Source organism: Rhizobium pantanalense, assembly GCF_030182525.1.
Taxonomy (GTDB): Bacteria; Pseudomonadota; Alphaproteobacteria; order Rhizobiales; family Rhizobiaceae; genus Rhizobium.
This window is the reverse complement of record NZ_JAQJCH010000005.1, coordinates 282565-338556: the sequence shown is the minus strand read 5'-3', so window position 1 is coordinate 338556 and position 55992 is coordinate 282565. Positions and strand designations below refer to the sequence as shown.

Below are 55992 nucleotides of genomic sequence, written 5' to 3'. Positions count from 1 at the left end.
GTCTGAAGGTTTCCGGAGGTTTCGCCTTTTTTCCAGATCTTACCGCGCGAGCGGCTGAAGTAGTGGGCCGTGCCGGTCTTGATCGTCAGCGCGAGCGCCTCGGCATTCATGTGCGCGACCATCAGCAACTCGCCATCATGTGCATCCGTCACGATCGCGGTGATCAGGCCGCGATCGTCGAAACGGGGCGTGAAATCGCCTGCATCCTCCAACTCGGATTTATCTTCGGAGGGAGCATTGAAAATCAGGTTCATTTCCCGCTCTTTCGTTGAAGCCCGGTCAGCGACCCCGGACCAAGGACATGAAACGAGCCTGCTCGGCCGGATCGGCCTTGAAGGCACCCGTGAAGGTCATCGTCAGCGTCGAGGAGCCCTGCTTCTTTATGCCGCGCATGGACATGCACATATGTTCGGCGTCGATCATCACGGCAACGCCGCGCGGACGCAGCGACTCGTCGATCGCATTGGCGATTTGGGCCGTCATGGCTTCCTGCGTCTGCAGCCGGCGCGCAAAAATATCGACGACACGCGCGATTTTCGACAGGCCGAGGACACGACCGCTTGGCAGATAGGCGACGTGCGCCTTGCCGATGATCGGCACCATATGATGTTCGCAATGCGAGTAGAAAGGGACGTCCCGCTCTAGAACGATATCGTCGTAGCCCGAGACTTCTTCAAAAGTGCGGCCGAGCACATCCTCGGGATTCAGCTCGTAGCCGCCGAACAGCTCCCGATAGGCCTTGGCAACGCGCGCAGGCGTATCGAGCAGGCCTTCGCGACGCGGATCATCGCCGGCCCAGCGAAGGAGAACGCGGATTGCGTCTTCAGCTTCCTGCTGCGACGGACGTTCGGAATCAGTGACTTGCGGAAAATTCTTTACAATGGCGTCCATTACCTGTGGTTCTCCTGATCCGCTGTGCGGATATCATTTTGTCGGACTCGCCACTGGCATTCCCCGAGGTACGGAGATTTTGTACCTTTGGCGGGCTCCGGGGCGTTCTGGCTGGCGGATAAGCCTGCCGTCCTGCACGGTTTCCCATCAAACTTACAGAAGACCATTGCATTTCGATGGTCTTCGAACGACATACATATAGTATGGCATTGTCCCTGTGAAAGTGTCCTAAACGGACACGCTGTGTTTTTTGTTACGAAACACGAACAGGTGCATCGGAGCAAAATCTGTGATGGACGACATCTACAACAGCAAAATCCTAGAGTTTGCCGGCAATATCGGCCGCATCGGCAGTCTTCCTGACGCGGATGCCAGTGCCCAGGCCCACTCCAGACTGTGCGGTTCTCGCGTAAAAATCTGGCTGAAAATGGACGGCGATGTGGTGACCGATTTTGCCCATGACGTCAAGGCCTGTGCGCTCGGCCAGGCGTCATCCTCGATCATGGCGCTTCATGTCGTCGGTGCTACCGCCGATGAGGTGCGCAAGGCTCGGGAGGATATGCTCGCCATGCTCAAGGCCGACGGCGAGGGGCCTGACGGGCGTTTCGAAGATATGCGCTATCTAAAGCCGGTCAGGGATTACAAGGCCCGTCACGCTTCGACCATGCTGACGTTCGATGCCGTTGTCGACGCGATCGGGCAGATCGAGGCGGCGCGTCAAGGCGGAAATGCCAAAACGGCTGAAGCCGTCTGAGCAGGCGCTGACGATGTGCCAATTCTGTCTCATGCAGGACGACGATGAAGACGAGGGCGGTGCTGCGCCCTCCAAGCGAACACGGCGCGATGCATCACCAGGCGGCGACACGGCGATGAAGTCACGCAATTATGCCGGACCTTTCCGCAAAACACCGGACCGGCTCCTCGGCATGGGCCTCATTCGCCTTTATCAACTGACGCTTTCAGGATTCATCGGCAACTCCTGCCGGCACATCCCGACTTGCTCGGAATATGGCTATGAGGCGGTCGCCCGCCATGGGCTTTGGGCTGGCGGCTGGATGACATTATTTCGCGTGGCGCGCTGCGGCCCGGGGGGGACAAGTGGGCTCGATCCGGTGCCTGGCGAGCTGGAGCGCCGCTATCATTGGTGGACGCCCTGGCGCTATTTCCGCCTTGGGCAAAAGGCTGCCTGACCGTTGGCAGTCTATGTCGCGCTGCTTTACAGCATAGTCCTTGGCCCGGGCCGCAGAGTTATTATGTCCGATCTCAAGGCCATGGCGGAGAGTTTGGGCTTTCGCAATGCCCGAACGCTTGTTGCGACCGGCAATCTTGTTTTCGAAGCCGAGCCGCAGCCAATCGCATCGGTCGAGGCACAGCTTGAGACAGGTTTTGCTACGGCTTTCGGCAAGCATGTCGATATCATCGTTCGCGATGCCGATAGATGGCTGAGGCTCGCCGACGGCAATCCCTTTCTAGACGGGATCGGCAGCGAGGTCATCGTTCGGGTGATGCGGCAGCCCCTCGAACCCGAAATTCTCGATGTGCTTGCGAAATGCCGGCAGGACGAGTGCATGGCCGTTGTCGATGGCGATTTATGGATCGATTTCGGCCTCAAGGCTAGCGAGACGAAAATGCTGCCGGCTTTGACGACAAAGCGGCTCGGCATCGGAACGATGCGAAACTGGAACACCGTGCGTGGTTTAGCCGAGATGATCGGCCGCTAACGCCGCTTTTCCTTTACTAGAATGCGAAATACAGCTATCAGGCGCGCGGACATAAGTAAGCATTTACTTAGTCCGTAACTTTCGAAACCACCCGCATTCGTTGGCGGGACTGGACAAGGAGAATATCGATGTCCCAATCCGTTTCCCTGACATTTCCCGATGGCTCCGTGCGCAGCTTCGCTGCCGGCACGACCGGGCGCGATGTCGCCGAATCCATTTCCAAGTCGCTGGCCAAGAAGGCTGTCGCAATTGCTATCGACGGCACCGTGCGCGACCTTTCCGATCCGGTGACCGATGGCAGGATCGAGATCATTACCCGCTCGGACGACCGCGCGCTGGAACTGATCCGCCATGACACCGCACACGTTCTCGCCGAAGCCGTTCAGGAGCTCTGGCCGGGAACGCAGGTGACGATCGGCCCGGTCATCGAAAACGGCTTCTATTACGACTTCGCCAAGAACGAGCCCTTCACGCCCGATGACCTCCCGGTCATCGAGAAGCGGATGCGCGAGATCATTCAGCGTAACAAGCCGTTCACCAAGGAAATCTGGTCGCGCGAGAAGGCGAGGGAAGTCTTCGCCGCCAAGGGCGAGCGCTACAAGGTGGAGTTGGTGGACGCGATCCCAGAAGGTCAGGATCTGAAAATCTATTACCAGGGCGACTGGTTCGATCTCTGCCGCGGTCCGCACATGGCCTCGACTGGCCAGATCGGCAATGCTTTCAAGCTGATGAAGGTTGCCGGCGCCTATTGGCGTGGGGACAGCAACAACCCGATGCTGACCCGTATCTACGGCACGGCATTCGCCGAACAGGCGGATCTCGACAACTATCTGCACATTCTTGCTGAAGCCGAAAAACGCGATCACCGTCGTCTCGGCCGCGAAATGGACCTGTTCCATTTCCAGGAAGAAGGCCCTGGCGTCGTCTTCTGGCACGGCAAGGGCTGGCGCATGTTCCAGACGCTGGTGTCCTATATGCGCCGGCGGCTGCAGGGCGACTATCAGGAGGTCAACGCACCGCAGGTGCTCGACAAGTCGCTTTGGGAGACCTCGGGGCACTGGGGCTGGTATCGCGACAACATGTTCAAGGTTACCGTCGCCGGCGACGATACCGATGACGATCGCGTTTTCGCACTGAAGCCGATGAACTGCCCGGGCCATATCCAGATCTTCAAGCATGGCTTGAAGTCTTACCGCGAACTGCCAATCCGCCTTGCGGAATTCGGCGCTGTGCATCGCTACGAGCCCTCGGGCGCGCTGCATGGCCTGATGCGCGTGCGCGGCTTTACGCAGGACGATGCGCACATCTTCTGCACCGATGAGCAGATGGCTGCCGAGTGCCTGAAGATCAACGACCTCATCCTGTCGGTTTATGAGGACTTCGGTTTCAAGGAGATCGTCGTCAAGCTTTCGACCCGGCCCGACAAGCGCGTCGGTTCGGATGAGCTCTGGGATCGCGCCGAAAGCGTGATGATGGACGTGCTGAAGACGATAGAGGCGCAGTCCGAAGGGCGCATCAAGACCGGCATTCTGCCGGGCGAGGGCGCTTTCTACGGTCCGAAGTTCGAATATACGCTCAAGGACGCCATCGGCCGTGAATGGCAGTGCGGCACGACGCAGGTCGATTTCAACCTGCCGGAGCGCTTCGGTGCCTTCTACATCGACCAGCATTCGGAAAAGACGCAGCCAGTGATGATCCACCGCGCCATCTGCGGCTCGATGGAACGCTTCCTCGGCATCCTGATCGAGAACTTCGCCGGCCATATGCCGCTCTGGGTCTCGCCGCTGCAGGTCGTCGTCGCGACGATCACCTCGGAAGCCGATGCCTACGGCGAAGAAGTTGCCGAAGCACTGCGCGATGCCGGCCTCGATGTCGAGACCGACTTCCGCAACGAGAAGATCAACTACAAGATCCGCGAGCATTCGGTGACGAAGGTCCCGGTGATCATCGTCTGCGGCAAGAAGGAAGCCGAAGAGCGTTCGGTCAATATCCGCCGCCTCGGCAGCCAGTCGCAAACGTCGATGTCGCTCGACGAAGCGATCGCATCGCTTGCTCTCGAAGCGACGCCGCCGGACATTCTGCGCAAGCGCGAAGCACGGCGCGTTAAGGCCGCCTGACTGCCGATCGATATCTGGCGGCACCTTCAGGGTGCCGTCAGAGAACTGACATACGACTTTCATATAATTGATGAATCAACGCGTTGCTGTGGCTGCAGCATGTGACGCAACTGAGACCATAGGAGCGGGGCAGCCCCGTCGCGCACTTGGAATTCAAAGAATTATCCTACGCCAATGAACGGGACACGCGGATCAAGCGCTGGTTCATCCGCTCCATCGAAGGTCTTTCCGGCCGAGACCGTTATGCCCGGCTCTACGATATCTGGCGAACCGATATCGTCGGCAAGAGCGAGCGGGTTTTCGGCAAGATGCTTGATCTCATCGATGTGCGCCTGCTCATCAAGGGCGAGTGGCCCCCGAACCAAATCCCCGAGGCGCCGATCGTCATCGTCGCCAATCATCCCTACGGCATCGGCGACGGCATCGCGGTGCTGGCGCTTGCCGAGCAGTTGGGGCGTCCCTTCAAGGTCCTCATCAACAACGAATTGTTGAAAGTGCCTGAAATGAACGATTATTCGCTTCCAGTTTCCTTCGAGGAAACCAAGGAAGCGATGGCAATCAACATGAAGACCCGGCATGAGGCCGTTCGCCTGCTCAAAGAAGGCACGACGATCATCGTCTTTCCCGCCGGTGGCGTCGCAACCGCCAAGAAGGGCTTCGGCCGAGCAGAGGATCTTCCCTGGAAAATATTCCCGGCAAAACTCATTCAGGCGGCGCGCGCGAGCGTCATCCCCATTTATTTCGAGGGACAGAACGGCCGACTGTTCCATCTGGCGAGCCGCATCTCGATGACCCTGCGCATCTCGCTGCTGATCCGCGAATTCCGGCGTCTCTCGGGCAGCACGATAACAGCGCATATCGGCGCTCCTAGGAGCTGGGAAGCGCTCAGCGAGGGCAGCGATCGCAAGGATCTGCTGACGAAGCTCTATGGCGCGGTCTTCTCCATGGCCCCGCCGAGAAAGGTGCTGCGGCGCAGGGCGGGATAAGTAACGAAATTCTATCGCCGAGTGGTGATTGTCTGGATTGTTCGCGCCAGCGACCAAATCACGTCGTCTCGGGCATCAATCCATGCTATCGCCGTCATCTCCTCCGGCGGCCGGCGCCAATTGTTCGTAGGTGGGCAGCGGCTGCTGATTGGTGGTGGCCGGAGGCGTCTGGCTCTGGCGCATCGGCGGCATCTGGATCGGCAGCTGTCGGGCCGACTGTTCGGTATCGGCATCTTGCGGCTGCTGCTGTTTCATCAGCACCTCCACATCCGTATTCATGCCGGCGGCGACCGTGAAATCGCGCTGATAGATCTTGTCCTTGTTGCGGGCGACGGCCGTGTAGCGGCCTTCCGCAAGCACCATGGTCGGAAAGGCGCTGACGCTTTCCCCGACGATATCGCCCGCAGACGTCAGGATCGACCAGGCCGTATCGGCGATCGCCTCGCCGCCGGCATCAGAGACCAGCTTGAACGTGATCTTTGCCGCCCTGTGCTGGATGGTCGCCTCAGTCACCTTGCCGGCTTCCACCTGGATGTCGGCACGGATGACTGCATTGACCTCGCCATATTCGGAAACGACGTGATAGGTGCCGGCGCTAAGGCCGACCAGCGTGTTCGGCTTGACGTCGTCCATGACAAGACCGCGTTCGCCGTCCTCCTTGGCTTCGCTCGAATAGATCGAGAAGCTCAGCTCGTTCGGAGGAATGCGGACATCGGGGCCGGATACGGCGTTCAGGACCATCCCACCGGCGTCGAGAACCATCGTCTGCTTCTGGGTATCGCCGCTTTCAGGCACGCTCAGCCGCTTGGTGACACCGGCGCGGCCGAAAGAGACATTGACGAAATAGTCGCCCGGCAAAAGGTGGAAGGAGGCCGAGCCTCCGCGCGAGCTGGCAACCAGCGGCAGTTTGCCGTCAGCGCCCGCAATCGGGCTGAAGACGTACCAGGCAAGGCCCTGCTGCTGGGGGCCGCTCTGGGGCGTGAGTTTGGCTTCGAGGGAAACGTCGCGCAATGTGCGCGCAGGCGAATTTTCGCCATTCGGTGCCACGAAAGCATTGAGCTTCGGCATCTTGACGCTGCCGTCGAGCTGCTTGAATTCCTTGAAGGCATTCTGTGCCGAGGCGGCGGTACTCACGCTCACAAGTATTGCGAAAGCCGCGCTCAATCGGCGAGCGGATGAAATGCCTGACATGGATACCAACCGATTGACTTCCGATAAAACACACGCCACTTCAAAACCAATGCGGTGGCAAATTCAAGACCTCATCATACCACAAGCCAAAATGAAGGCAGTTCCTCAATGAAAACCGATATCAAGCTGGTCGACTATCTCGCGGTGCGCCGATCCATCCCTGCGTTCCAGATGTCGGAACCGGGACCGGGCAAGGCCGAAATCGAGGAGATTCTCCGGCTGGCTTCTCGCGTACCGGACCATGGCAAGCTCGCGCCCTGGCGCTTTATCGTCTATCGCGGCGGGGAGCGTGCGCGTATCGGTGAAGAGCTGCTGAAACTCGCGCTGGAAGCCAAGCCGGACCTTTCCGATGAGATGATTCAGGTCGAACGGACCCGCTTCACCCGCGCGCCCGTCGTGATTGCAGTCGTCAGCAAGGCGGCGCCGCATTTCAAGATTCCGGAGTGGGAGCAGTTGATGTCGGCCGGTGCGCTTTGCATGAATCTGCTGATTGCGGCCAATGCTCATGGCTGGGTCTCCAATTGGCTGACCGAATGGTTCGCCTTCGACGAGCGCGCCTATCCGTTGCTCGGCGTCCAGCCGGGCGAGAAGGTCGCCGGCTTCATCCATATCGGTTCGACAAGCTTCCCGCCGGTCGAACGCCCACGCCCGGAGCTATCGGAAACGGTGACCTGGATCGGCGGCGAGGACGCGTGATGTTCTATACGACAGACACCAATCGTCATGGGCTGGCGCATGATCCGTTCAAGGCGATCGTCGCGCCGCGGCCGATCGGCTGGATCGGCAGCAAGGGCAGGGATGGTTCGCTGAACTTGTCCCCTTATTCCTTTTTCAACGCCATCAGCGATCGGCCGAAGCTGGTGATGTTTTCTTCCGCCGGTCGAAAGGATAGCGTGCGCAATGTCGAGGAAACCGGCGTCTTTACCGCCAACCTCGTCAGTCGCCATATCGTTGAGAAGATGAACCATTCATCGATTGCCGTCCCCTATGGCATTAACGAATTTGAGCTCGCCGGACTGACGGCGAAGCCGGGCAAGCTGGTCGACGCGCCCTATGTCGCCGAGGCATTTGCCGTGCTCGAATGCAGGGTGACTGAAATTCTGCAACCCAAAGGTCTCGATGGGGAGGTATCGGAAAACATCATGGTGATCGGCCAAGTCGTCGGCATCCATATCGACGAGACGATCATTCGTGACGGCAGACTGGACATGGCGCTGGCACGTCCCATCGCGCGCATGGGCTACATGGATTACAGCGAGGGCAGTGACGTCTTCGAGATGATCAGGCCAAAGGCGCCCTGATGGGCGCCACTTGTGCCGATAGGCGATAGGTTAATAAGCAAGGTAAACGTCCCGTAAACCTTTGCCCGATAACGTGAAGCATATGAATTTGCGGGGCAAGAATCGCCTCGTTGATATCGGGGCGTTACGTGATCATAGAAGCATTCCTTCGCTGGGCTGAGACCGCCAAGGCAGAAAGCAGGGCCCGGGCGGCCAATGCACTCGGCAGGGCCTATCTGCAGTCGGAGATGCCGAAGGACGAGCGCGCGGCCGCCGAGATGGCGATGACCTATCTACTCGACGATCCGTCTCCTCGCGTGCGGCTGGCGCTTGCTGAAGCCGTCGCGCATTCGGCCAGTGCCCCGCGGAACGTCATTTTGTCTCTAGCCGAGGATCAGCCTGAGATCGCGGGGCAGATCATCCTGTTTTCGCCGGTGTTCACCGATGCCGATCTCGTTGATCTCGCATTGAGGGGCAGCGACGTGACACGGGTTCTGGTCGCGTCACGCGGGCAGGTACCGCGTGCCGTCTGCGCCGCTCTTGCCGAGATCGGCGGAGAGACAGAAATTTTGTGTCTGTTGGAAAATGACGGTGCATTGCTTTCGCAGGCTTCGCTCAAACGCATCGCCGAGCGCATGGGTGGTTGCGCCGAGATACGCGGGCTGCTTCTTTCCCGCGATATGCTGTCTTCCGACATCAAGCATCTGCTGATGCGTCAGATCAGCGACGCGCTTTCGGAATCGGCGCTCGTCCAGAGCTTTGTCGGCAGCTCCAGGCTGCAGCAGGTGACACGTGAAGCGACTGAATCCGCAACCGTTACGATCGCAGGAACGGCGCAGCACGAGCAATTGCCCGATTTGGTCGAGCATCTCAGGCAGAGTGGCTGGCTGACGCCGGCATTCCTGATGCATGCGCTGTGCTCCGGCAAGGTCGATTTCTTCGCCTGCGCGATCACCATCCTTTCCGGCTGTGACGAGCGCCGCGTACGCTCCATCATCTCCAGGGGGCGCATCTACGCCATTCGGGCACTCTACGAAAGCGCCGGATTGCCTCGGGATATCAGCACCATCTTCGTCGAGGCGACGATGATATGGCGTGAATCCTCCCGCAAGAACGGCAGTGCGATGCTGGAAGATGTTTCTTTGCGCCTGCTGCGCAAGTTCCGCTTAGCGGAGCCAGCTCCCGCCGCCGCGACACAGCTCCTCGACATGGTGGAGAAGCTTGCGAATGCCGAACGGCGGCAGGCCGCACGGAGTTTCGCCGCACTGGCGACGCTCGCCGCTGCGTGATATTCAGCGGGCGTTCAACGCGCGTCGCGATCTTCAGATTCGCCTCTCACGCTTTAGGTCTTTGATTTTGCGCAAGTCGTTGTTGCAAAACCGCTGCACACTTTGCGCGACATGTTCTAGGTTCCGAGGTCCATCTTGTCACTGACGATTGCTGTCGAATCCCCGCGTCAGGAAGGCGTCATTCGCCTTCTCGACATGTCGAGCGCCTATGCGGAATCGCTCTATCCGGCGGAAAGCAACCATATGCTTGATCTGACTTCGCTGGAGAAGGCGGAGGTGACCTTCTGGGTGGCCAGGGCAGAGGGCGCGATCGTCGGATGTTGCGCCTTGGTGGAAGCCGGCGACGGTACAGCGGAGATCAAGCGCATGTTCGTCGATCCGATCGCCAGAGGCCGCAGTGTTGCGCGCAAACTCATGGAGACGCTCGAAGTGGTAGCGCTCGAAAAAGGCCTTTCCGCGGTGCGGCTTGAAACCGGCATATATCAGCCGGAAGCGATCGGCCTATACCGGAAATTCGGATATCTCGAAATTCCTGCATTCGGCAGCTATCAGCCAGATCCGCTCAGCCTGTTCATGGAAAAACGGCTGTAACAAACCAGCTGAGCAATCAGCCTTCGGCAGCGTCCCGAACATGCAGTTGCAGTTCGGGTTCCTGCGCGTGCTGTTCCTCGGTCAATTCGGCCTCGCGAATCCATTCGCGCCAGATGGCAACAATGATCGCCATCAGGACCGGGCCGATGAACAGCCCGAGGAAACCCATGGTCTTCACGCCGCCCACCAGACCGAAGAAGGTGGGGAGGAACGGCAGCTTGATCGGACCGCCGACAAGCTTGGGACGAAGCGTCTTATCGACAATGAAAAGCTCGATCGTACCCCAGAGAAAGAGGGCGATACCCGCCCAAAGCGAGCCGCTGGCGACGAGATAGATCGACACAAGCGACATCGACAGCGGTGCGCCGCCCGGCACGAGGGCCATGACGCCGGTCAGTACGCCGAGCGTGATTGCGGAGGGAGCGCCGGCGATCCAGTAGGCCACGCCGAGGACGATGCCTTCGCCGATGGCGATCAGCGTCATGCCCATGACGGTGGAACTGATCGTCGCCGGCACGACCCGCGAAATCCGTTCCCAGCGATTTGGGAGAATTTTCTCGCCGAGCAAGTCGACCTGGCGAACGAAGGTCGCGCCGTCGCGATAGATGAAGAACAGCGCAATCAGCATGAAGAGCAAGGTCAGCACGACGTGGAATGCGCCACCACCGGCTGCAAGAACTGCTCTGTAGATATTGCCGATATGGGCACCGCTCACCAACTGCGCCAACTCACCGAGCGAGCCTGGGCTTCCGACATATTGCGTCCACTGCTCGCCGAGCCAAGAGCCGACGACCGGCAAGGCGAGAATCCATTGCGGCGGCGGCGCACCCTCACGGTTCACATGGATCGCCCAGCTGAACCACTCGCGCACCTCACCAGCCATATAGATGGCGGATAGGACGATGGGCAGGACGAGGAAGGTGACGATGAATGCAATGGCGATGGTGGCGGCGAGTGTCGTATTGCCGCCGGTACGACGCACAATATCGCTATAAAGCGGCCAGGTGGCGAAGCCGATTACCGCTGCGGCAAGGACCGGTACGAGAAAGCCATAAAAGAAATAAATACCGGCAATGGCAATCAAAATCAGCAGCCAACGCGCTGCGGAAATGGATGGGATCAAAGGCATGCGCGCATGCGCGCTCGGCCCCAGCCACCGGTGTTCCTTTGGCTTATGACGTTCAAATACACCCACCGGTCTTACTTCGCCCCTATTTACTAGATCATCCGGTTATGGGGTATGATCTAGGCCGTTTCAAGAGCAACGGCTTTAAGCTTCTTATTCAGCCGTCATGACAATAGCACGACTGTCCTGCACGCCGTAATTAAGTTACCGAGAGAGGCGACCAAGCATCCTGAACGCAGAAGACTGAATTTTTGCGTCGACTTGAAACTTTTATCGGCGAGCAGGATCAACAAAGCCGTTCGGCGGTTGGTCTGCGGTCAGATATCGAGATCCTCGGCGAACGCGGCCCGCTCCTGAATGAAGCGGAAGCGAGCATCGGCCTTGGTGCCCATCAGATTGTCGACGGCATCGCGCGTTCCTTCGAAATCGATTTCGTCGATCTCGACGCGCAGCAGCGTGCGCTTGGCCGGATCCATCGTGGTCTCCTTCAGCTGGGCTGGCAACATTTCGCCCAGACCTTTGAAGCGGCTGATTTCGACCTTGCCTTTGCCCTTGAATTCCGTTGCCATCAACTCCTGCCGGTGGGCATCGTCACGGGCATAGATGGATTTCGAGCCCTGGGTGATCTTGTAGAGCGGCGGGACGGCCAGGAAGAGGTGACCCTGGCGGATCAGCTCAGGCATCTCCTGATAGAAGAAGGTGATCAGCAGCGAAGCGATATGAGCGCCGTCGACGTCGGCATCGGTCATCACGACGATGCGCTGATAACGCAGGTCTTCTTCCCGATATTTCGTGCGGGTACCGCAACCGAGCGCCTGAACGAGATCGGTGATCTGCTGATTGGCAGACAGCTTTTCGCGGCCGGCGCTGGCGACGTTCAGGATCTTGCCGCGTAGCGGCAGGATCGCCTGGTTGGTGCGGTTGCGCGCCTGCTTGGCCGAGCCACCTGCCGAATCGCCCTCGACGAGGAAGAGTTCGGCACCTTCCGCCGCGCTCTGCGAGCAATCCGCCAGTTTGCCCGGAAGGCGCAGCTTGCGCACGGCCGTCTTGCGGTTGACTTCCTTTTCCTTGCGGCGACGCAAACGCTCCTCGGAGCGCTCGATCACCCATTCCAACAGCTTTTCGGCCTCGGCTGGATTGTCGGCGAGGTAATGGTCGAAGGGATCGCGCAACGCGTTTTCGACGATGCGCTGGGCTTCGACCGTCGCGAGCTTGTCCTTCGTCTGGCCGACGAATTCCGGCTCGCGGATGAAGATCGATAACATGCCGACGCCCGAAATCATCACGTCATCCGTCGTGATGTTGGCGGCACGCTTGTTTTGGGTGAGATCGGCGTAGCTCTTCAGACCCTTCGTCAACGCGATACGGAGGCCCGCCTCATGCGTACCGCCTTCCGGGGTCGGAATCGTATTGCAATAGGAATGGATCTGCGGGTCGCCGCCATACCAGGTGATCGCCCATTCGAGCGAGCCGTGGCCGCTTTCCTTTTCCGACTTGCCGGCAAAGATCTCGCGGGTAACGGTGAACTCGTTGCCCATCGTCGCCTTGAGATAGTCCTTCAGGCCACCCGGGAAATGGAAGACTGCCTTTTCCGGAACATCGGCGCCTTCGGGCGCCAGCTCGGGATCACAGCCCCAGCGGATTTCGACGCCGCCGAACAGATAAGCCTTGGAACGAGCCATGCGGAAGACGCGCGCCGGATCGAAGCGCGCGTGATCGCCGAAGATCTGCGGATCGGGATGGAAGCGGACGCGGGTGCCGCGCCGGTTATGCACATCGCCCAGTTCTTCCAGGCCGCTGACCGGCAGGCCGCGCGAGAAGCGCTGGCGATAGAGCTTGCGGTTGCGGGCGACCTCGACTTCCAGATCATCCGACAGCGCGTTGACGACGGACACGCCAACGCCATGCAGACCGCCAGAGGTCTCATAGGCCTTGCCGTCGAACTTCCCGCCGGCATGCAGCTTGGTCATGATGACTTCGAGCGTCGACTTGCCGGGCACCTGCGGATGGTTTTCCACGGGAATGCCACGGCCGTTATCCGTGACGGTCAGATAACCTTCCCGATCGAGATAGACCTCAATGAAATTGGCGTGGCCGGCTACCGCCTCGTCCATGGAGTTGTCGATGACTTCGGCGAAAAGGTGGTGCAGCGCCTTCTCGTCCGTGCCGCCGATATACATGCCGGGACGCATGCGGACGGGCTCGAGCCCTTCAAGAACGCGTATGGAGCTTGCGCCATATTCCTCGGACGACTGAGTCGTCGGCGCTGCACGTTGTGCGGGCGCAGGAGCCGGCTTTTCTGCCTTTGCGGCCGGCTTTTCCGCTGCCTCCGGCTTCGGGGAGCGGGGGAGTCCGGAGAAGAGATCGTTGCTATTGTCCATAGAATTTCAAGCTACTCAGATTTGTTCTGGTGGGGCCAGACCCCTTTATTATCGCATTTGTCGCCGGTATTCGCGAATCACCGTGATTTTGCCAGAAACGGCACACAAGAGCGATGGCGCCTCGTAACGGAGCCGATTTATAAAGAGATTTGCGTTGCCGGGTGACGAATGGCAACCCCGATGGCTGATTTGAGGAAGTATCCGCATGCGAATGTCCACAGCTCATTTGCCTATCCTGTCCGCAATCTCGGCCATTTTGCTTCTGGCGACGGGGGAGACCGCCTCTGCAGATATGTTGAAGCCGTTCAAGGACGAGCTGTTTTCCAATCAAACGGTCATCGAAAGCCACGACAACGGCGCGTTCCAGACGATCGATTACCAGGAGATGCGGGATATCAACGGCCGCGACCAGATTCCGGAAAAGCGCGTGAAGCCGGCCTATGTCGATACCGGCGTGCGCTGGAAAGCCCAGGAAGACGAAACCCTTGAGATCGGCGGCCGCAAGGTCGATGTCACCCGCATAGGTCCCGCATCGAAACAGGCATTTACCGTGATCTTCATCCATGGCCGCGGCGGCGACCGCCGGCTCGGCTCCAACGACTATACGTTCGGCGGCAATTTCAACCGGCTGAAGAACCTTGCCTATCGCAACGGCGGCACCTACTACGCACCGAGCGTCAGAGGTTTCGACAGCAACGGAGTTGCCGATATCGCCGCGCTCATCCGCTACTCTTACGAGCAATCGGGCGGCAAGCCCGTCATACTGAGTTGCGCCTCCATGGGCAGCTTCATCTGCTGGGGCATTACCCGCGATGCCGAGAGCGTCAAGCGCCTGAAGGGCATGGCGATCCTGAGCGGGGTCACCGACCCGGATTTCACCAAGAGCGCTTTCTACAAGGCAAAGCTGCCGCTCTGGTTCACGCATGGCAGCAAGGATCCGGTCTATGCGGCTGCGGACCAGCAAGTCCTGTTTGAGAAGCTTTTCAAAGCGCATTATCCGACACGCTTCACGCTTTTCGAGACCGGCAATCATGGGACGCCCGTCCGCATGACCGACTGGCGTAAAGTTCTCAACTGGATCGTTGATCCACAAGCATCATAAACGCTCGCGCAATCCGACTTATTTTCCGGATAAGCACTTTTCAAACGATTTGAGCTGGTTTCGGCCGCATTCGATAACTTTCCTTTCCCTTTCCTTTTTGTTAGTCCGAAGCTGGATCAAGGGGGAGAATATCGGAATGACGAATACCATACGGCCGCTTCTGGCCGGAAACTGGAAGATGAACGGCACACGCGCGAGCCTGGATCAGATCAAGGCGATCGCGGACGGCGTCAAGGCGCCGCTGTCGGAGAAGATCGATACGCTGCTCTGCCCCCCGGCTACCTTGCTCTACGTTGCGACCGCGCTTTGCGACGACAGCCCGCTCGCCATCGGCGCCCAGGATTGCCATCAGCAAGTCAGCGGCGCGCATACGGGTGATATTTCGGCCGAAATGATTGCCGACTGCTTCGGCACGCATGTCATCGTCGGCCATTCAGAGCGGCGCAGGAATCATGCCGAAAGCGACATGTTGGTGCGCGCCAAGGCGCAGGCGGCGCATGATGCCGGGCTGGTCGCCATCATCTGCATCGGCGAAACGGCTTACGAGCGCAATAGCGGCCAGACGCTCGAGGTGCTGAAGCGGGAGCTCGTGGGCTCCATTCCGGATGGTTCCACGGCGCAGACGACCGTGATCGCCTATGAGCCAGTCTGGGCGATCGGCACCGGCGTGGTTCCGACTCAGGAAAACGTCGAAGAGGCCCATGCCTTCATCCGCGCCGAGCTCATCGAGCGCTTCGGCAAGGAGGGCGCGAATATGCGAATCCTCTACGGCGGATCGGTCAGCGGCGCCAATGCACGCGACCTTCTGGATGTTCCACATGTCAACGGTGTGCTTGTCGGCGGCCAGAGCTTGAAAGCCACGGATTTCCTCGCCATTTATGCCGCATTCGAACGGCAGTTCGCCTGAAGCAATCACTTGCCCGGAGTTCCAGCCTTAAAAGGGCTTGGAATAGGCGAGAGCCTCATGTAAAGAGCCGCGAGCTTTTATTTTTGATGCCCGCACCGGGCAGGACTGGATCTATGCAAACCGTACTGCTTGTCATCTATCTCATGGTTGTCGTCGCCCTTATCGGCGTGGTGCTGATTCAGCGCTCCGAAGGTGGCGGCCTTGGCATCGGCGGCGGATCGGGCTTCATGTCTGCGCGCGGTACGGCCAACGCTTTGACGCGGACCACGGCCATTCTCGCCACGCTGTTCTTCGCACTTGCGCTCGGCATGAACGTGCTGTCCCGCTTCGAAGCTCGCCCGACCGATATTCTCAATCGTATCCCGAGCACGGCGGGTCAGGGCAACGGCATTCTCGATTCGCTCGGCGGCCAGAAGGGTGCTGCTCCGGCAACCACCCCGCCGAAGCCCGCCGACAATAGCGGCGTTCCGAACAGCGGTGCTGTCGCTCCGCAGTCGCAGGCAACCCCGCCTGCCACCACGAATCAGGCGGCTCCCGCCCAGCAGGCTCCGGCCGCGACCGGTCAGCAGACCGCGCCGGCAACGACCACTCCCGCGCCAGCCGATAACGGCGGCGTCCCGACCGGCAAGTAAATCCGGTCGCCGAAGATCATCCCCGGCAGGTCCTCGGATCTGCCGGTTTTGTTTTGTCTATATTCCGTCTTCTGTGCCCAATATTCCGGAAACGAATTTTAGGGCTAGCGGAATCATTTGTGAAAAGGTATCCGGTGACTCCCATGGCGCGATATGTATTCATCACTGGCGGCGTGGTTTCTTCCCTCGGAAAAGGAATTGCGGCTGCGGCTCTCGGAGCGTTGTTGCAGGCTCGTGGTTATCGAGTCCGCCTGCGCAAACTCGACCCCTATCTGAACGTGGACCCGGGCACGATGAGCCCGACCCAGCACGGCGAGGTCTTCGTCACCGACGACGGAGCGGAAACCGACCTCGATCTCGGCCATTACGAGCGCTTCACCGGCCGCTCGGCCACCAAGACCGATAACATCACCACCGGTCGCATCTACAAGAACATCATCGACAAGGAACGCCGCGGCGATTATCTCGGTGCGACCGTTCAGGTCATTCCGCATGTCACCAACGAGATCAAGGATTTCGTGACCGAAGGCAATGACGAGTATGATTTCGTCATCTGTGAAATCGGCGGCACGGTCGGTGATATCGAAGCCATGCCCTTCATGGAAGCGATCCGCCAGCTCGGCAACGATCTGCCGCGCGGTACGGCTGTTTACGTTCATCTGACGCTGATGCCCTATATTCCGGCTGCCGGCGAGCTGAAGACCAAGCCGACGCAGCATTCGGTGAAGGAACTGCAGGCGCTCGGCATTCATCCTGATATTCTGCTGGTGCGTGCGGATCGTGAAATTCCCGAAGCGGAGCGCCGCAAGCTTTCGCTGTTCTGCAACGTTCGGGAATCTGCCGTCATTCAGGCGCTCGACGTCGCCAACATCTATGACGTGCCGATGGCCTACCACAAGGAAGGCCTCGACAATGAAGTTCTGGCTGCTTTTGGCATCGAGCCGGCCCCGAAGCCGCGCCTGGAGCAGTGGGAAGAGGTCTGCAATCGCATCCGCACGCCGGAAGGCGAGGTGACGATTGCCATCGTCGGCAAATATACCGGCCTCAAGGATGCCTATAAGTCGCTGATCGAAGCACTGCATCACGGCGGCATCGCCAATCGGGTCAAGGTCAAGCTGGAATGGATCGAGTCCGAGGTCTTCGAAAAGGAAGATCCGGCGCCGTATCTCGAAAAGGTGCACGGCATTCTCGTGCCTGGCGGTTTCGGCGAGCGCGGTTCGGAGGGCAAGATCCTGGCAGCCCGTTTCGCGCGTGAACGCAAGGTGCCGTATTTCGGCATCTGCTTCGGCATGCAGATGGCCGTCATCGAAGCGGCCCGCAATCTGGCGGGTGTCGAGCACGCCTCGTCGACCGAGTTCGGTCCAACGAAGGAGCCTGTTGTCGGCCTGATGACCGAATGGCTGAAGGGCAACGAGCTGCAGAAGCGCACGGCATCCGGCGATCTCGGCGGCACGATGCGTCTCGGTGCCTACAAGGCAGCCCTGAAAAAGGGCACGAAGATTTCCGAGATCTACGGCTCCACCGATATTTCGGAGCGCCATCGTCACCGCTACGAGGTCAATGTCGACTACAAGGACAGGCTGGAAGAGTGCGGCTTGACCTTCTCCGGAATGTCACCGGACGGCGTCCTGCCTGAGACGATCGAGTATGCGGATCATCCCTGGTTCATCGGCGTCCAGTATCATCCGGAACTGAAGTCCCGTCCGCTGGAGCCGCATCCGCTGTTTTCGAGCTTCATCGAAGCGGCGACGGAACAGAGCCGGTTGGTATAGAGCGCTTCACCGAAGCGCCCTATATCTTTGCTTTTACGCAATTCCGGACGGAAAACCGCTACGCACTTTTCCTGGAACTGCATTGAGGACTGCAAATCGCTTGCGGTAGTCGCTCGGGCTCACCGCAAGCCTCTCTCGAAAATGATGACGCATGGTGGCGAGCGACCCAAATCCGCTTGCCACCGCCACATCGTCCAATGAAATGGCCGTTTGCTTTTCAAGCAGATCGCGGGCGCGCCGCAGCCGCTCGTTGAGCAACCATTCGCCGGGCGCCATGCCGGTGGTCGCCTCGAAACGGCGCTGGAAGGTCCGCACGCTCATGCCGGCCCGCGCTGCAAGCGCGGAGATGGGCTGATCTTCCTGCAAACGCTCGCGCATCCATTCAAGCAGCGGGCCTAAGCGGGCACCCTCACGCTGTCTCAAAACCGGAGTTTCGATATATTGGGCCTGGCCACCCTCGCGATGTGGCGGAACCACGAGACGACGAGCGACACTGTTGGCGATATCCGGTCCGAAATCCCGGCGCACGACATGCAGGCAGAGATCGATCGCAGCGGCACTGCCGGCGGCGGTCAGCACCTTATCCTCATCGACGTAGAGAACATCGGCATCCACTGATATATCCGGATAGCGCGCCGCGAAGGAATCGACATAGCGCCAATGCGTGGTTGCCTTGCGGCCGGCAAGCAGTCCTGCGGCCGCGAGGACCGCGACGCCAGAGCAGAGGGACATGATGCGGACGCCGCGATGGCTGGCTGCTTGGAGTTCGGCAACCAGCAGGGCAGGGACCGGCGTTCCGATACCGCGCCAACCGGGCACGATGATCAGGTCGGCATCGGCAAGGTCCTCAAGGCCGTGGTCGACCTGTACCGTCAGCCCGCCCGCGGCGCGCAGAGGGCCATCCTCGATCGCGCAGGCGGAAAAGCGATACCAGTCCTCGCCCATTTCCGGACGCGATAGGCCAAAGATCTCGTAGGCGACCCCGAATTCGAAGGTGCACAGCCCGTCATAGACGAGGGTGACGACATGGGGGCCACGGAGATTGGGGCTATCTGAGTTTGGCATGATTTTGACGTTATATGGCATTTCGGCCAATTTCAACCATTGGATCGCTCAGGCATGAATGCACCGAAGCAAAGAAGGAGTGTTCCATGTCGCTAGTCAGTGAAATCCCCGCCGCAGATCCTAGTCTCGTCGCTGAGCAGTATGCCAGGAGACTTGGCTTCGAAACCGATTGCTCCGACGTCCACCAGTCCATGAAGTCAGGCAATGTCGACTTCGTCCTGCTCGATGTCCGCGGCCCTGCCATGTTCCAAGAGAATCATATCCCCGGTGCGATCAACCTGCCGCACGGCAAGATGACAGCAAGGAAGATGGCGGAATGGCCAGACGAAACACTCTTCGTCGTCTATTGCGCCGGACCGCATTGCAACGGCACCGACAAGGCGGCTTGGCGCCTGGGCACGCTCGGCAAGCGCGTGAAGGTCATGATCGGCGGTATGACCGGCTGGGCTGATGAGGGGTATCCGTTCGAGAAGAGCTGAGCGCGAGGGCAGAGCTGACATAGATCGGCCCTGCCCATTTTTACGACACTGCGAAAAACTTCGGCATCTACGTCATTTGACTGTCGCGCCGCTTTCGTTTCCGTGACATTGTGCGAGTAAGCATAACGGGAACAAAAGTATGACTCTCAATCCATTTGATGATCGCGCGGAAAAGCCGAGGGCGAAGATCGCCTTCACTTTCGCGCTGCTGATCGCTTTCAATATTGCAGCTTGGATCTGGGCCTGGGTCGCCTTTGCAGACCGTCCGTCTTTGCTTGGCATTGCGCTTCTTGCCTATATGTTTGGCCTACGCCACGCCTTCGATGCCGATCATATCGCCGCCATCGACAATGTCGTGCGCAAGCTCATTCAGGAAAAGAAGCAGCCCTACGCCGTCGGCTTCTTCTTCTCGCTCGGCCATTCCTCGATCGTCGTGATCGCCTCGATCCTGATTGCCGCGACCGCGGCTGCCATGCAGAGCCAGCTCGATTCCTTCCACGATATCGGCGGCGTCATCGGTACGACAATTTCAGCGGTCTTTCTGCTGCTGATCGGCATGGCCAATCTCTTCGTCCTCAAAGGCGTCTGGTCCGCCTTCAGAAGGGCGCAAAGGGGTGAACAGATCGCAGAGGAAGACCTTGATACGCTGCTTGCCGGCGGCGGCTTTCTGGCACGCATCTTCCGTCCGATGTTCAAGGTCGTGACCCGCTCCTGGCACATGTATCCGATCGGCTTCCTTTTCGGCTTAGGCTTCGATACCGCAACGGAAATCGGGCTCTTGGGGATTTCCGCCGCTCAGGCCGCGCAGGGCATGTCCTTCTGGACTATCCTCGTCTTTCCGGCGCTGTTCACCGCCGGCATGTCGCTCATGGATACGCTTGATAGCACGCTGATGACGGGTGCCTATGGCTGGGCCTTCGTCAAGCCTGTGCGCAAGCTCTGGTACAATCTGACCATCACTGCGGCGTCGGTCGTCGTCGCCGTCTTCATCGGCGGCATTGAGGCCCTGGGGTTAATCGCCGACAAACTCGGCCTCGAAGGTAGCTTCTGGAGCTTCGTCGGCGAACTCAACGACAATCTTGCCAATTTCGGCTTCGCCGTCGTGGGCATCTTCCTGCTGAGCTGGCTGATTTCGAGCGTGCTCTACAAGGCCGGAAGCTACGACAACTTGCAGATCAATCGCTCATGACGCATCATCGCCCCAGGGATCGGGCATACCGTGACTGGAAATCGCCGCCCGCGGCTCCAGTCACATGCGATGAGGGGCCACAATCATGATCCACGCAAACAATCGCAACCTGGCGCTGGCAGCAGGCTGCCTATGCATCGTCAGTGCCGGCACGGCTTCCGCACAAGCCGTCGCAAATTGCCCATTGCAGCCTGCCGTCAGCACGACGCGCCAGATCTTGAATTGCGAAGCTGGGCTTAGCGTCACTGTCGAGCGTGGCGCTCACTACCGGTTTGCAGACCGAAATCATGATGGCCGGGCGGATGCTCTCGTACTTGACAGCAAGGCAGCGCTGGTTGATGTCGATCGCAACCGTGTTAGGGGCGGCTTCGAAGTGGTGACGCCGCAGGCGATCGCCGCCGTGCGCGGCACGCGCTGGGCCGTCGACGTGAAACGGGGCAACACGTCCGTGCTTGTCCTGCGCGGCCGGGTCGCGGTCAATAAGGTATCGACCGGGCAGCGGGTTACGCTAGGCCAAGGACAAGGCGTCGACGCCGACCGCGGGCGCTCCGTATTACGTGTCACCCAATGGGGACAGCCGCGCATAGATGCTTTGATGGCGCGCCTCGGCCAGTGAGATCCCGACATCATGCGCAGACCGCCGCTGCAGACGCTGATTGCGCTTTTCTTGACTGCCGTCTGGGGGATGGGCCTGGGCGTCGCGCATCTGCGCGGTGACATCCCCTTTGTCGACGGCGCCGAAGCGACGCTCACGAACCTCCGCAATACGCTCGGCGGCAGCTTACAGCCACCCGATCTCGTCACGATCATAGCCATAGACGATGAGACGTCGCGTATGGCGGGACACTATCCTTTGCCTCGCGCCACGCTCGCCAAAATGATCGATGCTATCGCCGCATTGGGGCCGAAAGCCGTCGCGCTCGATCTGCTTCTGGTCGATGCCGGCGACGAGACCGACGACGCGGCATTGGAACAATCGCTCAAACGGACCAAGGTTGTACTGGCCGCGGCCGGCATCTTTCCCGAAAGCCGTCAGCGCGTCACAGAAGATAGCAAGGAACCTCTCGCTCGCGTGCCCAGTGCACTGCAATTCCTCGAACCGCAGCAGCGGTTCGCCGATGTCGCAAGCTACGGCATTGTCAATGTGCAGACCGACAAGGCGGGCACGCCGCGTTTCGTGCCGCTGCTGTTTCGTAGCGGCGAGCGGATCGAACCATCCTTTTCGCTGCGTGTCGTTTCCACCGCAACCAACGAGCAGACAACCGTCATCTCCGATCATATCAAGATCGGTGACAGGTCCATCCAGACCGATACCGGCTATCTCATGCCGCTCTCGTTCTACGGTCCGCGCGGAACGATTCGCACCGTCAGCGCCAGTGCTGCGCTCAATGGACAATTGCCGGAGGCTGCGATCAGGGACCATATCGTCGTTATCGGCGCGACCGTTACCGGCGGTGGCGATGTCTTTCCAACACCCTTCGATCCCGTTCTGCCGGGTGTCGAAGTTATCGCGACCTCGATCACGCATCTGATTGCCGGAGACGGCCTAGTACGCGACCGCAACGTCCGTTTTATCGACCTTTATTTCGCCGTCGGGCTGCCGATTGCCGTTGTCAGCCTTCTTTCATGGCGACGCAGTACCATAGGCCCGATCATGGTGCTGGGCGTGGTCCTCCTTTGGTTTGCCATCAACGTCAGCGCCTTCAAGCACGGAATTTGGCTAAGCGCCGCCCTCCCGATTGCGGCAACTGTCCCGCCGGCGCTGCTGTTTGGCGCGATCCAGCTTTGGCTCGACCGCAGACGAGCTGCCCGCTTCGCTGAACAAAGCCAGCTCCTGCAGCGCATCCAGGCGCCTGGTCTGGCCGAGCATCTTGCGCGCGATCCCAGTCTTCTCGCAGAGCCGGTACACCAGGAGGCGGCCGTCGTCTTCATCGATATAAATGGCTTCACCGGCCTTAGCGAATCGATCGGCCCGACCGCCGTGCGTGAACTGCTGAACGGCTTCTACAATCTCGTCGACGAAGAAGTGACTGCATCCGGCGGTGCCATTACCAGTTTCATGGGTGACGGCGCCATGATCCTTTTCGGCCTGCCGCATCCCAAGCCTGCCGATCCTGCCAACGCAGCGCATTGTTGCATTCGCCTGGCTCACCGGATGAGAGATTGGCTCTCGGCATTGCCGCAGGGAATAACCTCGCGAATCGGTTTCAAGATCGGCGCTCATTTCGGCACCATCGTCGCCTCGCGACTCGGCGGCGGCGATCGCCAACAGATCACTGCGACGGGTGATACGGTCAACGTTGCCAGTCGCTTGATGGAGGTTGCCGCAGGTCACCATGTGGAGGCTGCCATCAGCGCCGACCTCTTGCTTGCGGCGGGTCGCGACAGCGCTCCCTTCAAAGAGGGGCATCTCAACGGCCCGATCGAAACAAGCCTGCGTGGCCGCGCCGGTTCTTTGAGCATATGGCTTTGGCGCGGCCGGCCGTGATCCGAGAGATCTCGGCGCGTCGGATCTTATTCGTACCACATGGCAGCGATTGAAATCACGAGAAGGCAAGCGAGTGAAATGTTGAGTGCTCGCCATTGCCAGGCCGTTTTCAAGAGGTGTCCGAGCATTTGCCCCAGAGCACACCAAACCGCCAAAGAGAAAGCGGCGATAAGGCAGAAGGTTACGCCAAGTAGGAGTGCAAGTCTGGCCGGACTATCCGCCAGCGCGGCAAAGGAGGCGGCGGCGCCCATCGTCATCGCCCAGCCCTTGGGATTGTGCCAGAGCATCCAGACGCCGGCGAAAAAGCCCGTCGGCCTCGCCATCTGCCCGGCCTCGTGCGGCTGGCCGCTTCTGCCGATCCGAACGGCGAGCCAGAGCAGATAGAGGGATCCCAGCGTCTTCATGGCGATCTGCAGCATCGGCAGGGCCATCAACACGCTGCCGAGCCCGGCAGCCGCAGCGCAGGCCATGGAGCCCAGGCCGAAGGCAAAGCCGCCCATGACAGGTATCGAGCGGCGGAAACCGAAATGCGCGCCGGACGCAGTCGCGAGCGTGGTCGCACCGCCCGGCGTTATGGTGGAAACCAATGCGAAGAGTATCAGCGGTAGCAAGGATTCGATCGTCATACCCAGCCTTTCTCTAGTTGAAAAAGGCATAAGCGCCGTTCCAGCATCATGAAATCGAATATTGAAGGATCGGGGCATTAGCATTTATAATGCCTGCATGATCCGAAACTTTGATATTGCCCTCATCAGAACCTTCGCCACGGTTGCCGACCAGGGCAGCATGACGATATCAGCCAATATGCTGCATATGACCCAGGGCGCTGTCAGCCAGCAGATCAAGCGGCTGGAGGATATGCTCGGCTGCGCTCTGTTCGAACGGGACAGACGCGGATTGCGGCTGACGGAGGCCGGTGAACGCCTGCGCGGCAATGCTCGCCGCCTATTGGCGTTGAATGATGAGATCTGGGTCGACATGACGGAAAGCACTGTTCGCGGCGGCGTCCGGCTCGGCGTTCCCTATGATCTTGTGGGCGCGACGCTGGCGCCCGTGCTGAAATCCTATGCCGAACGCCATCCGCAGGTGGAGATTTCGCTGGTCTGCGCATCGTCGCCGGAACTGCTGGAAGAGTTGGGGAAGGGAACCGTCGACCTCTGTGTGGTGGAGGAACCATACGGCACGTCGCGGGGCGAATGCCTTGCTGTGGAGCGGCTCGTCTGGGTCGGAGCGAAGGCCGGCAATGCCCATCGCAAGGTGCCGCTGCCGATTTCGATGGTCGCCGATACCTGTGCCTTCCGGTCGTCGGTCTTTGCGGCGCTCAGCGAGGGTGGTCTACGCTGGCGGACGGTCTTTGAGAACGGCAATATCGAGGCGACCACGGCGACGGTACGCACGGATCTGGCTGTCACGGCCTGGCTCGCTTCGACCGTGCCGGCCGATCTCGATATCCTCGCCGTCGAGCAGGGTCTGCCCGAATTGCCGGTCTTTTCGATCAATCTGCATTTGCCGAAGAGTTGGGCAACGCCACAGGCGCTGGAGCTGGCCCGCCATATCCGAGATGGCATGATGCGGCCGCGCCAATCCGCGGCCGCCTAAGTCCCGTCTTCTGGTAGACCCACCTATGCCGCCTTCGGCAGCGGACCGACATAACGCGACTGCGGGCGGATCAGACGTCCGTCGAGCGTCTGCTCGCGGGCATGGGCGATCCAGCCGACCGTGCGGCCGATCGCGAAGACGCCGGTGAAGGAGCTGCGGGGGAAGCCAAGGGCATCGAGCAGCAGGGCGGTGTAATATTCGACATTGACGTCCAAGGGCCGATCCGGCTTGCGCTCCTTCAGCAACGCCAGTGCCGCCGCCTCGATGGCTTCCGCCAGCGCGATGCGCCCGGCATCCGCCTGTCCGCTGGCAAAGATCGGCTTCAATGCCGTCTTCAGCGCATCCGCGCGCGGATCGCGGACGCGATAGACGCGGTGACCGAAACCCATCAACCGCTCGCCGCGATCGAGCGCGTCAGACAGCCACGCGCGGGCATTTTCGGGCTTTCCGACACCATCAAACATATCGAGGACAGGGCCGGGGGCGCCGCCGTGCAGCGGGCCTTTGAGGGCGCTGATTGCTGCAAGCACGGAAGATGTCAGGCCGGCCTGGGTCGAGGCGATGACGCGGGAGGCGAATGTGGATGCATTCAAGCCGTGATCGGAAATCGTCACCAGATAGGCATCGAGGCCTGCCGTCTGCTCTGCCGTCGGCAATCGGCCCGTCAACATGCGTAGGACATCGGCCGATTGGGGGAGCGAGGCATCTGGCGCGATTGGCACGTCGCCCTTCTGCAGCCGTAAGACCGCGGGCAGGAAGACGGCGGGCGCCGCCATCAGGCGGATCGCGGTGGCGAAATCCTCACCGTCAGCAACGCGCGCCAGCAAGGCTCGTACGGCATCCACCGGCGGCAGCGTGAGGACGGCAGCATCGGCAGCCTTCACATGCGTAAAAAGCGCGACGCGAGCCGCGCCGAGCTGGGTTCGGATAGAAGCTGCGTCGATATGTTCGTCAAACAGGCCATCCAGCAGCAGCGCCGCAACATCCTCGAAGCGGCTAGTCGCCACCAGATCATCGAGCGACACGCCGCGGATGATCAGGCGACCGGCAGCGCCGTCGACGTCGGACAGCTTGGTTTCTGCGGCAATGACATCTTCAAGACCACTTTTCATTACGGTTCTCCTTTGACTATCCGATTAGATCGGCTCTATTCCTATTGACGTCAATCTTGATGCAATTGATCAATATGAGGACCGATGAGCTGGCTAACGGCGGAGCAGGCGTTGAACCTGCTGGGAACGAAATCACAGACGCTCTACGCCAATGTCAGCCGCGGGCGCATTCGTGCGAAAGCCGATCCCGCGGATACGCGGCGCAGCCTCTATTTCGCCGATGACGTCAAACGATTGGCCGCCCGCCATGCCGGAAGGCGCAAGACAGAGGCGGTGGCCGCCGAGGCTATTCAATGGGGCGATCCGGTATTGCCATCGGCACTATCGACCGTTTCGAACGGCAGGCTTTTCTATCGCGGCAAGGACGTGGCGATGCTTGCCGAAAGCGCAAGCCTCGAAGATGTCGCGCGGCTGCTTTGGGACATGAAGCGGCCGTTGCGGTTCGAGCAAAGTACGGCCCCGCAAAAACTTCCGTCCCTGGATGCCGCGTTTTCAGCATTGGCAGAGCGCATAACAAGCGACCTGCCATCACTCGGACGCTCGCTTCCGGCCCTGCAGAACGAAGCCGAAAGCGTGCTCGGTACGGTGGCTGAAGCCCTGGCCCCGGGCGCGTGGGACCAACCGCTGCATCGGCGCCTCGCGGCTGCCTGGGACCGCCCCGATGCCGCCGATATGATCCGCCGCAGTTACGTCTTGCTAGCCGATCATGAGCTGAACGCTTCGACCTTCACCGCGCGGATCACTGCATCCGCCGGCGCGACATTATCTGCTGCCACTCTATCGGGTCTTTCGACGCTGACGGGTCCGCTGCATGGCGGCGCATGGCAGAGCGTGCGCACGCTGATCGCGCGGGCAGCCACGACAGGCGTGGATGAAGTGGTCCGCAGCTATCTGGCGGAAGGACGTCCGCTGCCAGCTTTCGGCCATCAGCTTTATCCTGATATCGATATCCGCGGAGAGGCTTTGCTTGGCTGCTTCACGCTGCCGCCGCTCTTCGCCAAGGTTCGCGATGTCGGCGAGCAGCTGGTCGGGGAACGCGTCAATGTTGACTTCGCTTTGACAGCGATGACCCACGCCTATCATCTCCCGGAGGACGCACCGCTGATCATCTTCGCGCTGGCACGGACGGTCGGCTGGCTTGCGCATGCCATGGAGCAGGCCACCAGCGGCAGGCTCATTCGACCGCGCGCACGCTATGTCGGTCCTCCGGTACCATGATCTCATTCTTACCGGACATCGGGCATCTTCTGCTCAGCTCACCGCTAGGTGACAAACGGCTTCGATGTTGTGGCCATCGGGATCAAGAATGAAAGCGCCATAATAGTTTGGATGATAATGGGCGCGCAGGCCGGGAGCACCGTTATCGATTCCGCCGGCGATGATCCCGACCCGATGGAACTCATCGACGAGCTCCCTGTTTGGGGTGGCAAAGGCGATATGCGTGCCTGTTTGCAAAGCATCGCGCTGACCGATCCAGAAGAAAGCCTTCTGGCCAATACCGTAACCCGCAAATCTTTCGCCTTCGGCATAAAGGCGTTCTATGCCTATGGAGCGCAGCATTGTGTCGTAGAAGATCTTCGATCGCTCGATATCGCGAACCCCGATCGTCACATGATCCAGCACATCACCCTCCAAAAGTGAGATTGAACTCTATTAACGCTGACCAACAGTGCCAGCGTCGCGGTCGGCAAGCTCGACCCAACCAATGACAAGTTTGCGGTTGGCAATCAGCCAGATCGTTGCCAGCGCGACCAAACCGACGACGATATTGGCAGCGACGAAGAGAATGGGAGCAAGTTGCGTGACCGGTCCGGCATCGCCACGCTCAACAAGGCGCATCGGGGCGGTTGCCAGTGCGGTCGCGCCGAAGGTGAAGGCCCAATAAGCGGGGCTGAAGCCTTCTTTCATGATCCAGGGCAGGAGGCGCAACATGATCAGCGCCTGCAGCAAGCCGTAGCCGATCATTGCATGGACGAGCATGTCTGGAGGGCCTTGCGTGACGCTGATATAGGCCAGCGCACCAACGGCCGGCGGAGCCAGCTGAATTCCAAGGGTCGGCCTTAGTGGCGGTGCCAGCGCAGGCCCCGTCAGCAGGCGATGCAGCAGGGCGGATTCTATGGCAAGCCAGGCGAAGAAGCCGGCGCCGAAGAAAAGCTGCGCCCATTGCGGAAAGCCAAGCGCCGCGCCGACGATAGCAGTCACGAAGCTGCCGGCGACGCTTGGCAGATAGAGCACGGCTGTCGTCGTGGCGATATCGCGTTCACCCTGCCAGAGCCCTCCGGTGCGCCAGACGGAGAATGCCAGGGTATAGACGGCGCCGATCAGGAATATGGTTTCGGCACCGATACGCGAATAAGGCAGCAGGCCACCGGCCACCAGCATGGTTGCGACACCAACGAGGCCGATGAAGCAGCATTGGACAGGGTGCGCCACTTCCTTGAATGCCTCCTCGCGCGCCACCATCCATTTCAAAGCGTAGAGCACGATCAGCATCAACCAGACAGCCAGTGTAATAAAGGTAAGAACTTCACCGATCAGTACCGGCAGATGCCAGATGCGGGCACCCACGCGCCAGGCATTGGCGAGACCGGAAAGCCCAAGAACCATGCCGAAAAACGAAGCCGGAACCAGCGGCAGTTTCAAAGACGCAGCCATATGCCCCCTTTTTGTGCCTTGTGTGAGGCCCACCTTAAAGAGAATTGTGCAAGGAATTCGAGATCGATGCTAAATTTATCAATGCGAATGAAAGAGCAAAATACAGCTTTCCCCGAAGCCGGCAAAGCGCGATCATGGAGAAAAGCAAGAGGCTTCGGCATGCGAGATCACGGATGCGTGAGCACACGCATTTTTCTACGCTCCATGGCTCCTGCATAGCTCTCCCGTCATTTGTTCATTGGAAAACATTGCGAAATATCTCTATGCAGTATTCAAACGATTGAAACCGTCCTAGGAGACTGAAACATGCAAATCGGAATGATTGGCCTTGGCCGTATGGGCAACAACATGGTGCAGCGCCTGATGCGAGGCGGTCACAGCGCGGTTGTTTTCGATGCGCGCCCGGAAAGCATCGCGGGGTTGGAGCAGCTCGGCGCCACCGGCAGCAAGTCTCTCGCGGATTTCGTATCGAAACTTGCGAAGCCGCGCGTCGTCTGGTTGATGTTGCCGGCGGCAATCGTCGATCAGGAACTGGCTGCGATCGTTCCGCTTCTCGAAGAAGGTGACATCGTCATCGACGGCGGCAATTCCTATTATCACGATGATATTCGCCGTGCCGAAGAGCTGAAGCCGAAGGGCATCCATTATGTCGACGTCGGCACCAGCGGCGGCGTTTTCGGTCTCGAGCGCGGCTATTGCCTGATGATCGGTGGCGAGAAGGAAACTGTCCAGCATCTGTCGCCGATCTTCGCGACGCTCGCACCCGGCGTCGGTGACGTCGCTCCGTCGGCAATGCGCTCCGAAGAGGCTGCCAAGAACAGCACGGCGGAGCAGGGCTACCTGCATTGCGGCCCGTCCGGCGCCGGCCATTTCGTCAAGATGGTCCATAACGGCATCGAATATGGCCTGATGGCTGCCTATGCCGAGGGCTTCAACGTTCTGCGCCATGCCAATATCGGCAAGCAGGACGCCGAGAAGGACGCAGAAACCGCGCCGCTCTCGCACCCGCAGTATTATCAGTATGATCTCGATATCGCCGAAATCTCGGAAGTCTGGCGCCGCGGCAGCGTGATCACCTCCTGGCTGCTCGACCTCACGGCCGATGCGTTGCATGGCGACGCAGCGCTTTCGCAATATGCTGGCCGCGTTTCCGATTCCGGCGAAGGCCGCTGGACGATCTCGGCGGCGATCGACGAAGGCGTCCCGACGCCGGTGCTGAGCGCCGCGCTTTATGGCCGTTTCGCCTCGCGCGGGAACGACGATTACGCCAACAAGGTTCTCTCTGCCATGCGCGCCGGCTTCGGCGGCCACCATGAGAAGCCGGCAAAGTAATTGGTTGGCCTATCGATCCGATGATAGCGAGCCGGTGGGGCAAACCTCCCGGCTTTTTATTGTCCCGCTGCTTCCAGCAGAAAAACCGTGCTAAGCACTTTCCCCGGGGCTAACTTCAGCCCAGCAGATCGGGTCGCAGGACTATGACCGGAGTGGGCGAGCCCACATCAAGCTGCGGCGCATGTGGCGGGCGGATGACCAGGCAGTCAGCGCGCGAAAAGACTTTCATCATCGACGAATCCTGCTTCGAGAAGGGCTCGGCGAGCCAGCCGCCGTCGGCAGCTTTCGTCAGCGTCGCGCGCACATAATCCTGCCGCTGATCGTTCGCGGCAAAGGATACTGCAGCACGCGCAAAGCCTTCACGCTTTACTGGAGGCAAAGATGCAAGCTTTCTTATCAATGGCTCGAGAAAGAGCAATCCGCAGACCAGGCTGGAGACGGGATTGCCGGGGAGGCCCAGGACATGCATGTCGCCGAGGCTGCCGACCATCAGCGGTTTGCCGGGGCGCATGGCAATGCGCCAGAAATCCAGCTTCATGCCTGCAGCGACCATTGTCGCCTGCACCAGATCGTGATCACCGACAGAGGCGCCGCCGAGTGTGACGATGATGTCGGCCTTGGCCACCTGCGCACGGCCGATGGCGGCGGTAATCTCGTCGCTGTCGTCGGCGACGATGCCGAGATCAAGCACATGCGCGCCGGCGTTGCGGGCCAGTGCGGCGATACCGAACGTGTTCGAGGCGATGATTTGCGATGGCCCCGGTTCACTGCCGGGCGCCACGAGTTCGTCGCCGGTCGCGAGAATCGCCACCAGCGGCCGCCGGTAGACATCCAATGCCGGATGGTTCATGGCCGCAGCGACGGTGAGCCGCGAAAAATCCATGACGGTGCCGGCAGGAAGCACCGATTCGCCTTCCAGGAAATCCTGTCCGCGCGGGCGTATGTGCTGCCCCTTGCGCAAGGGGTAGGTCGTGCGGATGCGATCACTCTCCAGGCGCTCCGCGTCCTCCTGCAGGAGTACCGAATCGGCGCCGGCCGGAACCGGCGCACCGGTGAAGATGCGAACCGCTTCTCCCTTGCCGACGGCTCCCTCAAATGCATGACCCGCTGCGGAGGCACCGATGACCTGCAGCTCCGAGCTAGGCAGTGCCGCATCATCGAAGCGCAGCGCATAGCCATCCATCGCCGAGGCATCGAAAGGCGGCTGTGTCAGGCGCGCCGTCAAATCTTTGGCCAGAACCCGGCCCTCGGCCATATCGAGCGGAACGCTTTCAACACGGTGGATCGGCGCGGCACTATCCAACAGGCGCGCTTGCGCTTCGGCAACGGGTAACAGGCTCATAGATCAGGCCCCCGGATGGCGGAAATCCCCCGATTTGCCGCCGGATTTCTCCAATAGAGTGATGCCGCCGATTTCCATGCCGCGATCGGCGGCCTTGGCCATGTCGTAGATCGTCAGGCAGGCGACGGAAACCGCCGTCAGCGCTTCCATCTCGACACCAGTGCGGCCGGTCAGCTTTGCCGTCGCGGTGACCCGAAGACCGGGCAGGGCGGCATCTTCTGCTATATCGACGGCAACCTTCGTTAACATGAGGGGATGGCAGAGCGGGATGAGATTGCTGGTCTGCTTGGCTGCCATGATGCCGGCAAGCCGCGCCGCGCCGATTACATCACCCTTTTTGGCGTTGCCGTCGCGAATCAGCGCCAAAGTCTCGGGCTTCATCTTGACGTAACCGGCCGCGGTGGCGCTACGTGCCGTCTCTGCCTTGTCGCCAACATCGACCATATGCGCTTCGCCCGAAGCGTCGATATGGGTCAGGCCGGCCTTCTCGATGCTCATCTCACTCGGCCGCCAGAATGCCGGTTTCGCCGTTCAGCAGCAGTTTGGTTGCCGCCGTCACATCGTCCTTGCGCATGAGGCTTTCGCCGACCAGGAAGGTGCTGATGCCGGCAGCCTCGAGGCGCTTGCAGTCGGCATGGGTGAAGACGCCGCTTTCGCCGACCAGCAGCCGGTCCTTCGGTACCATGGGGGCCAGCTTTTCACTGACCGTCAAGCTTACTTCGAAGCTGCGGAGATTGCGGTTGTTGATGCCGATCAGCGGCGAGGAGAGTTTTAGGGCACGATCCATCTCTTCGGCGTCGTGGACCTCCACCAGCACATCCATACCGAGGCTGAACGCTTCGTCCTGAAGACGCTCGGCATCGTCAGCGGAGAGCGATGCCATGATCAGCAGGATGCAGTCCGCACCCCAGGCGCGGGCTTCCTGCACCTGATAGGTATCGAACATGAAGTCCTTGCGCAGCGCCGGCAGCGAGCAGGCGGCGCGGGCCGCCGTCAGGAACTCCGGAGCGCCCTGGAAACTTGGCGTATCGGTCAACACCGAAAGGCAGGCGGCACCGCCGGCTTCATAGGCCTTCGCGAGGGCAGGCGGGTCGAAATCAGGACGGATCAGGCCCTTGGACGGGCTTGCCTTCTTGATTTCGGCAATCAGGCCAAAAACACCGGATTCCTGCTTGGCGAGCAGCGCCTTGTGAAAGCCGCGCGGTGCGGACTGTTCAGCCTGCATGGCCTTGAGATCGGCAAGGGAAAGCTTGGCCTTGGCAGCGGCGATTTCCTCGCGCTTGTAGGCCTCGATCTTTTGAAGGATATCGCTCATGATGTCCTAGTCCTGTTCTTCTTCATTGGAAATGGCAATGAGCTTTTCCAGTGCAACAGCGGTGGCGCCGCTATCGAGCGAATGGGCCGCGAGCTTCATGCCATCATGAAGCGTTTCAGCCTTGCCGGCAATGACCATAGAGGCGGCCGCATTGGCAAGGGCGATATCGCGATAGGCATTCTTTTCGCCGGCGAGCACAGCACGAAGAGCTGCGGCGTTGGCTACGCCATCCCCACCCTTGATGTCTTCAAGCCGCGCATGCGGCAGGCCGAAATCTGAGGGCGTGAGCTCGAAGGTACGGATCTTACCGTTTTCCAGAGCCGCGACGGATGTCTTTCCGGTCGTGGTGATCTCATCCAGACCGTCGCCGTGCACGACCCAGACGCTCTCCGCGTTCAGATCTTTCAGCACCTCGGCCAGCGGCAATACCCATTGCGGCGCGAAGACGCCCAGCAGCTGGCGACGGGCGCCAGCAGGATTGGAGAGAGGCCCAAGCAGATTGAAGATCGTCCGCGTACCTAGTTCGACGCGCGACGGACCGACATGGCGCATGGAAGAATGATGTAGCTGCGCGAACATGAAGCCGATGCCGGCCTCCCGAATGCAGCGGGCAATCGTCTCCGGTCCGATATCGAGCTTGATACCCAATACGGACTGCGTGTCGGCGGTACCGGCCTTGGAGCTTTGAGCGCGGTTGCCGTGCTTGGCGACCGGCACGCCCGCGCCGGCGACGATGAATGCCGCCAGCGTCGAGATATTATAGGTTCCGACTCCGTCGCCGCCGGTGCCGACGATATCGATTGCATCGGCAGGCGCCCCCACCGGCAGCATCTTGGCGCGCATGGTCGTCACGGCGCCGACGATTTCGTCGACAGTTTCGCCGCGCACGCGCAACGCCATGAGAAAGGCGCCGATCTGAGACGGCGTGGCCTCGCCCGACATCAGGATTTCGAATGCTTGTCGGGCTTCGTCCCGGGTCAATGCCTCTCGATTGGCGACCTTGGCAAGGAAAGGCTTCAATTCGCTCATCGGCTGTCCATCCTCCCGTATGGGTCTAGCGGGACATCGCCTGTTCGGCGAGGCTCTGGTTGACCGTTACGGCGTATTTGGACTGCAGCTGGCTGACCATCTGATCGAGAATGTCATCGCCGGCAGCATTGGCGATCTGGGCAACCTGCTGATCGTCGTTGCTCAGCGCATCGGTCGTCGGATTGTCGTTGACATCGGTGACCTTGAGCAGGATCTGTGTCGTATCATCGGCGCCGACGGCGTTTGCAGCCGTATCGACCGGACCGGAGAAGGCGGCAGCGATGCCGCCGCGACCCAGAACCGGATCATCCGTCGAGCGCGTGATGCCGGTCTTGCTTTCAACGGCAATGCCAAGCGGCGCGGCGATGTCGGCAAGAGACTTGCCCTTCTGCGCCTCCTGCTTCAGCTCGGCCGCCTTGGCGGCAAGCGCGACCTTCTGCTGCTCGGCGGTCCAATCGGCAACTGCCTTTTCACGGACGTCGGAAAGCGGGCGGTCATGATCGGGCGTGATGTTCATCACGTCGTACCAGATATAGCCATCATTGCCGACCGTCAGGGGAGCAGGGTTGCCACCCTGATCGGCCTTGAAGACCTCCGAGATCAGCTGCTGGCGGGCCGGCAGATCCTTGATCTCATTGCCGCTCTGATCGAGGCCCGTCTGATCGATCGCATCGATGGTGACGAGCTTCAGCTTGAGCTGCGAAGCCGCCTCCTGCAGCGAAGCGCCGGAGCCGCGAAGATCTTCGAACTTGTCGTGGACACTGGTGATTTCATTGGCAGCATTGCCGAGCGCAATCTGCTTGCGGATATCTTCCTTGACCTCGTCGAAATTCTTGGCTGTTTCGTTCTTCACATTCGTCACACGCAGGATGACCGGACCGAAGGAACCGTCCACGACGGGCGTGGTGCCGCCTTCCTTGGAGACGGCGAAGGCCGCTTCGGCAACCGTCTTGTCCGGTACCTGATCCTTGGTGAAGGTGCCGAGCAGCACGTCGGACGGCTTCTTGCCCTGGTCGGAGACGAGCTGATCGAAGGTGGTTCCCGTCTTCAGCGCATCGGCTGCGGCATTGGCGAGATCCTTGTTGGCGAAGGTCAGCTGCTCGATGGTGCGCGTTGCCGGCGTGGTGAAGCTGTCCTTGCGCTTGTCGAACTGCGCGTGCACCTCGTCATCCGTAACACTCGCGGTGTCGGCGATATCCTCGGCCTGCAACTTCACATAGGCGAACTTGCGATATTCGGGCGCACGGTATTTCGATTTCACGCCGTCGAACCACTTCTGCAGCACGTCGTCGGCCGGCGCCTTGACGGGATCGATATTGGCATTGGTCAGCAGCAGGTAATCGATGCTGCGAGTCTCGTCGTGATACTGCTTGACCGCATCGGCAAGAACCGCCGGGGCGACAAAGCCGTTCGAGACAGCCTCGACGATCTGGCTGCGGATCGCGACCTTGCTGCGCTCCTTGATATAGTCATCGGGTGATATGTTGCTGTTGCGCAGAAGCGTATCGAACTTTTGACGGTCAAAGGCGCCGTTCGCAGCCTTGAAGGCCGGATCGTCGCCGATGAGCTTGGCAAGGCGGTCTTGCGAGAGGCCGAGGTTCATGTCGGCGGCAAGCTGATCGAGCGAAGCGCCGGCGACAAGCTGCGCCACCGTCTGCTGTCCGATACCAAAGGCGCGAGCCTGCTCGGGCGTGATTTGCATGCGCAGTTGCTGACTGATCGCCTGGATCTGGCGGCGATAGGCGAGGCGGAACTCGTTTGTATCAATGTGCTGATCCCCGACCGTGACAACGGTATTGCTGCCGCCGCCCGTGATGAGGGACCGCTCGACGCCCCACACGCCGAAGGCTGCCGCAAGAAGAAGCAACAAACCCTTGGCAACCCAGGTCTGGGCGATTTTTCTCAGCACGTCGAACATCGGAAAGCAAACCTCGTCATCATCAAGTCTTCGCCCGCAGGCGAAACAATCGGAGTTCCTTAGAACAATCCGAACCGGAATTGAAGAGCCAGTGGGGAAATCGCCTGACGAGCTGCAGCCATGCCGGAACCTTTGAGAAGCGGCAGCGTTCTAGCAATGCGGAAACATAAGGAGCACACGATGGCAGAGACCAAATCAGCCTCTACTCAGTCGTCTTCGGCGCGAGCACAGACGGAAACGGCAATGGAGGATCTTGCCGCCCAGGTCGCGGCGTTGCGCGACGATCTGGCAAAGCTGTCACAAAGCGTGGCGGCTGTGGGGCAGGGAGCGAAGTCTGTCGTCGCGGAGGAAGCCCAGGAGATCACAGAGCAGTTGCGCGAGAGGGTTCGTGAAGAGCCGATTTTCATGGTCGCTGCCGCAGCCGGCATCGGCTATCTGATCGGCCTTCTGAGCCGACGCTAGGCAGGACGAACTCTCGATCGGCGGACGAGCCACTGCAGCTGCGAAACTGCCGAAAAGGCGCGGACGATTCGTTCGCGCCTTTTCAATTGGTAACGACTGCGAGCGCCTGCGCCCAGGAATTGCAGGATACGTGCACTGCACTACAACCGAATCCTGCTGCGACATCTTTGCGACACTCCCTGCGACATGTTGACTATCGCCATTTGTTGAACGTCCACCCCCTTGTATCACATGGGCGCTTACTATACGTAACAACAATTATAAGGTTGCTTATGAATAGCAGGCTCCCAATACAATGATTTCGACCCCCACCGTTGGTTTTCTCCTCCACGATGTTGCGCGACTGCTTCGGAAGAGATTCGAGCAGCGTGCGAAGGATTTGGGCCTGACGCGCTCGCAGTGGCAAACCCTTGCCTACCTTGCAAACAATGAAGGTATCCATCAGGCCGGACTGGCCGAAATTCTCGAAATCGAGCCGATCACGCTGGTGCGTATCCTGGACAAGCTCAGCGAACGGGGGCTGGTGGAGCGCCGGCAGCATCCGAACGATCGGCGCAGCTGGCTCCTCTATATGCGCGAAGAGGCCCGGCCGTTGATGGACGCCATGCGTAGCATCGGCGAACAGTCGCGCAGGGAAGCGCTCGAAGGCGCCTCTCAGGAAGATCAAGAGCGCCTCTATGAATTGCTTACCCTTATGAAATCGAACCTGGTTAGCGCCTGCCGTTCGAAGGCAGTCGACAAAGAGTTACAACATGGCTGAAGCATCCTCCCCACTTCGCGTACCCGCGAACGCAAACTCCTCCGAACAAAATCAAGCTTCCGTCGCCGAGGCCCCATCCTCCAATCCGGCGCCCCAGCCTTCGACGACTGCGCCGGCCGCACCGGCAGCGCCCCCGAAGACGCCGCGCAAGCGCCGCAGTATGACGCGACCAGTCCTGTTTGCGCTGCTTCCGGTCGCGCTTGTCATCGGTGGCTACTACTACGTCACCGGCGGCCAGATCATGTCCACGGACAATGCCTACATTCAGGCCGATATGGTCGGTGTTTCAACCGACGTTTCCGGCACGGTAATCTCGGTCGACGTGCATGAAAACGAGGTGGTGAAGAAAGGACAGGTGCTTTTCCGCCTGAGGCCCGATTCGTTCCGGATCGCGCTTGAAGGTGCGAAAGCGCAGCTCGGCAATGCCAGGAACCAGATCCTGAACCTGCAGGCGAGCTACAAGCAATCCCTGTCGGAAATTGCGCAGGCGCAGGCCGACATCCCGTACTATCAGACGGAATTCGACCGCCAGCAGAACCTGATCACCAATTCGGTCGCTTCCAAGGCGGCTCTCGACCAGGCCAGACACAATCTCGAAGCCGCGCAGCAGAAGGTATTGGTTGCAAAGGCCACAGCCGCTGCGACTCTCGCTCAGTTGGGCGGCGAAGGCACGGCCGATCTGCCTCCGGAGCAGAACCCGCTCTATTTGCAGGCGAAGGCTGCAGTTGACAATGCGCAGCGCGAACTTGACGACACCGTCGTCAAAGCCCCCTTCGACGGCGTAACCGCAAACGTACCCTCGCTGCAGGTCGGCGCCTATCTGACGGCCTCCCAGCCGGGATTCTCGCTGGTTTCCACCACACATCTATGGATCAACGCCAGCCCGAAGGAAACAGAACTCACCTATGTCCGACCCGGCCAGAAGGTCGATATCTCTGTCGACGCCTATCCGGGCGTGACCTGGAAGGGCACGGTCGCCAGCATCGCGCCGGCATCCGGCTCCAGCTTCTCGCTTCTGCCGGCACAGAACACGACCGGCAACTGGGTCAAGGTGGTCCAGCGCATACCGATGATCATCAATATCGACGACACGGCGGGCAAGCCTCCGCTGCGCGTCGGAATGAGCGTCGTCGCCGATGTCGACACCGGCCATGCCCGCGGCCTGCCTGATTTCATTACCAACCTGCTGGGTCATTCCCGCGGTCAGGATCATGAATAATACCGCCACCGCTTCTCCCGCAGCGCCAGTTGCCAATCGTGGCGCGATTACTGCCTGCGTCATCCTTTCCGTCATCATGCAGGCGCTGGATACCACCATCGCCAATGTCGCCCTGCCGCATATCCAAGGCGACGTTTCCGCCAGCGCCGACCAGATCAACTGGGTCCTGACGTCCTACATCGTCGCCGCGGCGATCATGACGCCGCCCTCCGGCTTCCTCTCGGCAAAATTCGGCCGCAAGCGGGTCTTGCTGGTGGCAATCGCCGGCTTTGTCGTTGCCTCTGTGCTGTGCGGCCTATCAGAATCGCTGATACAGATTGTCGGCTTCCGCCTGCTGCAGGGCCTGTTTGGCGCTTCGCTCGTACCGCTGTCACAGGGCATCCTGCTCGATATCTACAATGTCGAGGAGCGCGGCCGTGCCATGGCGCTGTTCGGCGTCTCGGTCATGGTCGGGCCGGTGCTGGGTCCCGTCATCGGCGGCTGGCTGACCGACAATATCAGCTGGCGCTGGGTGTTCTACATCAACGTGCCGATCGGCGCGCTCGCCTTCTTCGGCATCGTCGTCTACGTGACGGAAACGAAGCTCGATGCGCTCGCCAAGCTCGATTGGTTCGGCTTCGGCATGCTCTCCATTGCGATTGCCGGCTTGCAGCTATTCCTCGACCGCGGCGAGCAGCTCGACTGGTTCTATTCGAGCGAAATCATCATCGAGGCGCTCGTCTGCGTCAGCGCCTTTTACCTCTTCCTCGTGCACATGTTCACGGCGGAGCGAAGTTTCGTCAATCCGCGCCTGTTCATGGACCAAAACTTCGCCGTCAGCATCCTGTTCATCTTCATCGTCGGCGTGACCTATTTGGCCTCGCTGGCGCTGATGACGCTCTATCTGCAGACGCTGATGGGCTACCCGGTCGTGACTGCCGGCATCGTCATGGGACCGCGCGGGCTCGGCACCATGTTCTGCATGTTCCTTGTGGGGCGCCTGATCGGCAAGGTGGACACGCGCTGGCTATTGTTCATCGGCCTCGCACTGACGGCCTGGGCTATGTACGACATGACGGGCTGGACGCCGGATGTGTCGCAATGGACGCTGATATCGGTCGGCTTTGTCCAGGGGGCGGGATTGGGCTTCCTCTTCGTGCCGCTAACCACGATCGCTTTTGCGACGCTGCCGGCGCAGATGCGCGGCGAGGGGACGGGTCTCTACAATCTCTCGCGCAACATCGGCTCCAGCGTCGGCATTTCGGTCGTCTCAATGCTGATTACCGAGAATACGCAGGTCAACCATGCCAATATCGCCGCCTATGTCACGCCATTTAATCGGTATTTCGACCTCACGGCCGCGCAGGGTATGAGCCCGTTCACGGCAGCGGGCAGGGCTTCGCTTGACGGCATGATCACGACGCAGGCGACGATCATCGCCTATATGGACGACTTCAAGCTGCTGATGCTGATGTCGATCTTCGCCATGCCGCTGCTGGTGCTCCTGCGCAAGCCGAAGGCACCGCCGGCGGTCGATCACAGCGTCGCGATGGAATAGCTACGCAGCCTTTCCAGTTTCACTGCGTGGCTCAACGGCTGCCGGGCACCACCCCGGCGGCCGTTTTTGTCCGATTATTGAAAACGGCGGCTGACAAAGCGTGAGCCGGCAGCGCCGAAACGCCAAAGGGGATCGATGTTCTTCGTGATGCCGATGCGCTTGTCGGCCACGATCGACACCGGTTCCGCAAGCGAAAGCGAAAACGGCGCCGCATCCAATGAACGGCCATTGAGATGGATATCGACGGCCAAGGCCTGCGAGAGCTTACCCGGCCCGTTACAAAGCGAGACGATGTCGGCCAGCCCCCGCCGCTGGATCATGTGCGCGATGCCGTTTTCCGGCTCGATCGCCCGGATGAGCACAGCGCTCCCCTTGGTGCAAACGAAATTCAGACACCAGTGAATGCCGTAGGAGCGGTAGACATAGACATGACCGGCCGGTCCGAACATGGCCGCATTGCGCTGCGTCGGCCCGTTATAGGCGTGAGATGCCGCATCATCCGGTCGATAGGCCTCCGTTTCGACGATTCGACCGCCCACCTCCGCAACAGTGAAGCGCATCCCGATCAGATCGGACGCGACCACGACGGCATCCCGACTGAAAAAAGCGGTGAGGGCAGGGCCGGCGAGGGGTTTGATACCAAGAGATAGGGAATGATCGTCAGAAGCCATGGAAGGAAACTATCCCGGATAGCCAAATCCATCAACACGGCGCCGACCATCAAGTGCTTGGTCCGGCGTACTGATAATTGACAAAAACTAAGTATCACTTATTAATAGCTTGCTTCAGTCAGATTTGACCCCTGACCTGGCGAAGGTGGCCCGGCCCTTTCCAGCGGCCGGGCCACCTTATTTTTAGCGCGCTGACGACATGAAGTTTCCGCAGCGCCACCCGGCTCGATCAATATTCCTCAATCGCCGTTCCCGCCGATATCGAGAATGCAAGGGAGTTCTGTGGAACAAGTTGACGCGGCGACCAAAGCTGCTAAAAAGCCAGCCGTCGAGTGATTGGGGCAGAAAACCGGTAGCCACACCCGGTTTCGAAAAATCAGCACTATATGGATTTTTCAGGCCTTTTCAGTTGCTTGGGAAGAGTGTCCGAGTGGTTTAAGGAACCGGTCTTGAAAACCGGCGTGCGGGAAACCGTACCGTGGGTTCGAATCCCACCTCTTCCGCCATATTCCTGTGAAATCATTAGATTTTATGGCGGAACGCGCCTCTTCATTCTATACAATTTTATATTAGATATGCGTGATATTCTTGCTCACGCGGATTGCCATCGAAAATGAAGCGCGGCGTGTCACATTAAGAATTCCTGCCTTGTCATGTCCTTCGCAAAGCCAAATTCGAAGGAGATGACAAATGATCCGCCAGCGCATCGCAATCGTGTATCATAGCGGCTACGGACATACCGCCCGACAAGCCGAGGGCGTCAGGGCAGGGGTCGAAGAGGTCGACGGCGCGGAGGCGATACTGTTGACTGTGGATAGGGTGGAGCGCCACTGGGATGATCTCAATGCGGCGCAGGCCATCATCTTCGGCTCGCCGACCTATATGGGCTCGGTTTCCGCATCGTTCAAAGCATTTCAGGAGGCAACATCGCATGCCGTTCTCGCCAAGGACTATCTATGGAAGGACAAGATTGCGGCGGGCTTCACCACCTCGGGGTCACGATCCGGCGACAAGCTTTCGACGCTGATGCAGATGGTGATTTTCGCAGCCCAGCACGGAATGCATTGGGTCGGTCTCGATCTGCCGCCAGCCAATTGCTCTTCGACAGGCTCGGATGAGGATATGAACCGCCTCGGCTTCTGGCTTGGTGCCGCGGCGCAGGCGAATACGGACGAAGGCCCGGAGACGGCGCCACCGGCATCCGATCTCGCGACCGCACGCCATCTTGGCCGTCGGGTAGCGCTGACAGCGCTGCAGTTCGCTCGTGGCCGCGAGTTCAATCCATTTGCGCGCGAGTTCGCAGCCAATGAATGAGGCGCCGTCAGATCCGATCTTCGCTGAGCTGCGTCCGCGCCTTGTCAGGCTCGCCTACAGAATGCTCGGATCGGTCACAGATGCCGAGGATATCGTGCAGGATAGCTGGCTGCGCTGGCTGGCGACCGATCGCGCTTCCGTTCGCGAACCGGCGGCATTCCTGCGAACAGTCGTCACCAGGCTTTGTCTGAACGAGCTGAAATCGGCCCGTCGTCGCCGGGAGTCCTATGTGGGCTCTTGGCTGCCCGAGCCGATTTTCGATCCGGACGACGGCGATGCCGCTGACGATATAACCATGCCGCTGATGCTAGCCTTGGAGCGCCTTTCGCCGCTGGAGCGAGCCGCCTTTCTTCTGCATGACGTGTTCGGCATGAGTTTCGACGAGATCTCCTCGGCAATTGGTCGCGAGGCGGCCGCCTGCCGCAAGCTTGCCAGCCGAGCGAGGGCACATGTCACCGAGGCCCGGCCGCGCTTCGCCGTGGGCAAGGAAGAAGGGCTCAAGCTTGCCGCCGCCTTCTTCACGGCGTCGAGAACGGGAGACATGGCCTCCCTTCAGGCTCTGCTTTCAGAGGATGTCGTTGTCCATGCCGACGGCGGCGGCAAGGTGCCGACATCGCAGCGACCGCATATCGGGCTTTCTGACACCATGCGGCTTCATGAGCAGCTGGCGCGAATTTTCCGCGCGCATCCCTCACAGCTGATCCACTACGCAATCATCGATGGCTTGCCCGGCTTCGTGACGATAGAAGGCGACAGTGTCGTGCAGACGACCGCGTTGCAGGTCGAGCGGGAAAAAATCGTCGCAATCTATTGCACACGCAATCCGGACAAGCTGCAGCATATCATCACCGCCCTGACGCACTGATGGTTGACCTGGCTAAGAGATGGATGTGAAACCGTCGCTTACCGCCATAGGTGCATGGGGAGATAGACATGCAACAATTCAGCATACGCCGCCTGCAGCGCGACGATGCCTCGATTTTCACGGACATCCGGCTAGAAGGACTTGCTCTTCATCCGGAAGCGTTTGGCGCGTCCTACGAGGAGGAATTGAACCATACATTGACCCAGGTTGGGGACAGGATCGAAGGCAATGTGGTGATCGGCGGCTTTGCCAATGACGGAATGCTTATCGGCGTCGCCGGCGTGGCTCGATCGAAAGGTGCGAAGATGCGGCACATAGCCTCGATATGGGGCGTGTATGTGCGCCAACAGGCGCGGGGCACCGGCCTCTCGCACTCGCTCATGGCGGCAGCACTGGAAGAGGCGAGAGTCAATTGCCGCTCGATAAGGCTCAGCGTCACATCCTCCAACGTCGCAGGCATTCGCCTCTATGAATCCTTCGGTTTCAGGACTTGGGCCATCGATACCGAGGCGTTGAAGGTCGGCGATACATACTATGACGAGATACTGATGCGTCTTGATACACGCGCCTGAAAGAGCTGTGTCAAAATCGCGCAAACCGCTGTGATCCCGGTAAAAATTGGCCCGATCGTGTTTCGATCCGGATCGACTGAAGACTATCCGGCAAGCTCTCGTCAGTCGAGCGCGCATCCGATCATTGCGCTATTTCCGGCCAGTCGAACTTTACTCAACATTAACCATGATCTTCGGAAATTCTTCGGTGCGCTCAATTTGCATCGCAAAATGGACAAACTGCAATCATGATTAAAGCACCGTTAGGTGATTGGAGCGTAGCAGGATACCGGAATGAGGGACCTACCGGTAGCGGACCTCCGTCAAAGTAATGAGTAGCGGCTTGGGACAGATGACATCAGAAAATCGTGCGGTGACATACGCAACGGGTATGCGTTGGTTTGCTCTCTCACTGATGTGCGCAACCATCACGGCCTGCGGAACGTCTCAGAAGGTTGCGTCCACGCGCCAGCACGGCAAGGAATATTTCTCCGAGAAGGAATATGGCGTGAAGGCGAGCCCTCGCGTCGTCAACAATGGCCCCGTGCCGAAGGGCGGCGGCCGCTTCATGGTCGGCAATCCCTATCAGGTAAAGGGCAAGTGGTACTATCCCAAGGAAGATTTCGGCTATAACAAGGTCGGCATCGCTTCCTGGTACGGCTCGGCATTTCACGGCCGCCTGACCGCCAACGGCGAAGTTTACGACCAGCAGTCGCTGACCGCCGCCCATCCGACTTTCCCGCTGCCGAGCTATGCCCGCGTCACCAACGTCGAGACCGGCTCCTCCATCATCGTTCGCGTCAACGATCGCGGCCCATACCATCCCGGCCGCATCATCGACCTTTCGAACAAGACGGCACAGCTGCTCGACCTTCAGCATAGCGGCACGGGCAATGTGCGCGTGCAATATGTCGGCCGCGCCCGCATGGACGGTCATGACGAACCCTATCTGATGGCTTCCTACATCCCGAAGGGGTCGCGTCTGCCCGGCATCAACCCGGGTGGCCAGATCGCAACTGGCGTGATGGTGGCCTCTGCCGGCCGGATGACTGCCGATCAGCTGCCGGATTCGTATACCCCAACACCGACGCGCCCCAGCCGCCAGGTGCGCAGCTTTGATGCCGCGCCGGCGATGGTGCCCGTCCCACGCCAGTCGCCCTATTCGGCAACGGCCTTCGCCGATGCGCCGAAGCCTGCCTATAGTGGCGACAAGCGCAACAATCCGCCGCCGATGACCTGGAACGGAGGCGCAATGCCTGCCGCCGAGGGCGCCGAGCCGGTCATGATCGTTCTGCCGCAAATCGGGCCGATTCCCCGTGAGCGACCGGATTTCACGCCCCGGCTGGCAAGCCTCGACGATCAATCGATGGGTTCGGCTGTCGCCGCCTATCAGAATGCGCCGGTCAAAACAGTTTATGTCGATCTCGCTTTCGATGCCGTCATGGTTCGCAACGACGGCCTCACGCAGGAATCGATTCTCTCGTCCTATCGCCGCCAGCATCAGGCTACGACGCAGGTCGATTGATCGGCGTCATTGCCTGAATCTTAACCCGTCACTAAAATAATCGTGCCGGTGGTCGGATGAAGGGGACGATATGCCAAAGCGCTTGATTCTTTTGTTCCTTTTTCTCCTCGGGTTCGCGAATGTCACGGCCTTCGCGCAGCCGGCCGCGCCAGGCGCTTTCGACACGAAAGCCGCGCAGGCATTCATGATCGAGGCGTCGACCGGTACGATCCTGCTTGCCAAAAACGAGGATCAGCTGATTTCGCCTGCGTCGCTTGCGAAGCTGATGACGCTGGATGTCGTTTTCGATGCGATCGGGCGAGGAGAGATCAATCTCGACACCGAATATCCCGTCTCGGAAAATGCCTGGCGGACCGGCGGCGCTCCCTCGCGTGCATCGACGATGTTCGCAGCCCTGAAATCGCGCATCCGTGTCGGCGATCTGATCCAGGGCATAGCCGTACAGCAGGCAAACGACGCCTGCATCGTTCTGGCGGAAGGCATGTCTGTCAGCGAACGCGAATTCGCCCGTCGCATGACGGCGCGCGCAAGAGAGATCGGCATGCCCCGGTCCACCTTCACCAATTCCACCGGCCTGCCGGATGCCAGCGACCCCAATGGCGGCGGCAAGGTCTCCGCGCGGGAGATGGTCATGCTGGCGCAGGACCTGCAGGAGAAGCATCCGGATCTCTACAAGTATTTCGGGCAGGCCGACTTCACCTGGAACAAGATCTATCAGCGCAACAAGAACCCGATGCTTCTTCTCAATATCGGCGTAGATGGCCTGGGGCTGGGTTTTGCCGAGGGTGAGGGCTTTTCGATCGTCGCCTCCATTCAGCGCGATGGACGCAGGCTGTTCCTGGCACTCGGCGGGCTGAAGAGCGACAAGGAACGCATTGAGGAGACGCGACGCGTCCTGGAATGGGGGCTCAGCAATTTCAAGAGCCAACGCATCTTCGCCGATGGCGAAGTGATCGGCAACGCCAGCGTCTATGGCGGCGCTGCCTCCACCGTCGGCCTGCAGGCGAAAATACCCGTCGACGTCTATGTACCGACCGAGACACCGGATCGGCTTTCGGCGCGTATCGTCTATCGCTGGCCTCTGACGGCGCCAGTGGCCGCGGGTTACGAAGCAGGCACCCTTCGCGTGTTCCTGGGCGCGCGTTTGGTGCGGGAGCTGCCACTCTATACGAAAGAATCGGTCGGACAGGGCACATTGGGTCGCCGCGCCTTCGATGCCCTCATGGAACTGACGGAATCACTGCTGTTCTCCTGGCTGTGGGACAGGCCTTTGCCGACCTGAGTGGGCCGCAAGGCTCGCGAAATCTGTGTTCACACCCCATATAGAGTGGCGGAGACCGGGACATGCACGGTTCCACCTGGACATGTCTTGGGTTAAACAGGATGCGTATCGCACGCCGCACGAATGGCACGCGAAAAGTGCAGGACATGATCATTGGCTGATGCAAACGGATTATTCGTAAGCTTCGAAGGCGGCGAGGGGGCCGGCAAGTCCACCCAGATTCACCGCCTGGCTGAACGGTTGCGCGAACGTGGCCATGAGGTTCTGGTAACGCGCGAACCCGGAGGCTCGCCCGGAGCGGAAGCGGTGCGGCATGTCCTGCTTTCAGGTGCCGCGGAAATGTTTGGCACGCGCATGGAGGCGATCCTCTTCGCTGCTGCCCGCAACGATCATGTCGAGAACGTCATTCGTCCGGCACTTTCGCGCGGCACCATCGTCCTTTGCGATCGGTTCATGGATTCCTCGCGCGTCTATCAGGGCGTAACGGGCAATCTCGAGCCTGACTATATCGAGGCTCTACAGAGGGTTGCCGTCAATGGCGTCATTCCGCATTGCACCCTGATTCTCGACATTCCCGCCGAAGTCGGTCTGGAGCGCGCACGCAAGCGCGCCTCCGCCGTAACCGCACCCGATCGCTTCGAGAAGGAAGAGATGCAGACCCACGAGAAGCGTCGCGAAGCGTTCCTCGATATCGCCGCCCGCGAGCCCGAGCGTTGTCACGTCATCGATGCTCAGAAGTCGGAAGATGAGATCGCCGCTGAAATCGCCGAAATTGTCGACAAGCGGCTCGGTGCAGCCAATATCGCCGCAGGATCGGAAGCGGCGCAATGAGCGATGAACGTCCGGACGTCCTCGACGGCGCCATTCCTCCGCAGGATAATGTGAAACTCTTTGGCCATGAGCAGGCGGAGGCCTTCCTTGCACAATCCTATCGCTCCGGCAAAGGCCACCACGCCATGCTGATCGAGGGGCCTGAGGGCATCGGCAAGGCGACGCTCGCCTTTCGTTTCGCCAATCACGTCCTCTCCCATCCCGATCCGGCATCCGCGCCGGAGAGGATCGGCGATCCCGATCCGGCATCGGTCGTCAGCCGGCAGATTTCCGGCGGAGCATCGCATAATCTGCTGCATTTGAGCCGGCCGGTCGACGACAAGACCGGCAAGGTGAAATCCGCGGTCACCGTCGACGAAGTGCGTCGCGCCGGAAAATTCTTTTCGCAGACCTCGGGCACCGGCAACTGGCGCATCGTCATCATCGATCCCGCCGACGATCTCAACCGCAGTGCGGCCAATGCCATCCTGAAAATCCTCGAGGAACCGCCGAAGCGCGCTTTGTTCCTCGTATTGTCGCATGCGCCGGGCCGGCTTCTGCCAACGATCCGATCACGTTGCCTGCCTTTGAAACTTGCGCCGCTCGGCAATGATGCCTTGCGCATGGCGCTCGAAAATCTTGGCGTGCCGGCCGGGCAGGGAAGTGAATTGCTCTCCGCTGCCAAGGGAAGCGTCAGCGAGGCGCTCAAGCTCCTGAACTACGGCGGCGGCGAGATCATCGAGGCCTATCGGCAGGTGCTTTCGGCTGATGGGCCTGCTGCTCGCAAGGCGATGCACCGCCTCGCCGACGCACTTTCCGGCAAGGATAGCGACACGATCTTTGGCTTCTTCCTGTCGCATATCGGCGACGACATCATCGACCGGGCTCGCGCTGCCGCTCTTGGCGGCGCCATTGCCACGGCCGAGAGGCTGGCCCGGCTGCATTCGGAGACCACTGAGCGATTGAACGTGTCCCAGGCGTACAATCTTGACCGCAAGCAGACGCTCATCACCATTCTCGGCGAGCTCAAGCAGCAGCTTTCGGCATAGACAGATCAGAATACCTGACGGAGAGCCGGCACGGTGCTTCCCCTGAATCGCATCAGGGAAAAATCAGCTTCCAAGCAACGATGGCCAGCGTCACGGCAAGGATGATGCGCACGGAGCGCTCGTGCAGGCGAGGCGCGAGCAGGCTGCCGGTAACGATACCCGGAATTGACCCCACCAGCAGGGCGAACAGCATCGTCCAGTTGATCTCGCCGATGAACCAATAGCCCATGCCGCCGATCAGGGTCAGCGGCACAGCATGGACGATGTCGGAGCCGACGATTTCGCGGACATCCGTCTGTGGATAGAGCACCAGCAGGACGGTGACGCCGAGTGCACCTGCACCTACTGAAGTCATCGTAACAAGAATGCCGAGCATCAGGCCGAGGATGACCGTCAACAGAGCAATGTTGCGCGGCGATATCGTGCCGCGCTCGCCGCGCCACTTGCGGATGGCCTCGAGGATCTGGCCTCGGAAAATCAACATCAGCGCCGTCAAAAGTAGAAGACAGCCCAATGACAGGGTGATGGCATGAGCAACGGCGGGGCTCTCGCGATTGACGCCGGCCATGATCCAGAGCATGGCGAGTGCGGCCGGAACGCTGCCGGAAGCGAGAAGACTGACAACTCTCCAATTGACCCGTCCGTGCATGCCGTGCACGGCCGTTCCTGCCGTCTTGGTGATTGCGGCATAGAGCAGATCCGTACCAACGGCCGTTGCCGGATGGACGCCGAAGAGAAGCACGAGCAGGGGGGTCATCAGTGAACCACCACCGACCCCTGTAATGCCCACCAACATGCCGACGAAAAAACCGGAAAAGGAATAAAGCGGCTGAAAGGAATTGATCAAACTCAAATTCACGGCCTCTTGAAGCCGTTGGGCAGACCAATACATAAAACGATGAAATCCACGGCCACGTCTGTCCTGCGTTCCACTCTTTGGAAGTGGGTAAAGGCGAGGTGGAGTCGAGTCAAGCAAAGCGCCATCCTGAAGTTCCGAATGCTGCGCGCGCGAAACTTGGTGTTTCGCTCATGGCAAACATGCGCTAAAGCGAGCGGAGCAAGAATAACAGCGACGTAACAGTAAAAGCGGGCCACTGCCTCACATGACCGAAAAAACTCCGTTCTACATCACCACCGCGATCGCCTATCCCAACGGCAAGCCGCATATCGGCCATGCCTATGAGCTGATCGCCACCGATGCGATGGCACGCTACCAGCGCCTCGATGGCCGCGATGTCTTCTTTCTGACAGGTACGGACGAGCATGGCCAGAAGATGCAGCAGACCGCACGGGCCGAAGGCATGGACCCGCAGCAGCTCGCCAACCGCAATTCCGATGAATTCCAGGCGATGGGTAAGCTGCTGAATGCGTCGAATGACGATTTCATCCGCACGACGCAGCAGCGCCACCACGAGACCTCGCAGAACATCTGGAACCTGATGGCCGATGCCGGCGATATCTACAAGGATTCCTATGCCGGCTGGTATTCGGTGCGCGACGAAGCCTATTACCAGGAAAGCGAAACAGAGCTGCGCGCCGACGGCGTGCGCTACGGGCCTCAGGGCACGCCGGTCGAGTGGGTGGAGGAGGCAAGCTACTTCTTCAAGCTCTCTGAATACCAGGACCGGCTGCTGAAGCACTACGAGGAAAACCCCGATTTCATCGGTCCGGCCGAGCGCCGCAATGAGGTCATTTCCTTCGTCAAATCCGGCCTGAAGGATCTGTCGATTTCGCGTACGACCTTCGACTGGGGCATCAAGGTGCCAAACGACCCCTCGCACGTCATGTATGTCTGGGTCGACGCGCTGACGAACTACATCACGGCGACCGGCTACATCGAGGATCGAAACAATCCGCGGGCGAAATACTGGCCTGCCGACCTGCATGTCATCGGCAAGGACATCATCCGTTTCCACGCCGTCTATTGGCCGGCTTTCCTGATGTCGGCGAAGCTGCCACTGCCGAAGCGCGTTTATGCCCACGGCTTCCTGCTTAACAAGGGCGAGAAGATGTCGAAGTCGCTCGGCAACGTCGTCGATCCGGTCAACCTGGTGAACCATTTCGGCCTCGACCAGGTGCGTTACTTCTTCCTGCGCGAAGTTTCCTTCGGCCAGGACGGCAGCTACAGCGAAGAAGCGATCGGTACGCGCATCAATTCCGATCTCGCCAACGGCATCGGCAACCTTGCCAGCCGTTCTCTGTCGATGATCGTCAAGAACTGCGACGGCCAGATTCCGGAATGCGGGCCGCTGACGGATGAAGACAAGGCTCTGCTCGCACAGGCCGACGCCTTGCACGCTTCGACGCGCGAAGACATGAGCAAGCAGCTCATTCATCGCGCCCTTGCGTCCATCATCGCTGTCGTTTCCGAGACGGACCGCTATTTCGCGAGCCAAGAGCCCTGGGCACTGAAGAAGACCGATCCGGCCCGCATGGCGACCGTGCTCTACGTCACGGCCGACGTCGTGCGCCAGATCAGCATTCTGCTTCAGCCCTTCATGCCGGAATCCTCGGGCAAGCTCTTGGATCTTATTGCCATCCCATCCGACAAGCGTGATTTCGCGGCGCTCGGCGAGGCGGGTCGCCTCGTTACCGGAACGCCGCTGGAAGCCCCGAAGCCGGTCTTCCCGCGCTACGTCGCGCCGACTGCCGAATAAGGTTTTCCATGCTGATCGATACGCATTGCCATCTGGATTTTGCCGACTTCGAAGAGGAGCGCGACGCGATCGTCGCCCGCGCTCACGAAGTCGGCGTCAAGCAGATGGTCACCATTTCGACAAAGGTTCGGAAACTCGACGGATTGCTTGCGCTCACCGAGCGTTATCCGTCGGTTTTCTGTTCCGTCGGCACCCATCCGAACAGCGCCGACCAGGAGCTGGACATCCAGACCGAAGATCTCGTCAAGCTGGCAAACCAGCACGAGAAGATCGTGGCGATCGGCGAGGCTGGTCTCGACTACTTCTACGATACGGTCAAGCCGGAAGACCAGAAGACCGGTTTCCTGCGCCATATCGCTGCCGCGCGCGAAACGCAGCTGCCGCTCGTCATTCACAGCCGCAGCGCCGATGAGGACATGGCCGCGATTCTAACGGAGGAAACAGGGAAGGGGGCTTTCCCCTTTATCCTCCACTGCTTCTCCGCCGGCCCTGCCCTTGCCCAGACCGGCGTGGAGCTTGGCGGCTATATCTCCTTCTCCGGCATCCTCACCTTCCCGAAATCGGAAGAGCTGCGTGAGATTGCCAAAACGATCCCGCACGACCGGCTGCTGGTCGAGACCGACGCGCCTTATCTCGCGCCGAAGCGCTGGCGGGGAAAACGCAACGAGCCGTCCTATGTCGTCAACACGGCCGAGGTGCTGGCCGATGCGATCGGCGTCAGCATGGACGAGATCGCCGACCTCACTACGGAAAACGCTTTCCGCTGCTTCTCCAAGATGACGAGGGTCTGACGTCGTGACATACCGGCGGCGCTTCACCATTTTGGGCTGTTCATCGTCGCCGGGCGTTCCCCGCATCACCGGCGACTGGGGCGCCTGCGATCCGAAAAACGCAAAAAATCGACGGACGCGTGCGGCCTTCCTGATAGAGCAGATCGCGCCGGACGGTGGCATTACCACCGTCGTCATCGATACCGGTCCGGATTTCCGCGAGCAGATGATCCACGCGGGCGTCAGTTTCATCGACGCCGTGCTCTACACCCACGCTCATGCCGACCATATTCACGGCATCGACGATCTGCGCGGCTACTTCCATATCTCGAATGAGCGCATCCCGATCTACGCCGATCCGCCGACCATGGATCGCATTCGCGAAGGCTTCCGCTACTGCCTGGAAACGCCTGTCGGCAGCAGCTATCCGCCGATCGTGCGGCCGGTATTGATCGAAAATCTCGAGAAAAGTTTCGTGATAGACGGGGCAGGCGGTCCCATCCGCTTCTGGCCGCACAAACAGATCCACGGCGATATCCATTCGCTCGGTTTCCGTGTCGGCAAACTAGCTTATTGCAGCGATATCAGTGATTTCCCTCCGGAATCGATAGAAAAGGTTCAAAACCTCGACATTCTGATCATCGACGCTCTGCAGTATCGGCCGCATCCAAGTCATCTGTCGTTGGAGCAGTCACTCCAATGGATCGAACGCCTGGCGCCGAAACATGCCATCTTGACCCACATGCATACGCCGCTCGATTATGAAACCGTACTGGCTGAAACGCCCGATCATGTCGAGCCGGCCTATGATCAGATGCAGATCGAACTCGACGTGGAGGACGACGATCTATGAGCGAAGATATCAAGAAGCTTTCCAGCCTGGAGCGCGTCGAACTTGCGGCGCGTACGCTGGGGCTCGACATCTCGATCAAGCGCATGGAGCAATCGACGCGGACGGCAGAAGAGGCTGCCAAGGCCGTAGGATGCGCCGTCGGTCAGATCGTGAAATCTCTGGTCTTCGTCAATGCCGATACGCAGGCGCTGACGCTGCTTCTGGTTTCGGGCGCCCATAATGCCGATACGGCTTATATTGCCACAACTTATGGCGTTCGGCTGAAGCGGGCCGATATCGATCGCGTCCGCGACGAGACCGGTTTCGCCATCGGCGGCGTCGCGCCCATCGGCCATCTGGTCGATCTGCCTGTTTTCATCGACGAAAGCCTGTTGACTTACGATGAGGTCTGGTGCGCAGCCGGACGGCCGGACAGCATTTTCTCCTGCAATCCAACGACGCTGGCCGAAAAGATTGCGGCCAAGGTGATCCGCATCAAGGCGAGCTAACAACAGCGAATGCAGCCGGCGCCGGCAGAGATTGCATGGGATCCTCGCGGTGCTACAGGAAGGATGCGATGAGCGAGGCTTCAGACGGCAAAAGGACCGATACGGCTTCCCGGATAATTCGCTCGACGCCGCACGCGATCTTCAAAGCATTCCTCGATCCCGAGGCATTGGCCTCGTGGCTTCCGCCGAAAGGCATGACATGCCGCATCCACGTCTTCGAACCGCATAAAGGCGGCAGTTATCGAATGGCGCTGTCCTATGACGCACTGGATCATTCGACGCCTGGAAAATCCTCCGAGCATACCGACATTGTCTCCGGTCGGTTCATCGAGATCGTGACGGATGAATGCATCGTTCAGGCGGTGGATTTCGAATCCGATGACGCCGTATTCGGCGGAACGATGACCATAACTTGGTCCTTGGAAGGGGTTCCGACCGGCACAAGGGTCACCGTAATTTGCCAGAACGTGCCTCGCGGCATCAGCAAAGAAGATCATGACGAGGGACTGAAATCGACCCTCCAAAATCTGGCCAACCATGTGGAATAAAAGCCAAAAGCGTCTGCCTCATCGCTTCACTTATGTCCGCTATAGTTCCATAATCTATCTTATCTGATGTTTTTTTATAGATAGGGTGGGTTCAAGGATGAAGTGCGACTTGCGAATGATGCCAATGGGTTATCACTCGCAAGGAAAACGCAATGAGATGCACCTACTCCCAGATCGATCCGGATAACAACGCGCTTATCCCTCAACGTCGGTACAACGCATTTGGGTAGCTTCTCGCCGTTGATCAAACCAAGGTGGCAGACCGAACTTCAATCGTCCGGCAGGCCCATCATGCCTCCAAAGCCATGACGACGATCCAGGCTTGCCATCTGACACCCGGGATTTTCAGCAGCAGATTATCGATCTGCTTGCCGGTGCCCCGAAGCGCGGCGCCGAACGGGCTCCTGCGAAACGGAATGGACGCGAGCGCAGCGAGCCCGAAGAATTCCAGATCGCACTTGGAGAAATATTTGCGCACGATCTCGAAATCTGACTTCAGAAGCGGATGCTCATCGACGGTACGGGCTTCTGGCGTCCGGTTGCGATAGAGATTGATCACTGGATTGTGGCCGAGCGGCTCGAAGAAGAAGGCTTTGCCACCGGGTCGCAGCACGCGCCGGATCTCGCTCAGCGATTTATCCAGAACGAGGTGATGCAGGATGCCGCTGCCGAAAACGACGTCAAAGCTCGCTGACGGCAAATTCATATCCTCCGCATTATCGACCTGGAACGTTACGTTCTCGATCCCACGGAGAGCCGCCGTATTCGTGGCCTGCTGAATGGCGACGTCCGAAATGTCGATACCGGTAATCCGCTTGGCGGAGTGTGCAAGACCAATGCTGCTCATACCGTTTGAGCATCCGTATTCGAGCACATCCCGTTCGAGACAAGCAGCCCTCACCAGCCGCCAATAGGCATCCACGGCGGGCTTTACCGCGAAATAGAACGAGTCCTCCTTGCGCTCCTCCACTGCACCGAAGCGTTCATTATGAAAGTCGCGCTCACGCGCCAAACGTGCATCATACGTCATCCCGGCCCTCCCAACTTGACCTAATGCGTTGAAATGTTTGCGAAATCTATATTGCAAGGAGCATCAGACCGGTCGCGGCCCATGATGGATCCTTCATTTTCGGAGAATAACAAACTGAAACCAGATATCTCCGCCTACGCGAATTCGCAGTTCGGCGCTGTTTCCTACCAGCACATGATAAGCGCAGCGAACGAGCAACTTCCGCTGTAGACATAGGGCAGCCCGCCAGTTCGGCAATCACTACTTGATTATTCGCCATGAGAGAGCTCTCTCAGCGAGCGGCAGTCGGGCTCTTCATGGCACGTTTGCATGAAGAAACCCGATCCCTGCCTCCACGATAGGCACGATGTGGCAGGATCGGCTTCTCAGCGGAGCCACCCTCTTGACGGCCGCCCGAAGATGAATGGCTGGCTGGATTCTGAAATCAGGTCGAACTCAGTTGGCAGAGCTTTGCTTGGGAGCTCCGGTCGATACCGTGGCTGTTGTGGCCACCGGGGACAGATACGTATCCAGAAGGCTTGCCATCTTGTTATCGCGAATTTCAGCGGTCTTCTCACCCATGACCACGCCGACAACACGGCGGCCGTTCTTCGTCGCCGAGGTCACGAGATTGTAGCCGGAGGCATCCGTATAGCCGGTCTTGATGCCGTCGGCTCCGGCGTAGCGATACATGAGATTGTTGTGGCCGCGCAGCTTCATGCCGCGGAACTTGATGCCGCGCATCGAGAAGAGCTTGAACTCTTCCGGGAAGTCACGCATCAGCGCAACGCCGAGAGTTGCCATGTCACGGGCCGTTGTGACCTGCTCCGGGTCCGGCAGGCCCGAAGGATTCTTGAACACCGTATTGCTCATGCCGAGCTGATGCGCCTTTGCAGTCATCATCTTGCCGAAGTTATCCTCGGAACCGCCAAGCTGCTCGCCGATCGCAACCGCTGCATCGTTGGCGGACAGCACGATGATGCCCTCGACAGCTTCGCGCACAGTGACCTTGCGGCCCGCGCCGATGGCGAATTTGAAGGGCTCCTTGCTTTCGGCGTTCTCCGACATGGTCAATTTCTGATCCCATTTCAGATGACCGCCATGCAGCGCTTCAAAAGCGAGATAGAGCGTCATCATCTTGGTGAGCGATGCCGGAAAATTCAGTTCGTTCTCGTTCGATGCCTCCAGCGCCTGGCCGCTACGAGCATCCACCACATAGCTAGCCTGCCCGGCCTGCGCCAACGAAGCTGCGCCAAGGAACGACGCGATCGAGATTGCCGCGGCGAGCAGCATGGGGATCTTCTTGAGCATAGCTTGTCTGCGTTTCCTGTGATCGAGATCTGTGGCGGGGCGGCGGGCGGTGAATATTCGCCGCTTTTCGAAGGCGATGGATCGGGCAAATCTATGGCGGAAAAAAGAACGGCGCCATGAAAAAAGGGCTATGCGGCAATACCCCCCTGCTCTTTTCAATATTGGCGGGGCCGGATCACAAGCGGTTGATGACGCGGGAATGAGCTACGATTTCGGCGCCGCGGACAAGGATTATGCCGGCCTGATTGCAGCGGTGAAGGTGCGAAACACCGCAAATCATCGCGACGCAATGTGCGAAAGCGATTTCTGCTATCGGGGACAGGGCCGCAACGTCACCCCCTCGCTCAAATGCTACTGGCGATCGCATCAGGAACACCGCTATTTAAGGCGTTCGGCCCGACGGCTCGCGCGCTTTTGAGCGACATGCCTTATCCCCAAAACCAGGACTTGTTGCCTTCGGCACGCGCTTCGGCGCGCGTCATGCCGATATCGCGAAGCTGATCGTCAGTAAGGTCGCGCAGGTCCCACCTCGTTTCACGCTTTTCGAGATAGGCCAGAAACTTCGCCAGCGCCCTTCGCAAAATTCCACGCCGTCGCGGACCACGGCCTCCGCCTGTCGCTACAGGCATCGGCCTATCGATATCGATGGTCATTTTCCTGCTCCTTGGGGCTCATATCAACATGGCCTTAGGATGCACTGGCTTAAGCAATGAATGAAGCTTATGGTATTTATACAATCAATAAGGAATTCTTCTGTTGCTCAATCTGGATCAGCTGGCCGCCTTTGTTAGCGTCGTCGATC

General features: G+C 59.7%; 58 protein-coding genes and 1 tRNA gene (2 of these 59 cut by a window edge). 39 read left to right on the top strand and 20 right to left on the bottom strand.

Features of this window, described 5'->3' with window-relative positions; genetic code table 11:
- Positions 1-254, bottom strand: the 5' portion of a protein-coding gene (gene hisI, locus PH558_RS15755; protein WP_095434939.1) for a phosphoribosyl-AMP cyclohydrolase. Its footprint begins 196 nt before the window's first position; only the first 254 of its 450 coding nucleotides appear in the window; it begins with the start codon at positions 252-254; its stop codon lies beyond the left edge, outside the window.
- Between the two features lie 25 nt (positions 255-279).
- A complete protein-coding gene (gene folE / locus PH558_RS15750) occupies positions 280-891 on the bottom strand; it encodes a GTP cyclohydrolase I FolE (protein WP_075856928.1) in 612 nt (203 codons plus the stop codon).
- 289 nt (positions 892-1180) lie between these two features.
- On the opposite strand from folE, the gene PH558_RS15745 reads away from it, so the two are divergent.
- From PH558_RS15745 to PH558_RS15725, 5 genes are all read left to right on the top strand, one after another.
- Positions 1181-1645 (top strand): iron-sulfur cluster assembly scaffold protein, encoded by a 465-nt coding sequence (locus PH558_RS15745; protein WP_285205338.1) that lies wholly within the window; start codon positions 1181-1183, stop codon positions 1643-1645.
- Between the two features lie 13 nt (positions 1646-1658).
- Positions 1659-2081, top strand: a complete 423-nt coding sequence (gene yidD / locus PH558_RS15740) for a membrane protein insertion efficiency factor YidD (RefSeq protein ID WP_285205386.1) — start codon at positions 1659-1661, stop codon at positions 2079-2081.
- A 3-nt stretch (positions 2082-2084) separates the two neighbouring features.
- Entirely contained in the window at positions 2085-2612 is a 528-nt protein-coding gene (locus PH558_RS15735; protein WP_285205334.1) for a DUF1697 domain-containing protein, read from the top strand.
- Between the two features lie 128 nt (positions 2613-2740).
- Positions 2741-4729 (top strand): threonine--tRNA ligase, encoded by a 1989-nt coding sequence (gene thrS / locus PH558_RS15730; protein ID WP_285205331.1) that lies wholly within the window; start codon positions 2741-2743, stop codon positions 4727-4729.
- Between the two features lie 146 nt (positions 4730-4875).
- Positions 4876-5715 carry a lysophospholipid acyltransferase family protein gene (locus PH558_RS15725; RefSeq protein WP_095434934.1) on the top strand — a complete coding sequence of 280 codons (840 nt, stop codon included), beginning with the start codon at positions 4876-4878 and terminating at the stop codon, positions 5713-5715.
- Positions 5716-5790: 75 nt separating this feature from the next.
- On the opposite strand, the gene PH558_RS15720 is transcribed toward PH558_RS15725, so the two are convergent.
- Positions 5791-6906 (bottom strand): hypothetical protein, encoded by a 1116-nt coding sequence (locus tag PH558_RS15720; protein ID WP_095434933.1) that lies wholly within the window; start codon positions 6904-6906, stop codon positions 5791-5793.
- Positions 6907-7014: 108 nt separating this feature from the next.
- On the opposite strand from PH558_RS15720, the gene PH558_RS15715 reads away from it, so the two are divergent.
- The 4 genes from PH558_RS15715 to PH558_RS15700 all read left to right on the top strand — a co-directional run bounded on the left by PH558_RS15715 (position 7015) and on the right by PH558_RS15700 (position 10066).
- Positions 7015-7602 carry a nitroreductase family protein gene (locus PH558_RS15715; RefSeq protein ID WP_095434932.1) on the top strand — a complete coding sequence of 196 codons (588 nt, stop codon included), beginning with the start codon at positions 7015-7017 and terminating at the stop codon, positions 7600-7602.
- Complete coding sequence (locus PH558_RS15710; RefSeq protein WP_095434931.1) at positions 7602-8207, top strand: flavin reductase family protein; 606 nt, start codon at positions 7602-7604, stop codon at positions 8205-8207. The genes PH558_RS15715 and PH558_RS15710 overlap by 1 nt, the downstream gene beginning before the upstream one ends.
- A 113-nt stretch (positions 8208-8320) precedes the next feature.
- Positions 8321-9475, top strand: coding sequence for a DUF2336 domain-containing protein (locus PH558_RS15705; protein ID WP_095436279.1), 1155 nt, complete (start codon positions 8321-8323; stop codon positions 9473-9475).
- Positions 9476-9610: 135 nt separating this feature from the next.
- Positions 9611-10066: a GNAT family N-acetyltransferase gene (locus PH558_RS15700; RefSeq protein WP_285205325.1), complete on the top strand. Its 456-nt coding sequence runs from the start codon at positions 9611-9613 to the stop codon at positions 10064-10066.
- Between the two features lie 16 nt (positions 10067-10082).
- On the opposite strand, the gene PH558_RS15695 is transcribed toward PH558_RS15700, so the two are convergent.
- Both PH558_RS15695 and parE read right to left on the bottom strand, forming a co-directional pair.
- Positions 10083-11261 carry an AI-2E family transporter gene (locus PH558_RS15695; RefSeq protein WP_095434930.1) on the bottom strand — a complete coding sequence of 393 codons (1179 nt, stop codon included), beginning with the start codon at positions 11259-11261 and terminating at the stop codon, positions 10083-10085.
- Between the two features lie 248 nt (positions 11262-11509).
- Positions 11510-13573 (bottom strand): DNA topoisomerase IV subunit B, encoded by a 2064-nt coding sequence (gene parE / locus PH558_RS15690; RefSeq protein WP_095434929.1) that lies wholly within the window; start codon positions 13571-13573, stop codon positions 11510-11512.
- A 205-nt stretch (positions 13574-13778) separates the two neighbouring features.
- Between parE and PH558_RS15685 the strand changes: the two genes are divergently transcribed.
- From PH558_RS15685 to PH558_RS15670, 4 genes are all read left to right on the top strand, one after another.
- Positions 13779-14675, top strand: a complete 897-nt coding sequence (locus tag PH558_RS15685; RefSeq protein WP_285205312.1) for an alpha/beta hydrolase — start codon at positions 13779-13781, stop codon at positions 14673-14675.
- A gap of 136 nt (positions 14676-14811) precedes the next feature.
- Positions 14812-15582: a triose-phosphate isomerase gene (gene tpiA / locus PH558_RS15680; protein ID WP_113409138.1), complete on the top strand. Its 771-nt coding sequence runs from the start codon at positions 14812-14814 to the stop codon at positions 15580-15582.
- A 113-nt stretch (positions 15583-15695) separates the two neighbouring features.
- Positions 15696-16214, top strand: a complete 519-nt coding sequence (gene secG / locus PH558_RS15675; protein ID WP_285205311.1) for a preprotein translocase subunit SecG — start codon at positions 15696-15698, stop codon at positions 16212-16214.
- A 143-nt stretch (positions 16215-16357) separates the two neighbouring features.
- Positions 16358-17986, top strand: coding sequence for a CTP synthase (locus PH558_RS15670; RefSeq protein WP_168192555.1), 1629 nt, complete (start codon positions 16358-16360; stop codon positions 17984-17986).
- 33 nt (positions 17987-18019) lie between these two features.
- Here the strand turns inward: PH558_RS15670 and ftrA are convergent, their stop codons facing one another.
- Positions 18020-19072, bottom strand: coding sequence for a transcriptional regulator FtrA (gene ftrA / locus PH558_RS15665; protein ID WP_285205308.1), 1053 nt, complete (start codon positions 19070-19072; stop codon positions 18020-18022).
- 65 nt (positions 19073-19137) lie between these two features.
- Here ftrA and PH558_RS15660 point away from each other — a divergent pair, with 65 nt between their 5' ends.
- The 4 genes from PH558_RS15660 to PH558_RS15645 all read left to right on the top strand — a co-directional run bounded on the left by PH558_RS15660 (position 19138) and on the right by PH558_RS15645 (position 23207).
- On the top strand, positions 19138-19530 hold the full coding sequence (locus tag PH558_RS15660; RefSeq protein ID WP_285205307.1) for a rhodanese-like domain-containing protein: 393 nt from the start codon (positions 19138-19140) through the stop codon (positions 19528-19530).
- A gap of 139 nt (positions 19531-19669) precedes the next feature.
- Positions 19670-20719, top strand: coding sequence for a HoxN/HupN/NixA family nickel/cobalt transporter (locus tag PH558_RS15655; RefSeq protein ID WP_285205306.1), 1050 nt, complete (start codon positions 19670-19672; stop codon positions 20717-20719).
- A gap of 85 nt (positions 20720-20804) precedes the next feature.
- A complete protein-coding gene (locus tag PH558_RS15650; RefSeq protein WP_113409143.1) occupies positions 20805-21335 on the top strand; it encodes a FecR domain-containing protein in 531 nt (176 codons plus the stop codon).
- 12 nt (positions 21336-21347) lie between these two features.
- Positions 21348-23207: a CHASE2 domain-containing protein gene (locus tag PH558_RS15645; RefSeq protein WP_285205304.1), complete on the top strand. Its 1860-nt coding sequence runs from the start codon at positions 21348-21350 to the stop codon at positions 23205-23207.
- Between the two features lie 26 nt (positions 23208-23233).
- Here PH558_RS15645 and PH558_RS15640 read toward each other — a convergent pair whose 3' ends face one another.
- Complete coding sequence (locus tag PH558_RS15640; protein WP_095434920.1) at positions 23234-23833, bottom strand: LysE family translocator; 600 nt, start codon at positions 23831-23833, stop codon at positions 23234-23236.
- 97 nt (positions 23834-23930) lie between these two features.
- Between PH558_RS15640 and PH558_RS15635 the strand changes: the two genes are divergently transcribed.
- Positions 23931-24806 (top strand): LysR family transcriptional regulator, encoded by an 876-nt coding sequence (locus tag PH558_RS15635; RefSeq protein ID WP_285205302.1) that lies wholly within the window; start codon positions 23931-23933, stop codon positions 24804-24806.
- Positions 24807-24829: 23 nt separating this feature from the next.
- On the opposite strand, the gene PH558_RS15630 is transcribed toward PH558_RS15635, so the two are convergent.
- Positions 24830-25918, bottom strand: a complete 1089-nt coding sequence (locus PH558_RS15630; RefSeq protein ID WP_285205298.1) for a citrate synthase/methylcitrate synthase — start codon at positions 25916-25918, stop codon at positions 24830-24832.
- An 84-nt stretch (positions 25919-26002) separates the two neighbouring features.
- Here PH558_RS15630 and PH558_RS15625 point away from each other — a divergent pair, with 84 nt between their 5' ends.
- Complete coding sequence (locus tag PH558_RS15625) at positions 26003-27136, top strand: citrate synthase (protein ID WP_095434917.1); 1134 nt, start codon at positions 26003-26005, stop codon at positions 27134-27136.
- A 33-nt stretch (positions 27137-27169) separates the two neighbouring features.
- Here the strand turns inward: PH558_RS15625 and PH558_RS15620 are convergent, their stop codons facing one another.
- Together PH558_RS15620 and tehA are read right to left on the bottom strand one after the other, a co-directional pair.
- Positions 27170-27541: a VOC family protein gene (locus PH558_RS15620; protein WP_095434916.1), complete on the bottom strand. Its 372-nt coding sequence runs from the start codon at positions 27539-27541 to the stop codon at positions 27170-27172.
- 30 nt (positions 27542-27571) lie between these two features.
- Entirely contained in the window at positions 27572-28573 is a 1002-nt protein-coding gene (gene tehA, locus PH558_RS15615; protein WP_285205292.1) for a dicarboxylate transporter/tellurite-resistance protein TehA, read from the bottom strand.
- 306 nt (positions 28574-28879) lie between these two features.
- Here tehA and gnd point away from each other — a divergent pair, with 306 nt between their 5' ends.
- Complete coding sequence (gene gnd, locus PH558_RS15610) at positions 28880-29905, top strand: phosphogluconate dehydrogenase (NAD(+)-dependent, decarboxylating) (protein WP_069612206.1); 1026 nt, start codon at positions 28880-28882, stop codon at positions 29903-29905.
- Between the two features lie 115 nt (positions 29906-30020).
- Here gnd and PH558_RS15605 read toward each other — a convergent pair whose 3' ends face one another.
- Genes PH558_RS15605 through PH558_RS15585 form a run of 5 tightly spaced genes read right to left on the bottom strand, consistent with a single transcriptional unit; the run spans position 30021 to position 35509 of the window.
- On the bottom strand, positions 30021-31247 hold the full coding sequence (locus PH558_RS15605; RefSeq protein ID WP_285205287.1) for a molybdopterin molybdotransferase MoeA: 1227 nt from the start codon (positions 31245-31247) through the stop codon (positions 30021-30023).
- 3 nt (positions 31248-31250) lie between these two features.
- Positions 31251-31745 (bottom strand): cyclic pyranopterin monophosphate synthase MoaC, encoded by a 495-nt coding sequence (gene moaC / locus PH558_RS15600; protein ID WP_285205285.1) that lies wholly within the window; start codon positions 31743-31745, stop codon positions 31251-31253.
- 1 nt (position 31746) lies between these two features.
- Positions 31747-32562: an indole-3-glycerol phosphate synthase TrpC gene (gene trpC, locus PH558_RS15595; RefSeq protein WP_285205284.1), complete on the bottom strand. Its 816-nt coding sequence runs from the start codon at positions 32560-32562 to the stop codon at positions 31747-31749.
- Between the two features lie 6 nt (positions 32563-32568).
- Positions 32569-33591 (bottom strand): anthranilate phosphoribosyltransferase, encoded by a 1023-nt coding sequence (trpD, locus tag PH558_RS15590; protein ID WP_095434911.1) that lies wholly within the window; start codon positions 33589-33591, stop codon positions 32569-32571.
- Positions 33592-33616: 25 nt separating this feature from the next.
- Complete coding sequence (locus PH558_RS15585; RefSeq protein ID WP_095434910.1) at positions 33617-35509, bottom strand: peptidylprolyl isomerase; 1893 nt, start codon at positions 35507-35509, stop codon at positions 33617-33619.
- A 180-nt stretch (positions 35510-35689) separates the two neighbouring features.
- Between PH558_RS15585 and PH558_RS15580 the strand changes: the two genes are divergently transcribed.
- The 4 genes from PH558_RS15580 (at position 35690) to PH558_RS15565 (ending at position 39487) form a co-directional block, all read left to right on the top strand.
- Entirely contained in the window at positions 35690-35971 is a 282-nt protein-coding gene (locus PH558_RS15580) for a hypothetical protein (protein WP_095434909.1), read from the top strand.
- A gap of 295 nt (positions 35972-36266) precedes the next feature.
- Positions 36267-36731: a MarR family winged helix-turn-helix transcriptional regulator gene (locus PH558_RS15575; protein ID WP_095434908.1), complete on the top strand. Its 465-nt coding sequence runs from the start codon at positions 36267-36269 to the stop codon at positions 36729-36731.
- Positions 36724-37950, top strand: a complete 1227-nt coding sequence (locus tag PH558_RS15570; protein ID WP_113409148.1) for an HlyD family secretion protein — start codon at positions 36724-36726, stop codon at positions 37948-37950. Before PH558_RS15575 ends, PH558_RS15570 begins: the two co-directional genes overlap by 8 nt.
- Positions 37943-39487 carry a DHA2 family efflux MFS transporter permease subunit gene (locus tag PH558_RS15565; RefSeq protein ID WP_285205279.1) on the top strand — a complete coding sequence of 515 codons (1545 nt, stop codon included), beginning with the start codon at positions 37943-37945 and terminating at the stop codon, positions 39485-39487. The genes PH558_RS15570 and PH558_RS15565 overlap by 8 nt, the downstream gene beginning before the upstream one ends.
- 74 nt (positions 39488-39561) lie before the next feature.
- Here the strand turns inward: PH558_RS15565 and PH558_RS15560 are convergent, their stop codons facing one another.
- Positions 39562-40158 (bottom strand): DNA-3-methyladenine glycosylase, encoded by a 597-nt coding sequence (locus PH558_RS15560; protein WP_285205273.1) that lies wholly within the window; start codon positions 40156-40158, stop codon positions 39562-39564.
- 416 nt (positions 40159-40574) lie between these two features.
- Between PH558_RS15560 and PH558_RS15555 the strand changes: the two genes are divergently transcribed.
- From PH558_RS15555 to PH558_RS15520, 8 genes are all read left to right on the top strand, one after another.
- Positions 40575-40664 (top strand) — tRNA-Ser (locus PH558_RS15555).
- A gap of 184 nt (positions 40665-40848) precedes the next feature.
- On the top strand, positions 40849-41472 hold the full coding sequence (locus tag PH558_RS15550; protein ID WP_285205271.1) for a flavodoxin family protein: 624 nt from the start codon (positions 40849-40851) through the stop codon (positions 41470-41472).
- Positions 41465-42337 (top strand): sigma-70 family RNA polymerase sigma factor, encoded by an 873-nt coding sequence (locus PH558_RS15545; RefSeq protein ID WP_285205268.1) that lies wholly within the window; start codon positions 41465-41467, stop codon positions 42335-42337. The genes PH558_RS15550 and PH558_RS15545 overlap by 8 nt, the downstream gene beginning before the upstream one ends.
- A 68-nt stretch (positions 42338-42405) precedes the next feature.
- The gene (locus PH558_RS15540) at positions 42406-42909 is read left to right on the top strand and encodes a GNAT family N-acetyltransferase (RefSeq protein WP_113409153.1); all 504 of its coding nucleotides are present in this window, start codon (positions 42406-42408) and stop codon (positions 42907-42909) included.
- A gap of 331 nt (positions 42910-43240) precedes the next feature.
- On the top strand, positions 43241-44413 hold the full coding sequence (locus tag PH558_RS15535) for a septal ring lytic transglycosylase RlpA family protein (RefSeq protein ID WP_483314161.1): 1173 nt from the start codon (positions 43241-43243) through the stop codon (positions 44411-44413).
- 70 nt (positions 44414-44483) lie between these two features.
- Positions 44484-45695: a D-alanyl-D-alanine carboxypeptidase family protein gene (locus tag PH558_RS15530; RefSeq protein ID WP_285205261.1), complete on the top strand. Its 1212-nt coding sequence runs from the start codon at positions 44484-44486 to the stop codon at positions 45693-45695.
- A 153-nt stretch (positions 45696-45848) separates the two neighbouring features.
- On the top strand, positions 45849-46526 hold the full coding sequence (gene tmk, locus PH558_RS15525) for a dTMP kinase (RefSeq protein ID WP_285205260.1): 678 nt from the start codon (positions 45849-45851) through the stop codon (positions 46524-46526).
- Positions 46523-47554, top strand: coding sequence for a DNA polymerase III subunit delta' (locus PH558_RS15520; protein WP_285205259.1), 1032 nt, complete (start codon positions 46523-46525; stop codon positions 47552-47554). The genes tmk and PH558_RS15520 overlap by 4 nt, the downstream gene beginning before the upstream one ends.
- Positions 47555-47606: 52 nt before the next feature.
- Here PH558_RS15520 and PH558_RS15515 read toward each other — a convergent pair whose 3' ends face one another.
- Positions 47607-48446: a sulfite exporter TauE/SafE family protein gene (locus PH558_RS15515; RefSeq protein WP_285205258.1), complete on the bottom strand. Its 840-nt coding sequence runs from the start codon at positions 48444-48446 to the stop codon at positions 47607-47609.
- A gap of 211 nt (positions 48447-48657) precedes the next feature.
- On the opposite strand from PH558_RS15515, the gene metG reads away from it, so the two are divergent.
- The 5 genes from metG to PH558_RS15490 all read left to right on the top strand — a co-directional run bounded on the left by metG (position 48658) and on the right by PH558_RS15490 (position 52870).
- On the top strand, positions 48658-50211 hold the full coding sequence (gene metG / locus PH558_RS15510) for a methionine--tRNA ligase (protein ID WP_113409158.1): 1554 nt from the start codon (positions 48658-48660) through the stop codon (positions 50209-50211).
- A gap of 8 nt (positions 50212-50219) precedes the next feature.
- The gene (locus PH558_RS15505) at positions 50220-51002 is read left to right on the top strand and encodes a TatD family hydrolase (protein ID WP_285205257.1); all 783 of its coding nucleotides are present in this window, start codon (positions 50220-50222) and stop codon (positions 51000-51002) included.
- A 4-nt stretch (positions 51003-51006) separates the two neighbouring features.
- Positions 51007-51834 (top strand): MBL fold metallo-hydrolase, encoded by an 828-nt coding sequence (locus tag PH558_RS15500; protein ID WP_285205256.1) that lies wholly within the window; start codon positions 51007-51009, stop codon positions 51832-51834.
- Entirely contained in the window at positions 51831-52322 is a 492-nt protein-coding gene (locus PH558_RS15495) for a YbaK/EbsC family protein (protein ID WP_285205254.1), read from the top strand. Before PH558_RS15500 ends, PH558_RS15495 begins: the two co-directional genes overlap by 4 nt.
- A 68-nt stretch (positions 52323-52390) precedes the next feature.
- Positions 52391-52870, top strand: a complete 480-nt coding sequence (locus PH558_RS15490; RefSeq protein ID WP_285205252.1) for an SRPBCC family protein — start codon at positions 52391-52393, stop codon at positions 52868-52870.
- Positions 52871-53159: 289 nt separating this feature from the next.
- Here PH558_RS15490 and PH558_RS15485 read toward each other — a convergent pair whose 3' ends face one another.
- Together PH558_RS15485 and PH558_RS15480 are read right to left on the bottom strand one after the other, a co-directional pair.
- Positions 53160-53900, bottom strand: a complete 741-nt coding sequence (locus tag PH558_RS15485; protein ID WP_285205250.1) for a class I SAM-dependent methyltransferase — start codon at positions 53898-53900, stop codon at positions 53160-53162.
- Positions 53901-54335: 435 nt separating this feature from the next.
- Positions 54336-55190 (bottom strand): D-alanyl-D-alanine carboxypeptidase family protein, encoded by an 855-nt coding sequence (locus tag PH558_RS15480; RefSeq protein WP_483314160.1) that lies wholly within the window; start codon positions 55188-55190, stop codon positions 54336-54338.
- A 49-nt stretch (positions 55191-55239) separates the two neighbouring features.
- Here PH558_RS15480 and PH558_RS15475 point away from each other — a divergent pair, with 49 nt between their 5' ends.
- Positions 55240-55608 (top strand): hypothetical protein, encoded by a 369-nt coding sequence (locus PH558_RS15475; RefSeq protein WP_285205247.1) that lies wholly within the window; start codon positions 55240-55242, stop codon positions 55606-55608.
- Between the two features lie 10 nt (positions 55609-55618).
- Here the strand turns inward: PH558_RS15475 and PH558_RS15470 are convergent, their stop codons facing one another.
- Positions 55619-55843 (bottom strand): DUF1127 domain-containing protein, encoded by a 225-nt coding sequence (locus PH558_RS15470; RefSeq protein ID WP_285205246.1) that lies wholly within the window; start codon positions 55841-55843, stop codon positions 55619-55621.
- Positions 55844-55946: 103 nt separating this feature from the next.
- On the opposite strand from PH558_RS15470, the gene PH558_RS15465 reads away from it, so the two are divergent.
- A protein-coding gene (locus PH558_RS15465) for a LysR family transcriptional regulator (RefSeq protein WP_483314159.1) crosses the window boundary here: on the top strand, positions 55947-55992 show its beginning. The gene runs 845 nt beyond the window's last position; the window shows 46 of its 891 coding nt (coding positions 1-46); its start codon is at positions 55947-55949; its stop codon lies off the right edge, out of view.

Excerpts from the sequence above, each read along its gene's own strand:
- PH558_RS15640 (WP_095434920.1), bottom strand. The coding sequence starts at position 23,833 with ATGACGATCGAATCCTTGCTACCGCTGATACTCTTCGCATTGGTTTCC.
- PH558_RS15495 (WP_285205254.1), top strand. The coding sequence starts at position 51,831 with ATGAGCGAAGATATCAAGAAGCTTTCCAGCCTGGAGCGCGTCGAACTT.
- PH558_RS15530 (WP_285205261.1), top strand. The coding sequence starts at position 44,484 with ATGCCAAAGCGCTTGATTCTTTTGTTCCTTTTTCTCCTCGGGTTCGCG.
- PH558_RS15575 (WP_095434908.1), top strand. The coding sequence starts at position 36,267 with ATGATTTCGACCCCCACCGTTGGTTTTCTCCTCCACGATGTTGCGCGA.
- PH558_RS15515 (WP_285205258.1), bottom strand. The coding sequence starts at position 48,446 with ATGTATTGGTCTGCCCAACGGCTTCAAGAGGCCGTGAATTTGAGTTTG.
- PH558_RS15485 (WP_285205250.1), bottom strand. The coding sequence starts at position 53,900 with ATGACGTATGATGCACGTTTGGCGCGTGAGCGCGACTTTCATAATGAA.
- parE (WP_095434929.1), bottom strand. The coding sequence starts at position 13,573 with ATGGACAATAGCAACGATCTCTTCTCCGGACTCCCCCGCTCCCCGAAG.
- PH558_RS15670 (WP_168192555.1), top strand. The coding sequence starts at position 16,358 with ATGGCGCGATATGTATTCATCACTGGCGGCGTGGTTTCTTCCCTCGGA.
- gnd (WP_069612206.1), top strand. The coding sequence starts at position 28,880 with ATGCAAATCGGAATGATTGGCCTTGGCCGTATGGGCAACAACATGGTG.
- PH558_RS15720 (WP_095434933.1), bottom strand. The coding sequence starts at position 6,906 with ATGTCAGGCATTTCATCCGCTCGCCGATTGAGCGCGGCTTTCGCAATA.
- PH558_RS15560 (WP_285205273.1), bottom strand. The coding sequence starts at position 40,158 with ATGGCTTCTGACGATCATTCCCTATCTCTTGGTATCAAACCCCTCGCC.
- trpD (WP_095434911.1), bottom strand. The coding sequence starts at position 33,591 with ATGAGCGAATTGAAGCCTTTCCTTGCCAAGGTCGCCAATCGAGAGGCA.
- moaC (WP_285205285.1), bottom strand. The coding sequence starts at position 31,745 with ATGAGCATCGAGAAGGCCGGCCTGACCCATATCGACGCTTCGGGCGAA.
- PH558_RS15535 (WP_483314161.1), top strand. The coding sequence starts at position 43,241 with ATGACATCAGAAAATCGTGCGGTGACATACGCAACGGGTATGCGTTGG.
- PH558_RS15585 (WP_095434910.1), bottom strand. The coding sequence starts at position 35,509 with ATGTTCGACGTGCTGAGAAAAATCGCCCAGACCTGGGTTGCCAAGGGT.
- PH558_RS15520 (WP_285205259.1), top strand. The coding sequence starts at position 46,523 with ATGAGCGATGAACGTCCGGACGTCCTCGACGGCGCCATTCCTCCGCAG.
- folE (WP_075856928.1), bottom strand. The coding sequence starts at position 891 with ATGGACGCCATTGTAAAGAATTTTCCGCAAGTCACTGATTCCGAACGT.
- thrS (WP_285205331.1), top strand. The coding sequence starts at position 2,741 with ATGTCCCAATCCGTTTCCCTGACATTTCCCGATGGCTCCGTGCGCAGC.
- PH558_RS15605 (WP_285205287.1), bottom strand. The coding sequence starts at position 31,247 with ATGAGCCTGTTACCCGTTGCCGAAGCGCAAGCGCGCCTGTTGGATAGT.
- PH558_RS15580 (WP_095434909.1), top strand. The coding sequence starts at position 35,690 with ATGGCAGAGACCAAATCAGCCTCTACTCAGTCGTCTTCGGCGCGAGCA.
- PH558_RS15540 (WP_113409153.1), top strand. The coding sequence starts at position 42,406 with ATGCAACAATTCAGCATACGCCGCCTGCAGCGCGACGATGCCTCGATT.
- PH558_RS15660 (WP_285205307.1), top strand. The coding sequence starts at position 19,138 with ATGTCGCTAGTCAGTGAAATCCCCGCCGCAGATCCTAGTCTCGTCGCT.
- PH558_RS15505 (WP_285205257.1), top strand. The coding sequence starts at position 50,220 with ATGCTGATCGATACGCATTGCCATCTGGATTTTGCCGACTTCGAAGAG.
- PH558_RS15480 (WP_483314160.1), bottom strand. The coding sequence starts at position 55,190 with ATGCTCAAGAAGATCCCCATGCTGCTCGCCGCGGCAATCTCGATCGCG.
- PH558_RS15490 (WP_285205252.1), top strand. The coding sequence starts at position 52,391 with ATGAGCGAGGCTTCAGACGGCAAAAGGACCGATACGGCTTCCCGGATA.
- PH558_RS15470 (WP_285205246.1), bottom strand. The coding sequence starts at position 55,843 with ATGACCATCGATATCGATAGGCCGATGCCTGTAGCGACAGGCGGAGGC.
- PH558_RS15570 (WP_113409148.1), top strand. The coding sequence starts at position 36,724 with ATGGCTGAAGCATCCTCCCCACTTCGCGTACCCGCGAACGCAAACTCC.
- PH558_RS15550 (WP_285205271.1), top strand. The coding sequence starts at position 40,849 with ATGATCCGCCAGCGCATCGCAATCGTGTATCATAGCGGCTACGGACAT.
- PH558_RS15655 (WP_285205306.1), top strand. The coding sequence starts at position 19,670 with ATGACTCTCAATCCATTTGATGATCGCGCGGAAAAGCCGAGGGCGAAG.
- PH558_RS15625 (WP_095434917.1), top strand. The coding sequence starts at position 26,003 with ATGAGCTGGCTAACGGCGGAGCAGGCGTTGAACCTGCTGGGAACGAAA.
- yidD (WP_285205386.1), top strand. The coding sequence starts at position 1,659 with ATGTGCCAATTCTGTCTCATGCAGGACGACGATGAAGACGAGGGCGGT.
- metG (WP_113409158.1), top strand. The coding sequence starts at position 48,658 with ATGACCGAAAAAACTCCGTTCTACATCACCACCGCGATCGCCTATCCC.
- PH558_RS15715 (WP_095434932.1), top strand. The coding sequence starts at position 7,015 with ATGAAAACCGATATCAAGCTGGTCGACTATCTCGCGGTGCGCCGATCC.
- tehA (WP_285205292.1), bottom strand. The coding sequence starts at position 28,573 with ATGGCTGCGTCTTTGAAACTGCCGCTGGTTCCGGCTTCGTTTTTCGGC.
- PH558_RS15685 (WP_285205312.1), top strand. The coding sequence starts at position 13,779 with ATGCGAATGTCCACAGCTCATTTGCCTATCCTGTCCGCAATCTCGGCC.
- PH558_RS15630 (WP_285205298.1), bottom strand. The coding sequence starts at position 25,918 with ATGAAAAGTGGTCTTGAAGATGTCATTGCCGCAGAAACCAAGCTGTCC.
- ftrA (WP_285205308.1), bottom strand. The coding sequence starts at position 19,072 with ATGCCATATAACGTCAAAATCATGCCAAACTCAGATAGCCCCAATCTC.
- PH558_RS15565 (WP_285205279.1), top strand. The coding sequence starts at position 37,943 with ATGAATAATACCGCCACCGCTTCTCCCGCAGCGCCAGTTGCCAATCGT.
- secG (WP_285205311.1), top strand. The coding sequence starts at position 15,696 with ATGCAAACCGTACTGCTTGTCATCTATCTCATGGTTGTCGTCGCCCTT.
- PH558_RS15710 (WP_095434931.1), top strand. The coding sequence starts at position 7,602 with ATGTTCTATACGACAGACACCAATCGTCATGGGCTGGCGCATGATCCG.
- PH558_RS15545 (WP_285205268.1), top strand. The coding sequence starts at position 41,465 with ATGAATGAGGCGCCGTCAGATCCGATCTTCGCTGAGCTGCGTCCGCGC.
- PH558_RS15645 (WP_285205304.1), top strand. The coding sequence starts at position 21,348 with ATGCGCAGACCGCCGCTGCAGACGCTGATTGCGCTTTTCTTGACTGCC.
- tpiA (WP_113409138.1), top strand. The coding sequence starts at position 14,812 with ATGACGAATACCATACGGCCGCTTCTGGCCGGAAACTGGAAGATGAAC.
- PH558_RS15635 (WP_285205302.1), top strand. The coding sequence starts at position 23,931 with ATGATCCGAAACTTTGATATTGCCCTCATCAGAACCTTCGCCACGGTT.
- trpC (WP_285205284.1), bottom strand. The coding sequence starts at position 32,562 with ATGAGCGATATCCTTCAAAAGATCGAGGCCTACAAGCGCGAGGAAATC.
- PH558_RS15650 (WP_113409143.1), top strand. The coding sequence starts at position 20,805 with ATGATCCACGCAAACAATCGCAACCTGGCGCTGGCAGCAGGCTGCCTA.